This is a genomic window from Parcubacteria group bacterium, assembly GCA_041657845.1.
Taxonomy (GTDB): Bacteria; Patescibacteriota; Minisyncoccia; order Moranbacterales; family JAKLHP01; genus JAKLHP01.
Map to the genome: position 1 here is coordinate 1 of JBBABD010000005.1, position 45,380 is coordinate 45,380.

Here is a 45,380-nt window from a genome sequence, read left to right on the forward strand (position 1 = left end):
GAAAAAAAAGAAGAAAAAATATAAATCAGTAATTACCCGAAGGATTTTCAAATCGATTGATAAAATCGGAATATGTGTTTTGGTTGCGTCTTTTTTTGCCGGGATTGTGGTGATGCGCGGAACCAACGCCGGATTTTTGGATGAGGAAAAAAGCGAAGGAAATGGATTTTCAATGGGAACTCTTATCTCTTCAGTTATTAGCAGTGCAGATTTTTCTCCCAAAGTTTCTCCGTCAAAAGAAGCGACAAGATTAGCGGTATTCTCAAATGGCGGAACTATTAATCTGAAATATAGAGTAACAGTAGAAAATATTTCAGGCAATATCTGTGATAAATTAGAAATAAAGGACGATCTGGATGACAACTATAAGGCTTTGAGTAGCTATATTTCTTCGACAACGGACAACCTTGCTAAAACTAATTGGAAATTTACCACCAAATTGACGGATAACGACGAAAGTCTAGCTGATAAAACTTGCAACTTTGATTTAAAATTTGAATCATGGCAAAGCAGTTTGGCCTATGGAGCAGGCGGATTTACAGACACAGAAACTCTTTCCAGCAAGATTGAATCCGAACATTGGACCAATATAGCCGATCATTTAGTGGTCAATGAAGTTTATTATGACGTAGATGGTTCTCATGGAACAGAACCGGACAACGAATGGGTGGAACTTTACAATCCAACTTCTAGTGCGGTTAATTTGAAAAATTGGAAGCTATGCGATAACCATGGATGTTCAACTATTTCAACTTCAGACCTGGATATTATTCCAGCCAATGGATACGCAGTTGTTACAAAAGACGTTTCTACTTGGGGGCATTGGACAATTCCCGGAAACGCTGTAGAAATCGTTTTAGGCGTTGATATTGGTAATGGTTTGGCTAACGATGGCGACAGAGTCATTTTGAGGGACAGTAGTGATAAAGAAATTGATGCGATGAGCTATGGGTCAGACGCCACTGCTCTTAATCCTGCTTGTTCTGATGTTGCTGAAGGTCATTCTCTGGCGCGAAAACCAGCTGGAAAAGATTTAAATATTAAGGATGATTTTGAAAATCTTTCCAGTCCAAATCCGGGAACCAATCCGCATACAGTTGTAATGAATGAAATTATGCCTGATCCTATTGGTGAAGATGATGCCAAAATGTCGGGCGGAGAATGGATAGAATTATATAATTATGGCGAGTATTCAATAGACTTAAAAGACTGGACACTGAAAGACAAAGGCGGCAATACTTTAAAGATAAAAGACAACAATACTAGTAGCGGAAGCACGGTGATTTCCGGAGGTGAAAGATTGGTAGTTTATCGTAATGGCGATGAGGATTTTGATTTGAAAGATAGTGGCGACGAAGTACAACTTATTGACGAAAAGGGATTGATAAAAGATTCTCATGCTTTTAGCGAAACTACTCCTGGAAAATCAATTGCCAGATTCCCCGATGCGGTTGGGCCTTGGATCGATCCGCAAGCCACACCGGGAGAAGAAAATAAATTGTTGGACAAGGAGCTGGACGGTTTCAAATTGCTGACATATGGAAAATGTTTCAATGAGGAAGGAAATTTGGAAAAAAACAGCAAGGAGGAAATTTGTACCCCGGTGTTTTTGGAATATGTTGGTATGATAAAAGAAATAGGCGATAAGAAGATAAAGAACTCCGCGCTGATGGATATTCTTGAAATGAAAAAAGAGGAAGAAAAGAAAAAGCTTGATAAAATGTTGAAAGAAACAGAGAAGATGCTGGGAGAACAAAATGTTTTAACGGGTGATAAAATTCCACCTGTAATTCTGGATTCAGTCAAAGAAAATCCTGCCAGTGAAGAGTTTATTGGCGCGGATAAAGTCGGGGCAGAAACAGTCGGCGATGATTCGGTTAAAAATGATTCATCCGGCGATGCGGATAAAAAAGATATTTTAAAAGCAGAAACAGGAATTGAAAATAAAAAAGAAGAACCTGATAATACGATAACAAATGAAACTAATGAACAAATTTAGAAAAAATATTTTTTGGAGCGCGATTTTTATTCTGGGACTCTCGTTTGTTCCAGCTGGAGTTTTTGCTGCGACTAATATCGATACTGATTTACCGACCGAACCGATTATAATCGAAAATAATATTTTGCCGGGTGATACTTTTTCAAGACCCGTTACAGTCACCAAGCTAAGCGATGGCGGGAGAAGTGAAACTTTGATGATAAGATTTGATGCCAAGGAAATGGTGAGCCAGTCTTATGATCTGTCGAAAAAAATGCTGGTTAGTATAAAAAAAGTTTATAAAAATGGAGAATTAGTGATTCTTCCCAATGGCACAACCCAACAACCGCTGGAAGAACTTTATGATATTTATGTCGATCCGACCTATCCCAACAATAACAACGGCGCTTTTGTTTTTGACACAATTTACGGAATAGTTGATTCGACTTTTCAATATCAAATTTTGTTCACATTTGATCCGGCGACGGAAGACAAAAATTTTCAAAATAGTTCGACAGTGTTCGATATTTCCATGGGGATATATTCCAATAACACGCAAGCTCAGGATGATGATGGCGGAGATGATGGACACAATCGGCATCATGCAGCAAGAACTACACAAACGCAAACTGCAGTGGTATCTGGAGCTCTTGGATTAGCTGGAACAACGCAAACAGCTGGAATCGTAGGAGGGGCAGAAATTCCTGAGGGAAATCAAGAAATGGAAAAACAAAAAGAATTGGAATTGGGAGCGTCAACAACGAAATGCACCGAATGGCCGTTTTGGGTTTGGATTCTGATTCTTATCGGATACGTCGTCGTCCTTAATACTAATTTCCATTACAAGCTAAAAGAAAAAGTTCGCTGGTTTTTGCCGTTGGTTTGGACAACTGGAATATTTTTAGTCTGGTATTATTTTGAAAAATGCCGTCTGTATGCTTGGTATCCGTATGCAATTTTAATTATCGCTATTTTAAGTTTCTTTGTTTATCTATCTTGGATAAAGAAGAAGCTGAAAAAGGAGGAAATCGGCAGAAATGAATTATGAAAATAAATCACTTTATAGTTTGCTTGTTATTGGCAATGGCGCTTTTCGGATTTTTAAATTCCTCCTTGGCCTCGCAAGAGAGATCTCAGGTCAAAGTTGTTCCTCGGATTGATGATGAGGCGGCATATACCGAAAGAAACACAGAAGAAATTAATGGAAATAAATTAGAGATTGACAAGAATAACAATGAAGCTGTTTATTCCCAAAATTTTTGGATGCTCTTGTTCGGAGCCTACCTATTTCTTTTGATATTCAATCTTTCTTTCGAATTTGGCAAAAAAAAGAAACTGCAATGGTTTTGGGAGGCAGTCTTCACTTTTTTGGCGGTTTATGTTTGGGATAATTTAGACTCTTCCAGATCAAATACCTGGTTTCCGGCGGTTATTCTGGAATCGGGAATAATCATCTATGGTTTTTACTTCTATTTTTTCAGCAAAAAAAGCTTGACAGGATAATAAGATTGTGATATACCAGCATTAGAATTAAATAAAAAAAAGGGGGTGCATGATGGGGAGAAAAATGGCCAATAGGATTGACATTCTGTTTGTTGGGATTTGTCTTGGTTGCGGTCTTATTTCCCCACTTGTCGCCGTATCAGGCGAATGGGGTGTTGGTTGGACAGTTGCTATCATTTCTTGGGGATTATTCTTTCTGCGGTTCTGGATTTACTCCAGAATTAGTTGTGCACGGCGGCAAGAGGCGGCGCAGGCGTAGCAGTATAGGGATCGCTAAAGGCAGAGTGTACGCTGTATACTCTGCCTCATTTTTTTATCTTGACATAGTTAAATTTTAATAGTATCATTTTTGATGTTGTAAAAGTCTGGTGGTTGCTGTAGTATAGGAGTATGAAACCATCAATTAACAATTTGGATAATTTGGCAAAATGCCCGATTTGCGAGAAGAAATACGGCCAAACCAAGGTTCTTGTTTTGGAAGAAGAAATGAACAGGACGACGCTTCATGTAACTTGTGAAAGCTGTAAGATTTCCTCGATAGTCTTTATTTCTTCCGGAAAAATGGGGATCGTGAGCCTTGGAATGCTAACCGATTTGACCAGAGAAGAAGCCAAAAAATTGTTCAAGAGCGAAGAAGTTTCCGCTGATAATGTGATTGAAGTTCATGAATATTTGAAAAATTTCAAAGGAGGAATAAGCGAATTTATATAATTTATTTTTTAAAATTTCCGTATTATGAAAAAAGTTAATCTAAAATCAAAGACAAGAGAAGAAGTTGGCAATGGCAAAAAACTGGATTCTTTTCGAAAGAATGGGATGATTCCCGCAGTGATGTATGGCCACAAGATAAAAGCTCAGAATATCTGGGTAAAATATCTGGAATTTGAAAAAGCCTATAATGAAGCCGGCGAGAGCACGGTGATTGAATTGGAAATCGGAGATAAGAAAGTCAATGCTTTGGTGCATGACATTCAAGTTGATCCAATGACCGGAAAATTTTCTCATATTGATTTTTTCCAGGTCAGGATGGATGAAAAAATAGAAACCAATATCCCGTTGGAATTTATTGGAGAATCTCCTGCCATCAAAGAATTGGGCGGTATGCTGGTAAAAAGTTTGGATGAAATAAAAATCAGCTGTCTACCAGCCGATCTGCCATCCGAAATTACTGTCGATATTTCCAAGATTAAGACTTTCGATGATCACATAAAAATCAAGGATCTTGATATTTCCGACAATGTAAAGGTTTTGGATGATGAAGAAATGACTGTGGCTTTGGTAGAAGCGCCAAGAAGCGAAGAAGAACTGGCTTCTCTTGAAGAAAAGGTTGAAGAAGATGTGACGAAAGTCGAAGGAGTAGTTAAGGAAACTCCGGCGGAAGAAGGAGAAGATAAGAAGGAAGATAAAAAAGAGAAGAAATAAAAGTTGAACTTTATTTAGCGGACTGTCCGCCGCAATAGCGGACAGTCCGCTTTTTTTGATAAATTTTCCAAAAAATGCTATTATTTAATAGTGATTAAAGAAAACAAAAGTAAAATTCTGCCATTGATTGCAGCAATTTTTATGGTTGCTGGGTTTTTGGGCTATCAGATTTTAGCTGGAAGCAATTTTGTTTTGGCTGCAGATTCCATTAATGATATCGAAAAAGACATTAAGAAACAGGAAGATGCCTTAAGCAAGCTCAACCAAAATCTTAACGCTATCAGTAGCTCAGTTTATTCTACTCAAACTCAAATTGATAAAACCGAAGCAATGATCAAGGAAGCAACGGAAAGCATAAATCGGAAGAAAAAAGAGTTAGATCTTTTGTCAGGAAGAATGGATCTTCAAAAAGAAGTTCTCAAAAATCTTCTTCAAGAATTCTATTACAATCAAAAAGAGCCTGTATTGTATTCTATGCTGAATGAAAATGATCTTTCCAAAATATTCTCCGAAGCTGACCATATCATTACATTGAATCAAAAAGTTTACGATACAGTCGAAGATATTAAAAAGTCGAAAGAAGATGTTCAGGCTCAAGCCAAGGAAATTGAAGAAGATAGGCTGGATCATGAGAAGCTTTTGGATATGAAAGAGGATCAAAAATCCATCCTCTTGTCAGACAAAGCTGAAACTCAAGGAGATATAAATCAAAAAGAGGCTACACTGGGAGAACTCAATGCCAAACTTTCCAAGTTGAGGAGTAACTTGTCGGGATATTTGGGAAAAGCTTATGACGCCAAGGACGTTGAAGACGCAGCCAAGTTTGCTTCCAAAGCTTCAGGAGTCCGCAAGGATTTTATTTTGGGGATGCTAGTAGTTGAGTCTGATCTTGGAAGATTTACCGGAGGATGCTACGCTAAGGACAGCCGAATGAGCGGAAATAGGCTGAAAGTGTTTAAAAGCATTTGCAGCGAATTAGATTACAAATGGGAAAAAAGAAAGGTTTCCTGCCCCCCGAGCGGATATACAGGAACCGGAGGAGCGATGGGAGTGGCGCAGTTTATGCCTGACACTTGGATGGGATACAAAAGCTCAATTGCATCTAGAACCGGACACAACCCTCCTGATCCCTGGAATTTGACTGACGGAGTAATGGCAATGGGGCTGAAGCTTGCCAGAGGCGGGGCGACATCCAAAAAAGGAGAATGCAATGCGGCAAAACTCTATCTTTCCGGAACAACCTCGTCAAAATACAACTGGTATTGCGAGAAAGTTCTCTATTGGGCGGATAACTACGAATCAAAATTAGGAAGTTAATATTCTATGAAAAATAATTTTTACATTACCACTACTCTGGCATATATCAATGCGGATCCGCATATTGGATTTGCCGGAGAACTGATTCAAGCGGATGCGTTGGCAAGATTTCATCGCGAACTGGGCGACGAGGTATTTTTTAATACCGGAACAGATGAACATGGGCTCAAAATTTTCCGAAAAGCCGAAGAGCTTGGAATGAAGCCCCAGGATTATTGTGATAAACTGGCAGAAGGTTATGCGGATCTAAAAAATTTGCTTAACCTTTCTTTCGATAATTTCATCCGGACGACCGACAAAAAACACATTGAAGCGGCGCAGGAGTTTTGGAAAAGATGCGAAACGAATGGCGACATCTATAAAAAAAATTACAAAGTGAAATACTGCGTCGGATGCGAGCTGGAAAAGACCGATTCTGAATTGGTGGATGGAAGATGCCCGCTTCATCCGGACCAGGAAATCGAATGTATCGAGGAAGAAAATTATTTCTTCAAATTTTCTGCTTATCAGCAAAAACTCTTGGATTTGTATGAAAAAAATCCGAAATTTGTCCTGCCGAAGAAAAGGTTTAATGAAATTAAAAGTTTTGTGGGAATGGGGCTGGAAGATTTTTCCATTTCCCGGATGAAAGAAAAAATGCCTTGGGGAATCGAAGTTCCTGGTGATTCGGATCATGTAATATATGTTTGGTTTGATGCGCTTATAAATTATATTACAGCTATCGGTTGGCCGAAGGATATGGAAAATTTTGAGAAATGGTGGCCCGGGGTGCAAATTGCCGGAAAAGATAATCTGCGCCAGCAATCAGCAATGTGGCAAGCGATGCTGATGTCAGCCGGAATTCCAAACTCAAAACAAATTTTTATTCGCGGATTTATTGTGGTTGATGGACAAAAGATGAGCAAAAGCATTGGCAATGTTATTTCGCCCAAGGAGATGGTGAAAAAATTTGGAATTGATGGGACGAGATATTTACTTTTAAGTATGGGTGGAAATTTTGGAGAAGACAGCGATGTTAGCTGGGAAAAAATGACTGAAAAATATAATGCTGATTTGGCCAATGGACTTGGAAATTTGGTTTCAAGGGTTGTAAAGCTTAGCGATGGACTAATTGATAAATTCAAGGAAGAAAATTTTCAGTTTCGAGATGAGTTCAAAAATTGGATTGATACGCTGGAATTTAGCCAGGCAGTTGATCACATTTGGAATGTTATCCGGGAGGACAATAAATTCATTGAAGAAAATAAGCCCTGGGAGCTCGCCAAATCGGATGCTGGGAAATTTGAAGAAGTAATGAAAAAACCGATTCGCGATCTCTATCTGGTTTCAAATCTCATTGATCCCTTTCTTCCTGAAACTTCCGAAAAAATGAAAAAAGCGCTGGAAACCAAAGAACCGGTGATGTTATTTCAAAGGATAAAATAATTTTATGTTAATCGATACTCATGCGCATCTAAATTTCTCTGCATTTAAAGGCGATGCGGATGAAACAGTAAAGCGGGCTCTGGATAACGATATCTGGATGATTAATGTCGGATCGCAGTATTCAACCAGCCAGCGGGCGGTTTTGATGGCGGAAAAATATAAAGAAGGCGTGTATGCCGCCGTTGGAATTCATCCGTTGCATCTGCAAAAAATAAATTTTAGTTACAAGGACGACAATGAATTAGAGGAAGTGGAAATAAAAACTAACGGAGAAGATTTTGAGTATTCAAAATATTTGGAACTGGCCAAAAATTCCAAAGTAGTGGCAATCGGAGAAATGGGGTTGGATTATCATCATTTTGAAGAGGGAGATGACAGAGAAGAATTAAAGAAAAAACAAAAAGAGGTTCTTATTCAGGGAATTAAACTGGCTAATGAAGTCGAAAAACCGATAATGATCCATTGTTGGGATGCCTACGAAGACCTTTATGAAATTTTGAAGGATAATCCAGCGGTCAGAAGGGGAATCATTCACAGCTTTGTGGGTGGACATAAAACTGCGCTAAAATTTGTTGAATTAGGATATAAAATTGGACTCAATGGAATCATAACTTATTCAGAAAGTTACGATCGTCTGATCAAGGAAATTGATTTAAAAAATATGCTCTTGGAAACCGACTGTCCGTATTTAGCTCCGGTTCCTAGAAAAGGCGAAAGAAACGAGTCTATGTATGTTAAATATGTCGCCGAAAAAATTGCGGAAATTAAAAGGGTGAACATAGAAAAAGTGGAAAAATCAACGACAGAAAATGCGAGAAGATTGTTAGGAATATAACTGCTATGTCATTCCGGGCTTGACCCGGAATCTACGCTGGCGAATTTTCGAAAGCGTAGATTCCTGCTTTCGCAGGAATGACAAACCCCCATTTTCCAAAAAACAAAAAGGCTTATTCGAGCTATTATTTATATAATGCAATTTCGGGTTTTTGACCCTTGACATTTTTTGCAAATTACTAAACAATGAAAAAGGAATGAATAACGATGAACAAAAAATACCGTGGTGGGAGCCGGGTATGGTTATGTTTGCCAGACTTTCCGGATGGATTGCCGGACCGGTAATTGTGGCTGTCTTCGTTGGAAGATGGTTGGACAAAAAATACGACACTGCTCCCTGGATTTTTTTGGCGAGTGTCGGAGTCGCTTTTGTTATTTCATCAATGGGGATAGTTAAAGAGGCAAAAGCGATGATGAATAAGATCATTGAAGACGAAAAGAAGAAAAAAAATGGCGGAAAACAATAACAACGAAATAGAACATGAGACCACGATTTTTGCCGAACCGATTTTTCACATCGGAAGTTTTACCGTTACCAACGCTTTACTCAATAGCTGGCTGGCGGTAATAATTTTATTATTATTTTTTGTAGCGGCAGGAAGAAAGATAAAAAAAATTCCCAGAGGAGTCCAAAATATGTTCGAAACAATTTTGGAAGGCGCATTGAGTTTTGCCGATAGCATTACCGGAGACAGAAAAAAATCACAGAAATTGCTTCCAATCTGTCTGACATTGTTTTTATTTATTCTGGTTAATAATTATCTGGGACTGATGCCTTTTGTCGGATCGATCGGTTTTATTGAAGAATTACATGGAGAAAGGTTTTTCATCCCGATGTTCCGGGGAGCAACCGCTGATCTTAATACTACCTTGGCATTAGCTTTGTTTTCGGTAGTAGCTATCCATGTTTTTGGAGCGATGATGGTTGGAGGCTGGAATTATTTCAATAGATTTATCAATGTCAAGGCATTTTTAGAAATCCCCAAAAAATTCAAAAAGGACAAAAATATTCTGCTGGTCAATCCGATTAAGGCTTTTGTCAGCATGATTGAAATAGTGGGAGAAGTGGCAAAAATTGCCTCTCTGTCGCTCAGGCTTTTTGGGAATATTTTTGCCGGTGAAGTTCTGTTGGTTTCGATGATGGCTATTTTTGCATTTTTAACCCCGGTGCCTTTTATGTTTTTGGAAATTATTGTCGGATTAGTCCAGGCGCTGGTGTTCTCTATTTTAGTTCTGGTTTTTATGAGTATGGCGACAGCGACAGAAGAACATTAAATTTGAAATTAATTATTTAATAATATTTTATTCATCAAGCGACGTTAAAAACCAAAAAATTATTGTCGACTTGAGAATAAAAGCAAAATCCTATGGAAGGAGAAGCAGTAAAAACAGCTCTCGATCTGACTATGATCGCAAAAGCTCTGGCAATCGGAATCGGATCCATTTGCCCGGCTTTGGCAATTGGAAGAATTGGAGCAAAAGCGATGGAATCAATCGGAAGAAATCCTGAAGCAGCCGGAAAAATTCTGGCCCCGATGCTTCTCTCGGCAGCTTTTGCTGAAGCAATCGCAATTTATGCCTTGGTAGTGGCTTTCACAATCAGCTAGCAGCAACTAGTATTATCTATTGGCTCCCAATAAAATGGGAGTCATCGTGAGAATATTAAAATGCTAATAATTGCGAATGTCAAAAACAATATATTCGAATAAATTGTTTTGTTATTCGCGAGAATTCGTTACTTATGGACGCTCTAATCGGAACATTTCACATTGATTACAAAATATTAATCGCGCAGATAGTTAATTTTTCTATTGTGCTTTTTGTGCTGTACAAATTCGCTTACGGACCTCTCGTTAAAGTGATGAATGACCGAACGGAAAAAATAGAAAAAGGACTGAGGGATGCCAAGGAAGCTAACAAAAAACTTACGGAAACTGAAGAAAGGGAAAAAGAAGTTTTGAGTAAGGCCAGGAAAGAAGCGCAGGCTATTATTGAAGTGGCGGACAAAACAGCTTTGAAAAACAAGGAAGATCTTTTAAATGAAGCCAAGAAAAAATCGGAAGAAATTGTGGCTAATACCCAGAAGCAGTTGGAGGAAGAAAAAAAGAAAATGATGAGTGAAGTGAAATCTGAAATAGCCAATTTAGTCGTGGCTGCAACGGGAAAAGTGATTGATGAGAAGATGGATAGCGGAAAGGACAGGGAGATAATAAAGAAGGCTATAGAATAATTTTTCATGTCATTCCGGGCTTGACCCGGAATCTACGCTAGCGATATGCGGGAATGTAGATTCCTGCTTTCGCAGGAATAACAAATATTTATGAAAATATCCAATACACAATATGCCAGCGCGCTGTATGAATCAGCGAAAGGAAAATCTCAAAGCGAGATTAATGAAATTGTGGCTAATTTTGTGAAAGTTTTGGCGAAAAATAATCAGATTAAAAATATCAATAGCATAATCAGCAAATTCAGAGATATTTGGAACAAGGAAGAAGGAATTGTAGAAGCAGAAGTAGCAAGCCGGGAGAAATTAGATAGAGAATTGAGAGTTGAGATAGAGAAATTTGTTGGAAAGAAATACAATACGAAGAATGTTGAGATAAAGAGTATAATTGATTCAGATATTAAAGGCGGAATTATTGTAAGGGTTGGGGATGAAGTGATGGACGGAAGCGTTGAAAGGCAGTTGGCTGATTTGAAGAAAAAATTAGAGAGTTAAAAAAGAATAATTTAAAAACCCCTTCTCCTTCTAGGAGAAGGTGCCCGCCTCGGGCGGATGAGGTAAATTTGAGGGAAGTACGAACTTGAAACCTTCAATCGACCTCACCCCAGCCCTCTCCTAGGAGGAGAGGGAGTTCTAACGTTTAAAGCCACAATTCAGAACTTAAAGAATTTGAGTTTTGAACAGTAGTTTTTAAAAAAAGTTCTTTGGAAAAATAAAAAAAGGCCAAATGTTGGACGGTTGTCCAACAAATGACCTCGGGTATGACCATTGGAAATTTAGACTTTCACAACAGGAGTATCCTGTGCGAAAGAATAGTAATCTTCGCCACAGGTGGCATTGATTTCCCGTGACTCGATAAGTGATTTTCCCGACTGATGAAGCCCGAATTTCATCATTGGTTGGATCTTAGTGAAAGGTGCATATGCCTCTGCTCCTTTCGTCTTAAATTCATCTCCAATCTCTAGGTTTCCGAAATAGATATCCATGATAGCCTCCTTTTTTTCGGGGAATAATTTTGAGCCTAAATTCAGCTCAATGGGCAATTATAGCACCAAACAGAGAAAAAGTCAATAGTTGAGTTTTAACTAGTGAATATTAGTCAAAATAAGCCAATATTTAGCAGTTAAAATTTAATAAATATTTATTGTCATTCCGGGCTTGACCCGGAATCTACGGAATCGTAAAATCACAAGTTAACGAAAGTGTAGATTCCTGCTTTCGCAGGAATGACATGCTAACATATGAACAAGGATTATATCATCGAGCAACTCAAAAAGCAGATTGCGGATTTTAAGAGCGAGGTTGCGACCGAAAAAGTTGGAAAAGTAATGGAAATCGGAGATGGTATTGCCCGAGTTTCCGGACTTTCCAACTGCATGGCTTCGGAAATGTTAGAATTTGGGAATGGCGTTTTCGGAGTGGCTCTCAATCTTGAAGAAGACCGGATTGGAGCGATGATTCTGGGTGAATATACGGACATTAAAGAAGGCGACGAAGTGAAATCGACCGGAAAGATTCTTTCTGTTCCAGTTACAGAAAAACTCATCGGAAGAGTGGTAAATCCGCTCGGAATGCCGATTGATGGAAAAGAAGAAATCAAGGCCGATGAATTTTATCCGATTGAAAAAATTGCTCCCGGCGTTATTGCTCGAAGTTCGGTTAACCAACCGGTTCAGACTGGTATCAAAGCGATTGATGCGATGATTCCGATTGGAAGGGGCCAGCGCGAACTTATTATCGGCGACCGCCAGACCGGAAAAACTGCTATTGCAATTGACACTATCATCAATCAGAAAGGACAGGATATGGTTTGCGTCTATGTGGCAATCGGACAGAAAAAATCAAAAGTAGCTAGAATTGTGAAAGAACTGGAAGAGCGAGGCGCAATGGAGTACACGATCGTGGTGGTGGCTGGCGCATCTGATCCGGCTCCATTTTCCTACATCGCTCCGTATGCCGGATGCGCGATGGGAGAATATTTTATGGATAAAGGATTGGATGTTCTGATGGTGTATGATGATCTTTCCAAGCACGCTTGGGCGTATCGCCAGGTTTCTCTTATCCTCAAAAGACCGCCAGGACGCGAAGCTTACCCGGGAGATATCTTCTATCTGCATTCAAGACTTTTGGAAAGAAGCGCGAAAATGAGCAAGGAACTGGGCGGAGGTTCGATTACCGCTCTTCCGGTCATTGAAACTCAAGCCGGAGATGTTTCCGCTTATATCCCGACTAATGTTATTTCTATTACTGATGGACAGATTTATTTGGAAGCCGATCTTTTCTACAAAGGAATGAGGCCGGCGCTTAATGTGGGAATTTCTGTTTCTCGGGTGGGATCCGCCGCGCAGATCAAAGCGATGAAAAAAGTGGCTGGAAAACTGAAATTGGATATGGCGCAGTATCGGGAACTGGAAGCTTTTGCCCAGTTCGGATCAGATCTCGATGAAAAAACCAGATTTCAAATTGAAAGAGGAAAGCGAACCGCGGAAATTTTGAAGCAAGGACAATATCAGCCGATGGCAGTGGAAAATCAAGTGGCGATTCTCTACGCACTGACTAATGGATTTTTGGATGATGTGGATGTAGATAAATTGAAAGTTTGGGAAGATGAATTCCACAAGTTTATGAACGGACAAAAGAAAGAAGTTTTGACGCTCATTGCGGAGAAGAAAGAACTAACTGACGATGTGGTCAAGGCGCTCGAAGGAGCAATAAAAAGTTTTAAAGAAATGCAAAAATAAATTAAAAACTCCTTCTCCTCCTAGGAGAAGGTGCCCGCCTCGGGCGGATGAGGTAAATTGAAGGGAAGAAAAAAACCTTCAATCGACCTCACCCCAGCCCTCTCCTAGGAGGAGAGGGGGTTCTAAAATTATATTATGAATTCGATTAAAGACCTTCGAAGAAGAATAAAGTCGACAACCAACACTGCCAAGATTACCAAGGCGATGGAGATGGTTTCGGCGGCCAAAATGCGGCGCGCAGTCAAAGGCGTTTTGCATATTCGTCCCTATGCTCACAGCGCGTGGAGCGTTCTCAAAAACCTATCACGCGCATTCAAAGAAGAGAAGTCTGGATTTTTGGCGGTGCGAAGAGTGAAACATGTTTTGGTAATCTTGGTGACTTCCAACAAAGGACTTTGCGGATCATACAACACTCAGATACTCAAAAAAATCAGAGAAGAACTTCAAAATCCGGAAAAACTGATGACCAATCGAGTTGGATTCAAAAAAATTGATCCGGAAGTTTCGGCTGATAAATTAAAAATAGATTTTGTGACAGTTGGGAAAAAGGGGGAAAAGTTTTTGCGAAAGATGGACAAGGAAATTATCGCTAGTTTTCCGCAACTAACATACTATTCGATGGTGGAAGATGTGAGACCACTCGCGAAAATTGCAATGGATGGATATTTGGACAAAACTTTTGACAAGGTAGTGGTGGTTTACACCGACTATATTTCAGCAATCAAGCAGCAAGTCAAAGTCAGGCAAATTTTACCGATATCGAAAGTGGATTTGGAGAAACAACTTTTGGAAATGGATGTCTTGGCGAAGGAATATGGATTCGAGGAACCGGAAGTGGAATACAAAGTTGAGCCAAGTCCGGCTGAAGTTTTGAATTTTATTTTCCCGCGCCTCATTGAGATGCAGATTTATCACGCGCTTCTGGAATCAAATGCCTCAAAAGAATCCGCCCGAATGATTGCAATGAAAAACGCCACCGAAGCCGGAAAAGACATGGCCGCCGCATTCACGTTGGCGTACAACCAAATCAGGCAAAGCAAGATTACGCAGGAAATTTCCGAAATTTCAGCCGGAAGAGCAGCACTGGAAAATTGAACCCTCAATCGACCTCACCCCAGCCCTCTCCTAGGAGGAGAGGGAGTTAAAAAATTTCTCCTTCTCCTCCTAGGAGAAGGTGCCCGCCTCGGGCGGATGAGGTAAATGAAGGCTGAAAGTCTATGAGCAATTTAGACAAAGCAAAAAAACTAAGAAAAAATCAAACACCGCAAGAAATAATTGTTTGGTCAAGATTGAGAAATAGGGGATTTAAAAATTTGAAATTTAGAAGACAGTACCCGATAGGAAAATATATAGTTGACTTTATTTGTTTGGATAAAAAGATAATAATAGAATTGGATGGTTGGCAACACAAAGAGGAAAGACAAGAAAGATATGACAAAGAAAGAAGTAAGTTTTTAGAAAAATTAGGATTTAGAGTATTGATATTTTGGAATAATGATGTGAATAATAATTTGGATGGAGTATTTTTGAAAATTGAAGAAACAATTTACCTCACCCCAGCCCTCTCCTAGGAGGAGAGGGAGTTCTAACGTTTAAAGCCACAATTCAAAACTTAAAGAATTTGAGTTTTGTGAGTAGTTTTGAAAATAAAAAAAGGACCAGAGCAATCAACGTTATTTTGTTGATTGATAGTCCTTATCGCATGTTATAGATTTGGAATTTATGGATTTTTAATCCAAGCTATCCAAGCTATAACACCAAATGCCCACGAACCGATTATCAAACTCGTTTTCAGGGGGCTAACCGGAAAAAGAATTTGAACAAGATACGCAATTATTGCGATGATGCAGCCACATATTATTGCTCTTGTCAAGGTCATTTTCATGAGGCTCCTCCTACTGGTTGTATTTTGTGAATCAGATGTTTAACTAACTCAATCTGTAATTATACTCCAAAATAGATCAAAAGTCAATAGTTGAATCTTAGCTAGTGAATATTAGCCGAAATAAGGCAATATTTAGCAGTTAATATTTAATTGAAGATTTATGTCGTCTCGAGCAATCTGCCAGCTGGCTGAGAGTCGAGAGATCTAATTAGATCCTTCGACTGCGTAATTTCGCGGCGAAATTACTCCGCTCAGGATGACAATAAAGAAAAGTTATATGTCTAATGCAGGAAAAATTGTGCAAGTAATTGGGCCGGTGGTGGATGTTGAATTTGGAGAAAATCTTCCAAGGATTCACGATGCTTTGGAAATTGGTCTCAAAGATGGAAAGAAACTGGTTCTTGAGGTTCATCAGCATCTGGGCGGAAATAAAGTCCGCGCGGTGGCGATGGGTTCTACCGATGGATTGTCTCGAGGAATGGAAGTAGCAAGTACCGGTGACGCCATTAAAGTTCCAGTGGGAAAAGAAACTCTGGGAAGAATGTTTAATCTTTTGGGTGAAGCGATTGACGGGAAAGAAGAAGTGAAAACTGAAAAGAAATATCCGATTCATCGCCAAGCTCCGAAATTCAAAGATCAATCTACCAAGACGGAAATTTTCGAAACCGGAATAAAAGTTATTGACCTCATTTGTCCTTTCGTGAAAGGTGGAAAGGTCGGACTTTTTGGAGGAGCGGGAGTGGGAAAGACGGTGGTTATTCAAGAACTCATTCGAAACATTGCCCAGGAGCACGGAGGATATTCGGTTTTCGCCGGAGTCGGAGAAAGAACTCGTGAAGGAAATGATTTGTATCACGAAATGAAAGATTCAGGAGTTTTGGACAAGACTTGTCTGGTTTTCGGTCAGATGAATGAACCGCCCGGAGCTCGCCAGAGAATTGCGCTTTCCGCTTTGACTATGGCCGAATATTTCCGCGATGACGAAGGAAAAGATGTTTTGCTATTTGTCGATAATATATTTCGTTTCACGCAGGCAGGTTCCGAAGTATCAGCGCTTCTTGGACGAATTCCTTCCGCAGTAGGTTACCAGCCGACACTGGCTGAAGAAATGGGTGAACTTCAAGAAAGAATTACTTCCACTCAAAAAGGATCTATTACTTCCGTGCAAGCCGTTTATGTTCCGGCCGATGATCTTACGGATCCCGCTCCTGCGACGACTTTCGGACATCTGGATTCAACAGTTGTGTTATCGCGTCCTTTATCGGAGCTGGGAATTTATCCGGCGGTTGATCCTTTGGATTCCAGCTCAACGATTCTTGATCCGAATATTGTCGGAGAAGAACACTACCAAGTGGCTCGCGGAGTTCAGCAAGTACTTCAAAGATACAAAGATCTTCAAGATATTATTGCCATTTTGGGAATGGAAGAATTGGCCGATGAAGACAAAATTGCTGTTGCCAGAGCCCGAAAGATTCAGAAATTTTTGTCTCAACCTTTCTTTGTGGCGGAACAATTCACTGGAACACCGGGAAAATATGTGAAACTAGCCGATACTGTCAAAGCTTTCAAAGCAATTTTGGATGGGGAATATGATGGGGTGGCGGAACAAGAGTTCTATATGAAAGGGGATATTAGCGAGATTAAAAAATAGTTTTTTAACTCGCAATTTTCAATGATCAATGATCAATTTACAATAAATTTACAATGAAAAAATTTTCAAACATTAAATAATTGAAAATTGAAAATTCATTGAAAATTGTAAATTGAAAATTGTAAATTTATGCCAAAGATACATTTTAAAATAGTAACACCAGAGAAGACGGCTTTTGAGGATGAGGTTGATCAGGTGACGCTTCCGGTGACTGATGGGCAAATTACGATTTTGCCTAACCATACTTCGTATATCGCTTCGCTCAAAGCAGGAGAAATTTGTTTCAAAAAAGGAAACGAGGAAACGGTGTTGGCAACTTCCGGCGGTTTTGTTGAATTTGATAAAAATGAGCTAGTTTTTTTGGCTGACACAGCGGAACGAATCGAAGAGATTGACGTCGAGGAAGCGGAAAAAGCCAAATCCAGAGCGGAAGAACTTATGAAAACCAGAGAAACGATGGATGATCAGGAATATGCCAGAGTGGCAGCGGCAATCGAGCATGAATCAAACAGGATTAAGGTTGCCAGAAAGCATCGCACGAAAAGAGGTATTAGCTTAGAATAATTTTTTAGATGTCATTCCGAGCGAGCGATAGCGAGTCGAGGAATCTAATTAGATCTTCCGACTACGTTATTCGCGGCGAATAACTTCGCTCAAGATGACAATTATATTGTGAAAACATCATATAAGTATAAAAATATTCATTCTTGTGAGGCAGTCGTTCTTTGCTGCATCGATTTTCGTTTTTGGAAAGAGACTTTGGAATTTGCGGAAAAAGAATTAAATCTAACTAGTTTTGATTTTCCATCGCTTCCGGGAGCAGCCCAGGCCATCAATAAAGGAAATGATTTGGCGCTGGGATGCGTGAGTGTTCCTTGCGATTTGCATCACGTGAAAAAGATAGTTATTGTAAATCATCAGGATTGCGGAGCGTATGGCGGATCTTCTAAATTCAACGGCGACATTGAGGCTGAACAGAAATTTCACGAAGAAGAACTTCAAAAAGCGAAAGATAAAATTTTAGAAAAATATCCGGATAAGGAAGTAATTCTTGCTTATGCGAAGTTAATTGATGGCGGGGAAAATATAGAATTTATTGTTTTATAAGATAATTTAGAACAAATAGAGAGATGTTTTAAACACATACATTTGTCGGTTCTTAAACAATTAGAAACGAGGAGGGATTATAGCTTATGTCTACTATAATTGAAGAAATAGACACATCTGATTTTCGCTTGATGCTAAGCTCATCAATTTATGGTCAATGCTATAACTTCGCATTGGCTCTGCATCGTGGTCTTGGCTGGCCTCTTATTGGCCTAATTGTTGATCCCGTTATTATTCACGCAGGAGTACTATCTTCCGAGGGAAAAATATGGGATGGGCGAGGAGAAATTTCAGAAGCTGATTTTGTTGAGCCTTTCGTTGAGGGAGAAGCATATATCATTAAAGAAATTAAAGAAGAAGATCTCACCCATGAACCAAAGGTAAAAGAAACGACAATTGATTTTTTTCTGGAAAAAGCGCAGCTTGTTTGGCCTGAGCTGCCATGGAAGCAGGCTACTTTTATGGAAAAGGTAAAAACTTTTGCCGATGAGCTGGAGGCTCTAAGCCGCAAATATAAACTTTGGATAAGTGGTACTTTGCCCGTAGCGCCTCCTGCTATTTTTAAAGGATGCGATGATGAAACGGGTTATGCTGTTAAGCTGTCTGCTGACGGCAATGCCTTCTTTATTAATCGTATGTTAGAGTAATGGATTTATTCGCCGCATGGTTCGCCCAGCGGTTTTTTATTTCTGCAAAATATACTACAGTATTACAGTATACTGTAGTAAAATATATTAATTTTTGAATGCAAAAAAGCTTCCGAATGTCGGAAGCTTTTTGAAAATTTTATAATTTCTAGAAAAATTATTTCTTCGTTTTCTTGGCCGGCTTGCCCGCCTTAGCTTTAGCGTCGGTGGGTTTCTTTTCGGCTTCGGATTTTGTTGCTTTAGTTTTTTTGGCAGCTTCTTTCTTGGCTGCAGCTTTTTCAGCCATCTTCTTGAAGCGGTCAACTCGCCCAGTGGAGTCCAACATCTTCTTTTTCCCGGTATAAAAAGGATGGCACTGCGAACAAATTTCGACATTGATTTCCTTTTGAGTCGATCCGGTTTCAAGCTCAGCTCCGCAAAAACAGATTATTTTTGCGTCATCATGGTATTTTGGATGTATTCCCTTTTTCATAAATATCGAAGTTCATAAAGTTTGTAAAGTTCCTAAAGTTCTTAAAGTTTCAACCTCGTCTCCCTTGGAAATTTCATAAACTTTATAACCTTATAACTTTATAACCTTATAACTTTTTAGCTTTTTAACTCGATTAGTCTATCATATAAGGTCAGAATTGACAAGGGGCGCCTTTCTGATATACTGTAATACGTACCGCTAAGGCACGAAAATCCCTGTTAAATATTTCTGCTTCGCAGCGATTTAACAGAATAAACATACTTTTTTCCGGGCTCCTTCCTGTCCCGAATACTCGGGGTTTAGGGCCGTTAAAAGAAGAAAGTAGTTGTAATTATTAAGGTAAACAATACAATGGAAGAAAACAAGCCTATCCAGGCCGCAGAAGCAAAGGATAGTAAGAATGAATCCTCCAAAGAGGATTATTTTGCTAACCTGAATTATTCTGATCTGGGATTAAGCATGGAAACAATGATTAAAAAAGGTGTTCATTTTGGACATCAAAAGTCCCGAAGAAATCCAAAAATGGATGAATATATCTTCGGCACTCGGAAAGGAATTAATTTAATTGATCTTCAAAAAACTGAAGAAAAATTAAAAGAAGCTCTGGAGTTTATTAAAAAAGTAAAATCCGAGGGGAAAGAAATTCTTTTTGTCGGAACAAAAAAACAAATCAAAGAAATTGTTAAGGAAGCGGCGATTTTTTGCGAAATGCCTTTCGTAACGGAAAGATGGCTGGGAGGAACTTTCACAAACTTTAAGATTATCAGAGGAAGAGGAAAATATCTTAAGGATCTCAAGGAGACGATTGATAAGGGAGAAGCCAAAAAATATACTAAGTTTGAACAGATGAAGATGCAGGAGGAGCTTGATAAATTGGAGATTAAAATGGGAGGGATAAAAGACATGAAAGATCTTCCGGGAGCGATTTTTGTAACCGATATAAAGGAAAATGATTTGGCCATAAAAGAAGCCAGGAAATCGGGAGTTACAGTCATTGCGCTGGCTGATACCAATGTTGATCCGACGGTTGTCGATTATCCGATCCCGGCCAATGATGATGCAATATCATCTGTAAGGCTGATGCTGAGCTATATTTGCAAAGCGATAATCGAGAGCAAACAGGTTGTAAAAGAAGAAACACCAGCAAAATAATTATAAATTTTAAATTATAAATTTTAATTCAATTTTAAGTTTACAAATGACTAAATTTTAAGATTTTTCATTTGACGTTTCATTTAAAATTTAAAATTAAGAATTTAAAATTTTCAATAGTATGCTTAAAAAAATAAAAACAATCAGGGAAAAAACCGGAGCAGGAATGGTTGATATTAAAAAAGCGCTTGTAGCGGCCAATGGAGATGAAGAAAAAGCTATTGAACTCTTGAGGAAGAGCGGGCAAGCCAAGGCTGTGAAAAAATCCGAAAGAACGGCCAAAGAAGGAATCGTAGCTTCATATATTCATTCTAATAATAGAATCGGGGTAATGATTAAGCTTTTTTGCGAGACTGATTTTGTAGCCAGAAATTCCGACTTTCAGGAACTCGCCAAAGATATCTGTATGCATATTGCAGGAATGAATCCAAAATTTTTGAAGCCGGAAGATGTTTCTTTGAAACTTGTAGATAAAGAAAAAGAAATTTGGACCGAGCAGCTCAAGAACGAAGGGAAACTGGAAACGATGCTGGAAAAAATAATGGCCGGAAAAGAAAAAAAATTCAGGGAGGAATCGGCGCTTCTGACGCAGTCTTTTGTTAAAAATTCCGATATTACTGTCGGAGAGCTCATCGCTGAAAAAATTGGAATAATCGGAGAAAATATTCAAGTAGGAGAATTTGTGAGATACGAATTGTAAGTGTTCAAGGCGTTCTAAGCGTTAAAGGCGTTGAAGTTGCTGAAATTTTAACGAATTAAACGAGCAAAACGATAGAACGATCAGAACGATTAGAAAATGGCAAAATATTTAGTCAGTTTATATAGTTGGGAAAATCCACGATTGTGTTTTGGGGATGTTGATCTGGCTAAAGGCGATAAAGTAATTATAGAAGGTGAATTTGGCAATGATCTTGGAAATGTTTTAGAAATCGGAGTTGAAACTAAAAATGACAAAGGACAGCCTATTGTCAGGGTTGCAACTCCTCGGGATATTGAAGCTTTTAAAAAAAATGAAGAAAAGAAAGAAGAGCTGCTAAAGGTTTGCAAAAGTGAAATAAAAAGACTGGAGCTTAAGATGAAACTTATTGATGCTCGAATCGGCTTGGATGGAAGCAATGTGGTTATTATTTTTACAGCAGACGAAAGGGTTGATTTCAGGGAATTAGTCAAAACTTTAGCGAAAATTTTCCATAGGAGCGTTCGAATGCTTCAAATCGGATCTCGGGATGAAGCAAGGAGATTGGGAGGATGCGGGATTTGCGGGAGAGAGCTTTGCTGTGTTAAATTTCCTGGAGATATTCCCAGCATTTCCACTGAAATGGCGAGAGTCCAACAGGTGGCTAGCAGGGGTTCAGATAGAATTTCTGGCGTATGCGGAAGGCTGATGTGCTGTCTTTCGTATGAAGCGAAGCAATATCAAGAAATACTTTCTGGAATGCCGGAAATTGGAAGTGTCGCAAGAATCAAAGAAGGAAAAGGGCAAGTTTTGGAGCTGGATGTTGTTAAGCAGGAAGTTAAGCTTAGAATGGAAGGTGGAAAAATAAAAATAGTTAAAAAAGAAGAAATTAAGTAAAACCCTATTGAATGCACCAAGGGTGTTCTACCGAGGCAGGATTTAACAGGGTGAAAATAATTAATAGAAATGTTAAGCTACATTATTCCACCAATTGTTATCGTGTTGAGCCTAGCTGCTCTGATATTTTTTCTTTTCAGGAAAAGCGCTAAAATCGCGGAAGAATTAATCCTAAAGGAGAAAAGAAATGAAATCGGAGGCGCTCAGATTGAAAAACAAAAACTTTTTCGTTTTACCCAGTTTATTCTCAAGATTTCCGAAAAAATAATGCAACGTTTCAAATTATTTTCACTCAGATTCTACAACAAGACTGACAATTGGTTTCACTCAATAAAAGAAAAAAGAGAGAATAGGATTAGCAATACGCCAAGGCCGGAAAAAGAAGAAATGAAAATTGGAGTTGATAATATCTCGGTGAGAAGAGATGCTACTAGAATAGAGGAAACGGAAATTGAAATTGAGCCGATGATAAGCAAGGAAGCTGTTCATCCGGATTCGAGAATTCAAGTAAGAAATGAATTTGAAAAAGCGCTTATTGAGAGGATTGCTTTCAATCCGAAGGATATTGAAGCCTATGAACGTCTCGGAGATTATTATATTGAAATTGGAAATTTTAACGATTCTCTGGCTTGTTTTGAAGAAGTTTTAAAATTAAGTCCGGGAAGCAGGAGAGCCAAGATAAAAACAAAAAGACTTCAAAAGATTGTTTTTGGCGGCTTGTCGAGATAGATTCTTTAAAATAAAATGCCGTTGTAATTCAGCTGGTTATTGCTGGATAATGCCGTTGTAGCTCAGCTGGTAGAGCAACTCCATGGTAAGGAGTAGGTCTCCGGTTCAAATCCGGACAACGGCTCAGAGGTTTCAAATTGGGCAGGTGGCGGAGTGGTCAATCGCAGCTGACTGTAAATCAGCCGACTTCGGTCTACGGGGGTTCAAATCCCTCCCTGCCCACATTTTATCAATAAGCCGCCTTAGCTCAGTTGGTAGAGCAATTGCTTTGTAAGCAAAAGGTCGTCAGTTCAAGTCTGACAGGCGGCTCAGTGAATAATTAATAGAATGGTTTTTATAGTTTCGATAGTTTTTCAGAAAGCTAATGAAACTAAAAGCTAAAATATAATATATGGCACGAGAAAATATTGCGAAAATGAAATGCAGCGAATGCAAAAACATTACTCATTTTACAACGAGAAACAAGAAGAAGCTCAAAGAGAAACTGGAGCTTAAAAAATATTGCAAATTTTGCAGAAAAAATACTTTGCATAAGGAAGTAAAATAGATTGAAAATTTCTAATTTCTAATTGACCTAATTTCTAATCAATTACTAATGTCTGAATGTCTAATGTCCAATTTTGGTTATTTATTCATTCGATAATTGGGATTTGTTTAGAAATTAGAAATTCGGATTTAGAAATTCCGATCTGCGGGTGTCGTATAGTGGCAGTACAGGGGTCTCCAAAACCTCCAGCGGGAGTTCGATTCTCTCCACCCGTGCAAAATCTAACTAAATCGAGGCTTTCAGAAGCCTCTTTTTAGGTTCTAACTTTTTGTGATAATATGAATATATGACCGTTTGGGACAAAATATACAAAAGTTATAAAAAAGACGGAAAACCTTGGGGAAGTCTGAAGGATGATTTGCTTCCTGAGTTTTTAGAATTTGTGAAAAATACCAATTTTATTTCTAGAAATGCATTAGATATTGGCTGTGGAGATGGTCGCTATTTAGATTATTTACAAAAGCTAGGGTTTAAAATAACTGGCATTGATTCTAGTAAAACTGCCATCGAAATGAGCAGGAAAGTTTTAGGATCGAAGGCTAATCTAATATATGCAGAAATGTTTGGTTATGATTATTTATCCAACGAATATGATCTGGTGTTTTCTCTTTCTTCCATTCATCACGGTTTTAAAAAAGATATCAGCAAATTAATTGATAAAATTTACAGTTCACTTCTGCCTGGCGGTTTTGCTTTTATTACTTTGCCCGACATTAGTGACATTGAAAGCTGGGACACATTTAAAAATAATAAAAAATTGGAGGAAGGAACTTTCTCTCCTCTGTCAGGGCCGGAAACGGGTTTAGCTCATAGCTTTTTCAACAGAAAAGAAATTGAAAATATGTTTTCTGAATTTAGCAGCTTGAAGTTGGATTTAAACGATAGAGTGAATTGGGTGGTTATTGTTAAGAAGTAAGTTTATCTTGGCAAATGAAATCCAAAAGTAGAGGCTTCTATAGAGGCCTCTATTTTTTATAACAACAATATTGACAAATAGCGCATTGCTTGCTATTTTTTATTGTAAAAAGAAACAAAAAATATAGCAAAAAAAAGGGGGTTGCATGGAAACAGGGCAAGAAGGGAAAGGGGGCTACAAATACAATAAAACGTGGAGGAATAGTCATCGAGGGACTTATCAGGCTGGAAAAAACAGATATTACGCCAGGGGACGGGTATTTGCCAGAAACGGAGGAGGGGCTTGGACAGAAGAAGATGAATGCTTAATCGTTGCCACAGATCGGCCGTGCGACAGAGAAATAGCAAAGAAGATAGGCAGATCTATCGATTCTATTCAGGTGCATAGAGTCGCAGTGAGGAATAGAAATAAAAAGATAAGATAAATCGTTTTGCTTATCGATATACCGCCAATATAGCAGATGCTTGAGGCGGTTTTTTTATCTCATCAACGCAATCGCTCGCTCCAATCTTACTTCAATCGGTTCCCAATTTTCTAATATATTTGTCCGAATCATCTCGCCTAGCCATTGCAAACGAAAAACAAGACCTGGTTAGTCTTGTTTTTGTTTTAGAGAAAGAATAATGAAAATTAGCGGCTTGCTTTCTTGGCTACCTTTATTACCTGTGAAGCATCTTTAACAGCCTCTTGTTTGGCGGCGATTGCCAATTTGCTGATTGATTTCCAATGCTTCTTGAGATCCTCCGCCAAAGCTTTAATTTCCGGTCGGCTAGCTTTCTTTCCTTTCTCATATTCCTTGGATACTCTGTCAATGATCTCCAGGTAGATTGGCTCTGTGATTTCGCGTGCCTTTTCCAGTTTTTCAACAACCTCGCCCTTCATTTTGATAGCCCAAGCTTTGGCATGCTGTCTATGCTTTTTTCCTTTTGGTCCGAAGAAAAAGTAAGCCGTTGCTGCCAGTCCCGCCAAGCTGGCGCAAACCACTGCTATTTTTACCGCATTTGATTTATTTGTTTTCTTTGGCATATATTTTTGTCTTAAAAAATTATTTTTTCTTGTTATTTTGTTTCTGCTCCTTTTTTCTCAGTTCGCTTTTTGTTTCGCGCCGGAGGAAAGAAAAGCCTAAAAACCATTTTCCGAAGCCTCTTTTTGGTTAATAGAGGGGTCGTATGGTTATGTCCGTGGTATAATAAAGATTAACCGAGGTAAAAAATATTTTTAGGGGAAAGTAATGATATAAAATAATGGATAAAAAAAATCAGTTTTATTGTCAGGAAGTAGCGGACGTGATAAGCGAATTCCATTCTAGCCAGCATGGGCTTTCTTCTAATGATGCCAGAAAAAGGCTTTTGGGAAAAGGGCATATTGAACTGCCGGGAGCCAAGAGGGACAATTATTTGTCTATTTTTTTTCGTCAATTTAGAAGTTCGCTTATCTATATACTGCTAGTCGCTGGAGCCGTCGTTTTTTTAATGGGGGAAATTATTGACGCGCTGGTCATTTTTTTTGTACTTTTTTTTAATGCAATGATCGGCGCAATCCAGGAAGGAAAAGCGCAAAACACTTTTTTGGCTCTCAAAAAATTCATTAAAGGAAGGGCGACTGTTCTTAGAAATAGTGAAGAAATAATTGTATCCGATAGAGAAGTGGTTCTCGGTGATATTATCGTTCTTCGTGAAGGGGAAAAGGTTCCTGCGGATGCTCGTCTTATGGCTTCAAACTCTCTCACAATTAATGAAGCGGCTCTTACTGGAGAATCAACCCCAAAATTCAAAACAACAGCGGCTATCAAAAAAAGATATATTTCAATAATGAACCGGGAAAATATTGTTTACAAAGGCACAACTGTCGTTGCGGGAAATGGAAAAGCGATTATCGTGGCAACAGGAGTGGATACTTTTTTGGGAAGCATTGCCAAGGAAACTTTGGCTATTGGTTCAGCATTTCCGCTCAAGAATGATATAAAAAAATTATCCCGGCTGGTGATTGTTTTTGTATTGGCAGTTTCCGCAATTTTGCTTGTTTTAGGTTTGGCTAACGGATATATTTTGAAAGATATTTTTAAAACAATGGTAGCCATTGCTGTTTCTATTATTCCAGAAGGACTGCCTATTGTAATTACGCTGGTTTTGGCCGGCGGAGTGTGGCGAATGGGCAAAAAGAATGTTTTAGTCAAAAAACTTCAAGCAGTTGAAGTTTTGGGTGAGACTAAGATTTTAGCTGTTGATAAGACCGGAACAGTTACCAAAAATGAACTGGTGGTGGAAGAAATCTATGCCGGAGATAATTTTTTTGAAATAGAAAGCAAGGGGTATAGCCCCGAAGGTGAAGTAAGTTTTAATGGAAAAATAATAGATCCGCTCAACCATCCCGAACTTTTATTGGCTGGTAAAATAGCCGCTTTCAATAGCAGTGCTGGTTTGATTTTTGAAAAGAAGGAAGGGGTGTGGCGGATAGCCGGAGATCCTACAGAAGGATCAATAGCTGTATTTTCCAAGAAAATTGGTTTTCATCGCGATGAATTGCTTTCTGAGGCGCATCTTTTAGATGAAATTCCTTTTAGTTATGAACTGAAATTTCATGCCACTCTTCACGAACAAAAAACAAATAATCTTTTGGCAGTGACTGGTTCTCCGGAATCCATTCTGGATTTATCTGAAAGTGAATGGAGCATTGACGGTTCCAGGAAGTTTACGGAAAAAAGAAGACAAGCTATCCGATCGGTCATAAACTCCATGTCTCAAAAAGGGCTTCGGATCATAGGTTTCGCTTTTTGCGAAACTAGCATTGGCGCATTAGATAAAGGAAATATTCCCAAACTTATTTTTGGAGGATTTTTCGGGATCAAAGATGCACTTCGGGAAGAAGTGAAAAATGCTGTCAAGCAAGTTTCTATGTCTGGGATTAAGGTGGTTATGATAACCGGCGATCATCAAATAACCGCTATGGCGATTGCTAAAGAAGCCGGGATTTATAAATCTGCCGATGAAGTTTTGAATGGCGAAGAAATAGAAAAATTGAACGAAGAAGAATTGGCGTTGAAAATAAAAAATGTTTCCGTATTTGCCAGAATCACTCCTGATCAGAAACTTAAAATAATAAAAGCCTACCAGGCAAACGGCATGGTAATAGCGATGACCGGAGATGGGGTGAATGATGCACTTTCGCTCACGGCGGCGGATATTGGCATAGGCATGGGAAAAATCGGCACGGAAGTAGCCAAAGAAGCTTCGGATATAATTCTTCTCGATGACAATTTTGGAAGCATAACCCATGGCGTTGAAGAAGGAAGGAATATCTTTGATTCCATTAAGAAAGTTGTTCTTTATCTTTTTTCCACTAGTTTGGGCGAAGTTTTTGTGATCCTAGGAGCACTTTTCATTGGCTTTCCTTTACCAATTTTAGCTGCTCAAATTTTATGGCTCAATCTGGTGACAGATGGATTTTTGGATATGGCGCTAGCAATGGAACCGAAAGAAGGAGGTAAATCTGGTATCTATAGGAAAACTTTCATTGTGGACAAATTGATGTTGCAAAGGATGTTTTTTATGGCTTTGCCGATGGCTATCGGAACGCTTTATTTGTTTAGCCAAAATTACCAAACGGATATTGCAAAAGCTTGGACAATTTCACTTACAACGCTTGCGGTTTTCCAATGGTTCAACGCATGGAATTGTCGTTCGGAAAGCAGTTCAATTTTTAAGATGAATCCATTCTCTAATAAATTTTTAGTTGGAGCCACTGGCGTTGTCATTGGACTTCAACTGTTGGCGGTCTACAATCCATTTTTTCAGAAAGTTTTGCGGACAGTGCCTTTGTCAGGAAAGGATTGGGCCGTTATTGCCGGTGTTGCATTTTCAATAGTTATTATTGAAGAGCTAAGAAAGATTGTGTTTAGAAATATTATAGCGAGAAGGACGACGGGATAAGTTATGCATTCAAATTTAAATCAGGAGTGCAGATATAATAGGATTATTTACGAATAAAATTCTAACGTTCTTTATGATATCGTGCGGATGAAAACAATGCTTACCTGAGCCTTGTTTTTGATAGGGGTTCGTAGATTTGGAACTGCTTAAGCATATAATATATTGCAATATCTTTTTTAGGGGTATATAATTTAATTATAATTTGTGAAATAAGAAGGGACTAAAAAAATGAATAAAAAAAACAAAAGAAAAACTGAAAAAAATATTTTTATTTTTTTGGCATTTTTAATTTTATCTATAGGTTTTGTTATTTTTCCTCGTGATGCAAAAGCTGCTCCCTCAATTTCTACTTATAATATGATAACCAACAAAACGACGCCTGATGTTAAAGGAACAATTAGCGGTGTTACCGGAACTGCTGAAGTTTCTGTAACGATTAATGCAATTGAATATTCCTTAGATTCAGTGACTAATGGAAATTGGAGTATGACAGTTGGCGAAGATGGCCACCCATTGGAATCGGAACATTATTACACAGTTGAAATTACAGCTACTGATGGAACAGGAGACAATTCTACAACCGCTTACATCTATGTGGATGAGGGTTGCCCTTATGAATTTTATTATACTGGAGATGGAGGAGAAGAAGCTGAATTTTCATCGATTACTTTTAGTGAGACATATAATTATACTTCCGATGATGGGCTTTTCTCGCTTTCTTTTCCGGCTGGAACTGTAGTTGTGCAAAGGGGCGGAGGGACTTTTGATCTTGCGGATTGGTATGCTGAAATTGTCGATTCCAATAATGAAAGAATCATTTCAAAGCTTCGTTTTGGAATTCCCGATGAGGATTTGGATTTTTCTGTTCACGATGTCATTGTTACTTTTAATGTCGGCGAAGAATATAGCGGGCAAAGTTTAAATATATTTTCAAGAGGGGATGGCGATAATGATGAGGGTTGGGAGCCATTGGAGATTGATTGCACCGTTACGGAAGGCGGTAGTTGCACGTTTAGCATTAATCATGCTTCTTATTTCTCAATCAGCCAATATACCAGCATCGCTGAAACCGAAGAAGGAGAAAATGATGATAATGACGATGACAACAATGATGATGATTCAGAAACGGCTCACATTGATTCCTGGAAAGCTTATCGTTATGAGGATGCCAACAAAAGCTGTTCATCACGGCTGAAATTAACCATTAAAGGCAAATATTTCGACAAAAATGCTGAAGTAAAAATTGGAAACAATGAAGCTTCTTCTGTGAACACAAAATCCAGCAAAAAAATTGTTGCCAAATTCTGTATGAGTAAGCTGCTAGATAATCAAGCTAGCCATAAAAAAACTATTAGCGTAACCAATTCCGATGCTGACATGGAAAAAGCGGATAAAAAGATAAATCTGGACGATGTCGGCTATAGCGCATCAGAGAAAGACTTTGATATTCAGACAACTGAAGGAGCAAAAAGTATCCAAGCAGCTCTGGCCAAACTCGGATTTTTGGATGAAGGATATGTTACCGGATTTTACGGATTAATTACGACAAATGCGGTTGTTGAGTTCCAAAAACAGAATGGCATTTCTCAAACTGGATATGTAGGGCCATTAACGAAAACGAAATTGGAAGAAAAAATGAAATAGAAGAAGGATGCTATTATTCAAAGCGAAATTTACACTTTTGAGTTTAAGATTTCCACTGGCTGGGGGGGGATAAATTCGGGGATAATCTAATAAACTCTTAATTCCGCCAACATAGCTAATGCTTGAGGCGGTTTTTTTGTTTGTACAAATGCAAGTATAATTGTATATTAATAAAGTAATGAAAAAAGTTATATTTATAATATTGATCGTATTATTTCTGGCCATTGCCGGCGGAATTTTTTATCGCGGGAGAATATTTAGCGTTAACAGAGTCGCGATTACACAAAACGAAGCCAAAGAAAAAGTCGAGCCGGAAAGCCAAGTTTCCGTAGTTTCTTCTGAATCTTTCGCTGAGCCAGAAAAACCGATAGCGCTTTCAATTCCTGACTTTATAATGCTAGACGTGCCTTTTGTTGGCCAGGCGCCGTTTCAAATCTGGGATGCGCTTCACGAAGACGCTTGCGAGGAAGCAAGCCTGGTTATGCTGAAATATTTTTCTGATGGCAAAAAATCAATTACCAAAGAGCAAGCCGAAAAAGAAATTCAGGATATGGTTGCTTTTGAAAAGAAAAACGGATATAAGCCAAGCATTGCATTGGAAGAACTAAATCAAATTGCTAGTAAATATTACAAATTAGAAAACGGCAGGGTGGGGAAAAATATTACCATCGAAGATATTAAGAAAGAATTATCAAATGAAAAACCGGTAATCGTCGGAGCGGCGGGAAAAGTTTTGCCCAATCCCAATTTTAAAAACGGCGGACCGAATTATCATATGCTGGTAATCATCGGCTATGACGCTCAAGGTTTTATTACCAACGATCCTGGAACGCGCTTGGGCGAAGGCTTTCGATATTCTTTTGACGATTTGCTCAAATCCATTCATGACTGGGATTCAAAAAATATTCTAAACGGAGGTAAGGATTATTTAGTTTTTGATTAAGCTAACTATTATGTCATTCCGAGCGAGCATAGCGAGTCGAGGAATCTAATAAGATGAAACAATATTGCGTTTACATAACGACTAATAAATCAGGAACATTATACATCGGAGTTACGAGTAATTTAAAGAAAAGAATCTGGGAGCATAAGAATAAGATTGTGGATGGATTTACCAAAAAATATAATATAGATAAGTTAATATATTTTGAACAGACGGAAAATGTAATGAGCGCTTTGGAAAGAGAAAAACAGTTGAAAAAATAGAGCAGACAAAAGAAAATAAATCTAATAAACAAGATGAATTCAGAATGGGAAGATTTGTACGATAAGTTATAAAATTAGATCTCTCGACTCCCTTCGGTCGCTCGAGATGACAATGGGGGCGTTTTTTAGTTTAATTGGAAACCTTGTTTTTATTGATTTTTACTGGTAATATAAAAACATGACAGCCAATGAGCTTAGGCAGAAATTTTTAAAATTCTTTGAATCCAAGGGACACACCATTATTCCCTCAGCTTCACTTATTCCCGAAAATGATCCTTCGGTGCTTTTTACGACCGCCGGAATGCATCCTTTGGTTCCGTATCTTATGGGAGAAAAATATCCCGGAGGAAGTCGTGTGGTCGATGTGCAAAAATGCGTTCGCACGGGAGACATTGATGAAGTGGGAGACACTTGCCATCATACTTTTTTCGAAATGCTGGGGAATTGGAGTTTCGGAGATTATTTTAAGGAAGATTCCATAAAATGGAGTTTCGAATTTTTGATATCAAAAGAAGGACTAAATTTGGACAAAAATAGAATTGCTATTTCAGTTTTTGCTGGCGATGATGATGCTCCGTTTGATGAAGAGTCGTATGCTCTTTGGAAAAACTCGGGAATTTCCGAAAAAAGAATTGCCAAACTTCCCAAAAAAAATAATTGGTGGGGAATGGAAAAAGGACCTTGCGGACCGGACACGGAAATATTTTATTGGACTGGAGATCCTGAAAATGTTCCGGAAAGCTTCAATGATGACAATGCTCTTTGGGTAGAAATCTGGAATAATGTTTTCATCCAGTATAACAAGATCCAGGATGACGGATATGAGGTTTTAAAACAGAAAAATGTCGATACGGGAATGGGATTGGAAAGAATCCTAGCGGCGATAAATGAATTTGATGATAATTATAAAACTGATTTGTTCTGGTCGATAATTGAAAAAATCGAGGAAATTTCCGGAAAAAAATATGGAGAAAGCGAGGAAATTACCAAATCAATGCGCATTATTGCCGATCACATAAAAGCGGCTACTTTTATTATGGCGGATGACAAAGATATTTCTCCTTCCAATCTGGGACAAGGATATGTGGTCAGGCGTCTAATTCGAAGAGCGATTCGTCACGGTAAAATTTTGGGAATCGAAAATGATTCTTGGACGAAAGAAATTGCCAAGATCGTGGCTTTTGAATACAGAGATGTTTATTCGGAACTGCCAAGAAATATTGATAAAGTTTTGAAAAAATTTGAGGAGGAAGAAGAAAAATTTAGAGAAACTTTAGAAAAAGGATTGAATATTCTAAATAAATTATACCCCATAGGATCAAAAAAGTTGAAAGATGGAGAATTTCCACCAGTTATAAATAAAGATGTGGATCCAGAAGAAGTTTTTAATCTATACCAAACATACGGATTTCCCTTTGAAATGATACAGGAAGAATTGAACAAAAGAGGGCTTAGGGCTTATGAGGAAGAATTTCAACGAAGGCTCAAAAAACATCAAGAGCTTTCTCGCACTGCGTCCAAAGGAATGTTTAAAGGAGGGCTGGCTGATTCAAGCGAGGAAACGAAAAGATTGCATACAGCGGCGCATTTGCTTTTGGCGGCGCTTCGAAAAATGTTTGGAGATCATGTTTATCAAAAAGGATCCAATATTACGCCAGAAAGGCTTCGATTTGATTTTTCTTATTCGGAAAAAATGACTGAGGAACAGATAAGAGAAATTGAAAAAATGGTTAACGATGTTATTCAAGAAGATTTACCGGTAATTTGCGAAGAAATGAGTTTGGATGAAGCAGTGAAGCAAAATGCCATGGGAATTTTTAAGGCGAAATACGGAGAACAAGTTAAAGTTTATACGATACAATCCGCCCAAGGCGGACCTCCTTTCAGTCGGGAAATTTGCGGAGGTCCGCACGCAACGCGCACCGGAAACTTAGGAAAATTCAAAATAGTAAAAGAAGAAAGTTCTTCGGCGGGAGTGCGAAGAATCAAAGCAACTTTAGAATAATTTTGTAATTTTGTAGAACCATGAAACAATCAAAACTTTTTACCAAGACCAAAAAAGAAGCGCCGAAAGATGAGTTGAGCATCAATGCTCAATTGCTTATACGTGCCGGATTTGTCGATAAACTGATGGCGGGAGTCTACACTTTTTTGCCATTGGGACTTCGGGTAATGAAAAAAATAGAAAATATAATTCGCGAGGAAATGAATGCTATCGGGGGTCAGGAGATTACAATGCCGGCACTTCAACCAAAAGAAAACTGGATGACAACCGGAAGATGGGATACGATGGACGATTTGTATAAAGTAAAAGATGTGAGCGATAGAGAATTTGCGCTTGGAGCAACTCACGAAGAAGTTATATCGCCACTGGCGAAAAAATTTGTAAACTCATATAAAGATTTGCCTTTGTATGCTTATCAATTCCAGAATAAATTCAGAATGGAACTTCGTTCAAAATCCGGACTGCTTCGCGGGAGAGAATTTTTGATGAAAGATTTATATTCTTTTCATCTAACGAAAAAAGATCTGGATGAATATTATGAAAAAGTTAAAGAAGCCTATTTTAAGATTTTTGAAAGATTTGGGATCAGAGAAAAAACACATCTTGCTTTTGCTTCGGGAGGAACATTTTCCAAATATTCCCACGAGTTTCAAACAATTTCGCAAGCCGGAGAAGATATAATATACGTTTGCAATAAATGCGGTTTGGCAATCAATAAAGAAATAAAATCAGAAACGGAAAAGTGTCCTGAGTGCGGAGGAACTGACTTTCGTGAAGAAAAAGCGATTGAAACGGGAAACATATTCAAACTGATGAATAAATATTCCAAGCCGTTTAATTTAAGCGTTACCGATGAAAAAGGAGAAAATCAAGAAGTTATGATGGGATGCTATGGAATCGGACTTAGCAGAGCGATGGGAACAATTGTGGAATTGAACAATGACGAAAAAGGAATGATCTGGCCGGAAGCGGTGGCTCCGTTCAAAGTTCATCTTTTGAGTTTGGGAAAAAACGAAGAAGCAGAAAAGATTTATCAGGAGCTAACTGAGAAAAATGTTGAAGTTTTGTTTGATGACCGAGAAGCCAGCGCTGGAGCAAAATTCGCTGATAGCGATCTCATTGGAATTCCGTATCGCGTTGTCATCAGTGAAAAATCTCTTGCATCCGGCGGGGTAGAAGTGAAAAAGAGAAGCGAAGAAAAGAGTGAAATTATTGAAGTTGAAAAATTGCTTTCATATTTTCAAAAATAAAAAATAAAAATGTGAAAAATTTCTTTAGTAGATACGCTATTTATTTGATACTTCTGGGAGCATCTGTTTTGAGATTTTTGAGGATTGATAATCGTGATTTTTGGTATGATGAAGCTTTTACCGGAGTGGCAATCAAGGAAAGATTTTGGGGAATGATCGATATGATCATCAAGGATGTTCACCCCCCGCTTTATTATGTTTCCGTAAAAATATTTTCTTCATTTTTTGGCTATAGCGTTTTCGGAATAAGATTGTATTCTGCAATTTTCGGAGTTCTGGGAATTTGGGTGGTCTATCTTCTTACCAAAAATCTTTTTGGCAAAAAAGCGGCGCTTTGGGCAAGCGCCGTAATGGCGATTTCTCCTTTTGCTATCCAATATTCTCAAGAAGCAAGAATGTATGCGATGTTTGGATTTTTGTTTACGCTGGCTTCGCATTTTTTTATCCGAGGGCTTCAAACGGAAGAGAAAAAATATTATTATCTTTGGGGATTATTTTTGGGACTCTCGGCGCTCACGCATTATATGGGAATTATCACCGCTCCAATTTTCTTTTTGGTTTCTTTTGGGTGGAGGGTTTTTGAAGACCGCAAAGTAAAAGAAAAATACAGCTTTTTGAAACTGAGAAAAATGATTTTTGAAAAAAAAGTTCTTCTTGGATACGGAGTTTTCGGATTGTTTTTTTCTTTCTGGATTCCGGTTTTTGCGCGGCACATTCTCAAAGCCGGAAGCCTGACTTGGATAAAACCGGCGACGATTGCGGATATTTTTAAAAACATTCAGATTTTTATTTTTGGATCTCCTCTGGGCGAGATGACCGGAGGAACAACCGGGATCCCGATTCCGAGCGAACTTAGTTTGATGTCATCCGAATCGATGCTAGTGATGGTCGCAATGTTTTCAGTGGCTATCATGATCTATCTTTTTGGAAAGGAAGAAAAAAAAGAAAAAATTGCCGGAGTTTTTATTCTCTCTTTCGGATATTTGATTGCCATCTATATTCTTTCAATGCTGGGAATTCATTATTTGGTTTCTCGCTATATTCTTCCAGTTGCCTACGTGATTTTTATTATTCTGGGACTTTGGCTTTCAAAAATTAAAAGCGCGTATGCGATTGTCGTTTTTTTAACGTACATAGTTTTATCATCTTCTGTTATTCCTGTCCCAAATTCGACCGGTTGGCAAAAATTCCAGCGAGATGCTGGAAAATTTCAAGGCAGGGAATTTTATATTTTCAATCCTTTTGATTATGTGATTGCCAAATCATATATCGGTTCGGACGATCTTATTATTTATAATCTAGAATTGCCGGCTCACTCCTATGCCGAAAAGTGGGCGGCGATAGGACAAACCGGAAAAAGAACGGAAAATTTTGACGACATCCGAAATAACAATGGAATAATTATTTCCAATGTGATAATAAAAGACGAAATAAACGGAAAGGAAGATGAAACTTATCGGAAGAATTTAAATCTAAACGGAATCAGCGTTTTGGCAAAATACGACAACGTGATTCTTTACGAGTTTAAATAACTCGTTATTATGCGAATTTTTTGTTAGTCTACATTTTCTCCAAAGTTTCGATTCCGAGCAGATTTAAGCCAACTTTTAATACTATTTGAATCGCTTGAATGAGCGCTAAGCGGGAGCTTTTTAGATCTTCGGTTTCAGCATTTAAAACCGGATATTTCTGGTAGAATTTATTGAAAAGCTGGGCAATTTCGAATATATCAATGGCAACAATCGAAGGATTGTATTCCAAAGCGGATTTTTTGATTAAATCAGGAAATCCGATTATTTTTTTGATAAGTTCTCTTTCTTCCTGATTATTTCCGAGAGCTTCGAAATTAATATTTTTTTCAATAGGCTCTGCTTTTCGAAGAATGCTGGCGATTCGGGCATAGGCATATTGGCAATACGGTCCGGTGAAACCGTCAAAGGAAACTGATTCTTTCGGATTAAATTCAATATTTTGGCTGGCTCCGACGCGGAGAAAATAGAATTTGATAGCACCCAGCGCAATTTTTCTGACCCTTTCTTCAAAATCAGTTTCATTAATTTTTTCTTCTCCGTATCTTTTTTGGATTTCTTCTTTCGCCAATTCTTTAATTTTTTTTATCAGATCATCGGCGTCAACTACTTTTCCTTCGCGGGATTTCATCTTTCCGTCTGGGAGGGTAATCATTCCATAGGATAGGTGATATAAATTTTTTGCCCACTTGTATCCAAGCGATTCTAAAATTTTAAACAGACATTGGAAATGATAAACTTGCTCTGAGCCAACCACATAAATTAATTTGTCTAAAGCATATTTTTCTATTCGGGAAACGGCTGTTCCAAGGTCTTGAGTAATGTAGACGCTAGTCCCATCATCTCGTACCAAGGTTATTTTTTTGGCGTTTCCGTCTTTGTCTAAACTGAATTCTTTTTCCGAAAGATTGAAAATAATTGCTCCATTTTCATTTTTTTCAAAAACTCCTTTTTGAAGTCCGGCATTGATGATATCTTTTCCTAGCTTGTAGGTTTTTGATTCATAATTAACCACATCAAATTCAAATCCCATTTCAAGAAGAGTCGTTTTCCAACCTTCATAAACCCAATCATTCATTTTTTTCCAAAGCTCGATAATTTCTTTGTTCTCATCCTCCCATTCCTTGAGCATTTCCTGGATTTCATTTTCAAGTTCAGGATTATTTGCCAGCTCCTGGCTATATTTTACATACCAATGTCCGACAAAATGGTCGCCTTTCATCTGCAAAGATTCCGGAGTGGAATTTTCTCCCCATTTTTGGTAGGCGAGCATCGATTTGCAAATATGCACTCCGCGATCGTTTATAATATTAGCGCGAAGAGTATCATATCCGGCATGTTTCAGAATGTTGGTTAGAGCCATCCCAAGTGATCCATTTCGGGCGTGTCCAAGATGAAGAGGCTTGTTGGTATTGGGTCCCAGATATTCAACCATAACTTTTTCTTTTTTTCCAATTTCAGAGCTTCCAAAACCGTATTTTTTATCCAAAACTTCTTCCAAAACAGAGAATAGCGCCGTATTTGTTAAGCGTATGTTTAGATATGATCCGGTAGCGCTAACTTTTTCTATTATTTCATCCGGCTTAAAATTAGCAGCAATAAGCTTTGAAATTTCAACTGGAGATTTTTCTAGTTTTTTGGCCAAAGAAAAACATTCAAAAGCAAAATCTCCAAATTCCGGATTAGACGGAAAAGAAATGCTCAAATCATCTAATTTCGCGCCGGTTGTTTTTTTAATAGCCTCCCCAAGCCTTTCGATTATTTTTTCTTTAAGTTCTTGGATTTTCATATTTTAATTATCGCTTTTTTGAGGCATATTGTCAAAAACTGAATATTAGGTAATAATTAAATCGTATCATATTAATAGTAAGATGAGGAGGTGAGTACAGTGGCGGAGACGAGAAAAATTGAAGTCATTTTGTCAAAAAAAGAGTGGGAGGAAATATTGTCTGGAAAATCGGGAAGTATTCAAACCTTTCGTGATTCCAATGCTCACTATTATTTCGATGATAATCCCCAAGAGGAGGCAGTAAGAGTAGAAATCATCGAGAGGTAACTGGCTGGGTAAGTGTGATTAAGGGCGGGAAGATTTTCTCGCCCCTTTCTAATGTTTTTATGACCTTGAAATTTACTCGGAAAATTGAAGATTTCGTCTGCGAGAATTGCGGAATAAAAATAAAAGGCAATGGTTTTACCAATCATTGTCCGCATTGTCTTTGGAGCAAACACGTAGACATAAACCCCGGTGACAGAGAATCGTCTTGCCAAGGATTGATGAAACCGGCTAGAATCGAAAAAGGAAACAGAGGAAAAGAATATATAATTGTTCACCAATGTATTAAGTGTGGATATGAAAAAAGAAACAAAACAAGCGAAAAAGATAATTTTGAAGAAATAATCAAAATCAATGAAAATTACACTTAGCCAATATGCCGGATTTTGCGATGGAGTAAAACGGGCGTATGATATTGCCCTAAAAATATCCAAAGATAAAAAAGTCAAAAAACCGATTTTTGTTTTGGGCTCTTTGGTTCATAATAACGATGTGGTAAGAAAAATAGAGAAGATGGGAATAGGAAAAATAAGCTTCGATGGAAATATCGATAAGTTTTTTAGCTCTAATAAAAGAAAAATCGGCACTCTAATCGTCACTGCTCATGGAATTGGGCCAAAATTTTATAAATTAGCCAAAGAAAAAAATATTGATGTTATTGATACCACTTGTCCGAAAGTAATAAAAGTTCAAAGGCTGGCCAAGCTTTATTCCGATAGAAATTATCAAGTCATAATTATTGGGGAAAAAATGCACAAAGAAGTGAAAGGAATTTTCGAATGGTCAAACGAGAAGGCGATAATTATCGATAATGAGAAAGATATTAAAAATATCAAATTAAATCCAAAGAAAAAAATAGCCATAATTTCTCAGACCACCCAAAGCGAGGATTTTGTAAAAAAGATTTCAGATATGATCAGAAAAGAATATCCGAAGTCAACGGAAATATTTGATACTCTTTGCCTAACTACTCGCGACAGGCAGGGGGAAGTAAAAGAAATGGCTAAAAATAATGATGTAATAATTATTATCGGGTCTCCGGATAGCGCCAATTCCACCCATCTCTGGAAAATTGCCAAGAAAATAAATTCAAGATCCTATTTTGTCAAAAGAGCCGGCGATATTAAAAAAAACTGGTTTGAAAATGCTAAAAAAATAGGAATTTCCGCCGGAGCCTCGACGCCCTTGTGGATCATCGAAAGAGTTTGCAATTTTGCTAAAAAAAAGCTATAATTTTGAGATAAAGAAGGCTAAAATATTTGTTGTTTTTTAAATTATAAAAAATCTATGCCTAGTATTATTTTAGTGGAAGATGATCCGATGATCGGAGAAATATACCAAAGAAAATTTGGTTCATCTGGTTTTGATGTTACTATCGCTACTTCAGGCAAGGAATTTCTAAATGAGGCGGGGAAAAAGAAATATGATCTTGTCCTTTTGGATATGGTGCTTCCTGAAATGAGCGGACTGGATATTTTGACAGAGCTTAAAAAAAGCGGGAAATATGATCCAGAATTGAAAGTTTTTATTTTCAGCAATCTTACCAGCAAAGAAGATTATGACAAGGCAATGGCAAATGGCGCCGATGGGTATATACCTAAAACTCGCTTTAATCCTTCCGAATTAGTTGATGAAGTAAAAAGGATAATTAATGAGATTGGTGAACAGAAAAAAAATGAAAATAGGCGCAACGCAAAGGATCTGGATGAAAATGGAAGCAACATTTCAAAAAATGGGAAAAGAGTTCTCTTTATTGAAGATGAAAAAGCTTTTGTTGAAATTTTTTGCAAAAAACTTCGAGACGAGGGCTATGAAGTTGAATCTGCGGAAAATGGGGCTTGGGGGCTGAAAGAGGCATTCAAAAAAGATTTTGATTTAATAGTGACTGATATGATGATGCCGGCGATGACTGGACCGGAAATAATAGCAAAACTTAGGATGGAAGAAAAAACAAAAAACATTCCCATCATTGTCATTTCCGCTTCCTCCACTGATGAAAAAATAAGAGAAGTAAAAGAGCTTGGAATTTCAGATTTTTTTATTAAAACAAGAATTGTTCCGAGTGATTTGGCCAGAAGAGTAGATGAAATATTAAAATAACAAATTAAACGCAGATTTAGCGCTAATTAAACACAAAAACACAGATTATTTGTGCGTATGTGTTAATTTGTTAAAAATTTGTGTCAATTGTTGATTTTTTATGGAAAGAATTTTAATCAGCGAAACTCCAAAACATATCGGTGAAATAATAAAAATCGCCGGCTGGGTTAATGTGAGAAGGGATCACGGAAAAATTATTTTTATTGATATCCGCGACCGAAGCGGAATCATTCAGACTGTGGTTATTCCGGATGGCGTAGAAGCATACGAAACAGCCAAAACGTTCAAAGGGGAATATTCTGTTGAAGCTGAAGGACTCATTAAAGAACGTCCAGTGAGCGCCAAGAAAGAGGGTTCAGCTACCGGCGGGGTAGAAATGGAAGTAAAAAACGTAAAAATATCAGGGAAGACTTATGATGAACTGCCGATTGATATATCGAAAGAAGAGCTGGATTTAAATCTGGACACCTTATTGAATCATCGGGTTTTAACGCTTAGAAATGACAAAATAAAATCAATTTTTAAAATTTCTTCTGAAGTTATAAAATCATATAGCGAATTTTTGAGAAAAGACGATTTTCTGGAAATTAAAACGCCGAAGATTTTAAATGCGGCTACCGAAGGCGGAGCCAACTTTTTTAAGATAAAATATTTCGAAAGGGAAGCTTTTCTGGCTCAAAGCCCCCAATTTTATAAACAAATAGCAGCCGGTTCTTTTGAAAGAGTTTTCGAAGTAGGGACGGTATTTAGAGCAGAACCTCATTTTACTTCAAGGCATGTCAATGAATTTACCGGACTGGATGCAGAAATGAGTTTCATAAACAGTTTTGAAGATGTGATGAGAGAATTGGAAAAAACAATGGCTTATGTAATGAAATCGGTAGCCAAGAATTGCTCAGAGGATTTGAAAAAATATGGCATAGAAGCTCCAAAAATAAAAAATGTTTTTCCAAGGATCAAACTCACTGAGGCCTTGGATATTCTCAAAAAAGAGTATGGAAAAGAAATGAATGGAGTTGATATCGATCCTGAAGGAGAAAGGCTTATTTGCGAATGGGTCAAGAAAAAATATAAATCAGATTTTGTATTTTTGACTCACTATCCGACAAGTCTTCGCCCTTTCTATACTATGCCAAGTCCGGATCCGCATTTTACGGAAAGTTACGATTTGTTGTTCAGAGGAATTGAAATAGCTAGCGGAGGACAGAGAATTCACGACTGGGAACAGCTGGTGAAAAATATCCAGAAATTCGGCTTAAATCCGAAAGACTTTAAGGATTATACCGATAATTTCAAATATGGAATGCCTCCGCATGGAGGATGGGGGTTAGGATTAGAAAGAATTGTAGAAAAAATTCTTGGACTTTCAAGCATTAAAGAAGCAATTTTGTTTCCAAGAGATGTGAAAAGACTGACTCCTTAAGTTAGTTTGGCAACGTAGAATTTGCAATTTATTTAAAACAAAAATAAAAACAAAAATGCTCACCCATGATGAAAAATTAGAAAAAAAGAAAGTTAATCTCATCAGCTTTATTTCTTTTTTAATGGGATTTTCCGGAGCCATGCTTATTTATGTTATGGCTTATTATTTTAAAATCGCATCAGGAAGCGAAGATGTCGGTATTTTTTATTTTGTTTCCCATATTATTGTTTTCATCGCTCTTCTCAATCTTCATAAAATAATAAGGAGTTTAGGAAAATCGAATGTTTTTTATTTTTCAATTTTAGGAGCGATTATCGTCACCGTCTTCCTCATTTTTTCCGAGCCTTCTTCCCTGGGGATTATTTTGCTGGTGCTGTACATAATTTTCATTAATTTGAGCTGGGTGGCGCTAGATGTTATTTTAGAATCTTTTTCTACCGATAAAATGTCTGGAAGAATTAGGGGGCTCCATTTGACGGTTATTAATGCAGGCTATTTGGTTGGTCCGTTTCTTTCCACGAGAATTCTGCAAAGTTTTGATTTTAGGGGGATATTTATTTTTTTATTAATATTCAACTCTTTGGTGCTTGTTTTCTCGCTAGTTGGGCTTAGAAATGTAAATCATAGGTTTAATATTAGGCTCGGAACGGTTGATTTGCTAAAAAAGGTTTTCAAGAAAAAAGATATATTAAAAGTTTATTATCTATCTTTTTCGCTGGACTTCTTCTACGCCCTGATGGTTATTTATACTTCAATTTACCTTCTTGATCAGGGAATTTCTTGGGATAAAATCGGAATAATCTTTACTATAATGCTGATTCCTTTTGTAATTTTGCAATACCCAATCGGATTTTTGGCTGACAAGAAAATGGGAGAAAAAGAACTTCTGATAACTTCGCTTATTCTAATAGCAGTTTCAACCAGCGCTGTCTATCTAACGCACTCTTCGAAGATTTGGGTTTGGGGAGCGATACTTTTAGCTACTAGAGTTGGGGCTTCAATGCTTGAAGTTCTCCGGGATTCTTATTTCTACAAAAAAATTGACGGGCATGACGTTGATCTTATTAATTTTTTCCGTACGTCAATGCCATTAGGATATATTTTTGCAACCGGGATTTCTTTCCCGCTTCTCTTGTTTTTTCCGATAAAAACAGTTTTTATTCTAGCTGCAATAGCGGTTGTTTCGGCTTTGGTTCCTGCATTCCTCTTGAAGGATAGCAAAAGCGAGAAAGAAATGAGTTTGTGAAAAATGCAACATATTTATTTGTTAATTGTATTATTGTTTCAGGATTAATAATTGAAACAGGAAAAGTATGAAAAAAAATATCATAAAGGAGCCGAAAATAAGCAAAAAAGTCATAGATTATTTGGAAAAAAACAAATATAGATATGAGATAATAAAACATCGAACTACTTATACGTCCTGGGATACAGCTCAAACAGAAAAAGTAAAACCTAATGAGGTGGCAAAAACATTGGTTATTAAAGTTGATAAAGACTGGATTATTGCCATACTTCCTTCCAACAAAAATCTGAATAAAAAAGATTTATTGAATTTAATAAATTCAAATAGGAAGAAAAACAAAGAAAAGCTAGCCCAAAAAATAGATTTTGCAGATGAAAGATGGCTCAAGAAGAATATGAAGATAGGCAAGTTGGGAGCTGTTCCTCCGTTCAGAGAATTATTAAAAGCAGATATCTATTTTGATAAAATGCTCAGTAAAAACAAAAAAATTTATGTAAGTTCTGGAGAATACGATGCATCTCTGCGAATTTTGCTTAACCAATATCTTAAGAATGAAAAACCGATTATTGGAAAATTCAGCATTAAAAAGGCTTAAATGAAGCTAATTTATTGGATTGACAAATCGCGTTTAGTAGTGTATTATTAATGTTTGTCAAGTGTTTTTTGATATTTTTGAGTTTAATGTTTATCAAGGCAAATTGGGCAATTACTGCTGATACTTACAGTATTGGCGGAGGAAAGTCCGGACATTCATCGCCACACCTATTGCTGGAATAATATTCCAAGAGTAAATAATCATATGGGATCTATATATTTTTTTGCGAGCAATGAACAATTCAGGCAATAGGTGTGGCGAAAGGGTAGCGGGTAATTCCCGTGTGGAGTAATCCAACAGGTGCGAACAGAGACGGTTTGATTTGAAAAAATCAAGCTATCCCTTTGGGATAAGTTCCGATAGTAATATCGGAAGTGAAACGGCTAAATCCTTACTTGAATGCAAGATCGAATTCTGTCCTACACTAGTAAGGATAGAAAGAATCGCTTGAGTCTGGCGGCAACATCAGACCTAGATAAATGATTGCCTCTCCGATTTATCGGAGAACAGAATCCGGCTTATAGATTTGCTTTGATAAACAATAAACTTAAATGGCGTAAATCACAAAAAAATCACAAACATAATCGCTAAAAATCCCGGATAAATTTTAAAAAAGTTTAGCGACATTTCGGGAAATAATTAGTGTAGTTTAGTAGAGATTTATTATTGTATGAAACGATCAGAATTACTTTTTAGCGCAATTCAAGTACCGGTTGATTTTATTATGATATTTCTGGGAGCGATAAGCGCTTTTGCTATCCGTAATTTTCCACAAATCATCACTTTAAAGCCGAAACTTTACGAATTTTCTTTTCACGACTATATGCAAATAGTTTTTTTTGTGGCGCCCCTTTTCATCTTAGTGTATGCCATTGAAGGATTGTACAAAATAAAAGTTACCAGAAAATATTGGCAGGAAATCTTTAAGGTTTTTGTCGCTTCTTCATTGGTTTTGGTCATAATCATTGTTGCAATCTTTCTTCAAAGAACCTGGTTTTCTTCACGCTTTATAATTCTTGCCGGATGGATTTTGGTTGTTGTTTATGTTTCTATAGCCAGATTGATCATTCATGAAATTCAAAAATTTCTTTTGGTAAGCAAGGGTTTAGGAGCCCACAGAGTTCTTCTCATCGGAGAGAACGACCAGATTAATGAAATCAGGAAAATAATAAAAAAGATGCCTTCAATGGGATACAGAATAGTTGATCAGATAGGCACATTCAGCCTCAAATTTATTAAAGAAATACGGGAGAGAAAGGGCATCGACGAAATGATTCTTTGCGATCCAACAATTACCGATGCTGAGCAGGAAAAAATAATCGATTATTGCGCGATAAACAATATCAGCTATAAGTATATCCCGACTTCCTTTCAGGCTTCTCGCGTGGCGATGGGAATGCTTGACGGCGTTCCGATTATTGAGGTTGAGCACACTCCTTTGGATGGATGGGGAAAGATAATCAAAAGAATTTTTGATATTATTGGCTCTTCGGCGCTGATAATTATTTCTTCCCCGATAATGTTAGTTGTCGCTATTTTTATAAAGCTTCAGGATGACGGTCCGATTATTTATAAAAATGAAAGAATAGGCGATAATGACAAGAAATTTCTCGTTTACAAATTCCGTTATATGAAGTGGAAATATTGCATAACTAAAAAAAATCCGAATTTCGAAGAGGCTCTAACCTATGAAAAGAATCTGATAAAAGAAAAAAGCCTTAGAGAAGGGCCGGTTTATAAAATTAAAAATGATCCTCGAAAAACAGCTTTTGGCAGTTTTATTGAAAAATATTCAATCGATGAGATTCCGCAATTCTTTAATGTTTTTGTCGGAAATATGAGTTTGGTTGGACCGCGGCCGCATCAGGAAAGAGAAGTGGAAAAATACAAGGAGTATCATCGGCGGCTTTTGACCATAAAGCCGGGAATTACGGGACTGGCTCAAATTTCCGGGCGATCGGATCTTGATTTTGAAGACGAATATAAACTTGATATATTTTACATCGAAAACTGGTCTCTTCTTCTCGACATTCAAATTTGTTTCAAAACTTTAGGAGTTTTATTCAGGAGAAGGAAAAATAATCGATAAGGTGTGTCACAAGGAAATGATAATGTCCTAATAGCGGGAAGTAGAAATGTCCGCCCCCGCAGGTTATGATATTAGTTTAACCACTAATATCAACCAAATGGACAATCGCATTATCATGAGTCAAAAAGAAGTTAATCGCTACGATATCATCCAAAAAGTAATCAAAAAAGAAATTAAAGAAACAG

Annotated in this window: 44 protein-coding genes, 4 tRNA genes, 1 other RNA gene and 2 pseudogenes; 47 read left to right on the forward strand and 4 right to left on the reverse strand. The window is 37.7% G+C overall.

The genetic code is table 11. The features are described from left to right. The 13 genes from WC906_01440 to atpH all read left to right on the forward strand — a co-directional run. A partial coding sequence (locus WC906_01440; protein ID MFA5777084.1) for a lamin tail domain-containing protein occupies positions 1-1,999 on the forward strand: 1,999 nt, incomplete at its 5' end. After that, positions 1,986-3,026, forward strand: a complete 1,041-nt coding sequence (locus WC906_01445; protein ID MFA5777085.1) for a hypothetical protein — start codon at positions 1,986-1,988, stop codon at positions 3,024-3,026. The genes WC906_01440 and WC906_01445, both read left to right, overlap by 14 nt. Continuing rightward, positions 3,023-3,481 (forward strand): hypothetical protein, encoded by a 459-nt coding sequence (locus WC906_01450; GenBank protein MFA5777086.1) that lies wholly within the window; start codon positions 3,023-3,025, stop codon positions 3,479-3,481. Before WC906_01445 ends, WC906_01450 begins: the two co-directional genes overlap by 4 nt. 390 nt (positions 3,482-3,871) lie before the next feature. Then, entirely contained in the window at positions 3,872-4,192 is a 321-nt protein-coding gene (locus WC906_01455; GenBank protein ID MFA5777087.1) for a hypothetical protein, read from the forward strand. A gap of 24 nt (positions 4,193-4,216) precedes the next feature. Continuing rightward, positions 4,217-4,903, forward strand: a complete 687-nt coding sequence (locus WC906_01460; protein MFA5777088.1) for a 50S ribosomal protein L25 — start codon at positions 4,217-4,219, stop codon at positions 4,901-4,903. A 90-nt stretch (positions 4,904-4,993) separates the two neighbouring features. Further along, on the forward strand, positions 4,994-6,220 hold the full coding sequence (locus WC906_01465; GenBank protein ID MFA5777089.1) for a lytic murein transglycosylase: 1,227 nt from the start codon (positions 4,994-4,996) through the stop codon (positions 6,218-6,220). Between the two features lie 6 nt (positions 6,221-6,226). Beyond that, positions 6,227-7,645, forward strand: coding sequence for a methionine--tRNA ligase (gene metG / locus WC906_01470; GenBank protein ID MFA5777090.1), 1,419 nt, complete (start codon positions 6,227-6,229; stop codon positions 7,643-7,645). Between the two features lie 4 nt (positions 7,646-7,649). Continuing rightward, positions 7,650-8,480 (forward strand): TatD family hydrolase, encoded by an 831-nt coding sequence (locus WC906_01475; GenBank protein MFA5777091.1) that lies wholly within the window; start codon positions 7,650-7,652, stop codon positions 8,478-8,480. Positions 8,481-8,676: 196 nt separating this feature from the next. Then, positions 8,677-8,946 carry an AtpZ/AtpI family protein gene (locus WC906_01480; protein ID MFA5777092.1) on the forward strand — a complete coding sequence of 90 codons (270 nt, stop codon included), beginning with the start codon at positions 8,677-8,679 and terminating at the stop codon, positions 8,944-8,946. Then, complete coding sequence (locus tag WC906_01485) at positions 8,930-9,754, forward strand: FoF1 ATP synthase subunit a (protein ID MFA5777093.1); 825 nt, start codon at positions 8,930-8,932, stop codon at positions 9,752-9,754. Before WC906_01480 ends, WC906_01485 begins: the two co-directional genes overlap by 17 nt. A gap of 92 nt (positions 9,755-9,846) precedes the next feature. Then, a complete protein-coding gene (locus WC906_01490) occupies positions 9,847-10,086 on the forward strand; it encodes an ATP synthase F0 subunit C (protein ID MFA5777094.1) in 240 nt (79 codons plus the stop codon). 134 nt (positions 10,087-10,220) lie between these two features. Continuing rightward, positions 10,221-10,709, forward strand: coding sequence for a F0F1 ATP synthase subunit B (atpF, locus tag WC906_01495; GenBank protein MFA5777095.1), 489 nt, complete (start codon positions 10,221-10,223; stop codon positions 10,707-10,709). Positions 10,710-10,799: 90 nt separating this feature from the next. Continuing rightward, entirely contained in the window at positions 10,800-11,201 is a 402-nt protein-coding gene (gene atpH, locus WC906_01500) for an ATP synthase F1 subunit delta (GenBank protein ID MFA5777096.1), read from the forward strand. Positions 11,202-11,482: 281 nt separating this feature from the next. Here atpH and WC906_01505 read toward each other — a convergent pair whose 3' ends face one another. Further along, positions 11,483-11,692: a hypothetical protein gene (locus tag WC906_01505; GenBank protein ID MFA5777097.1), complete on the reverse strand. Its 210-nt coding sequence runs from the start codon at positions 11,690-11,692 to the stop codon at positions 11,483-11,485. 255 nt (positions 11,693-11,947) lie between these two features. On the opposite strand from WC906_01505, the gene atpA reads away from it, so the two are divergent. From atpA to WC906_01540, 7 genes are all read left to right on the forward strand, one after another. Next, positions 11,948-13,447: a F0F1 ATP synthase subunit alpha gene (atpA, locus tag WC906_01510; protein MFA5777098.1), complete on the forward strand. Its 1,500-nt coding sequence runs from the start codon at positions 11,948-11,950 to the stop codon at positions 13,445-13,447. Positions 13,448-13,582: 135 nt separating this feature from the next. Further along, complete coding sequence (gene atpG / locus WC906_01515; GenBank protein ID MFA5777099.1) at positions 13,583-14,542, forward strand: ATP synthase F1 subunit gamma; 960 nt, start codon at positions 13,583-13,585, stop codon at positions 14,540-14,542. A gap of 122 nt (positions 14,543-14,664) precedes the next feature. Further along, entirely contained in the window at positions 14,665-15,018 is a 354-nt protein-coding gene (locus WC906_01520) for an endonuclease domain-containing protein (GenBank protein ID MFA5777100.1), read from the forward strand. A 570-nt stretch (positions 15,019-15,588) separates the two neighbouring features. Then, positions 15,589-16,983: a F0F1 ATP synthase subunit beta gene (atpD, locus tag WC906_01525; protein MFA5777101.1), complete on the forward strand. Its 1,395-nt coding sequence runs from the start codon at positions 15,589-15,591 to the stop codon at positions 16,981-16,983. Between the two features lie 129 nt (positions 16,984-17,112). Beyond that, the gene (atpC, locus tag WC906_01530; GenBank protein MFA5777102.1) at positions 17,113-17,547 is read left to right on the forward strand and encodes an ATP synthase F1 subunit epsilon; all 435 of its coding nucleotides are present in this window, start codon (positions 17,113-17,115) and stop codon (positions 17,545-17,547) included. 108 nt (positions 17,548-17,655) lie between these two features. Further along, positions 17,656-18,090: a carbonic anhydrase gene (locus WC906_01535; protein ID MFA5777103.1), complete on the forward strand. Its 435-nt coding sequence runs from the start codon at positions 17,656-17,658 to the stop codon at positions 18,088-18,090. Between the two features lie 86 nt (positions 18,091-18,176). After that, positions 18,177-18,737 carry a hypothetical protein gene (locus tag WC906_01540; protein MFA5777104.1) on the forward strand — a complete coding sequence of 187 codons (561 nt, stop codon included), beginning with the start codon at positions 18,177-18,179 and terminating at the stop codon, positions 18,735-18,737. 238 nt (positions 18,738-18,975) lie between these two features. Here WC906_01540 and rpmE read toward each other — a convergent pair. After that, a pseudogene (gene rpmE, locus WC906_01545) lies at positions 18,976-19,209 on the reverse strand (50S ribosomal protein L31). Positions 19,210-19,560: 351 nt separating this feature from the next. Between rpmE and rpsB the strand changes: the two are divergent. The 11 genes from rpsB to WC906_01600 all read left to right on the forward strand — a co-directional run bounded on the left by rpsB (position 19,561) and on the right by WC906_01600 (position 24,550). After that, on the forward strand, positions 19,561-20,361 hold the full coding sequence (gene rpsB / locus WC906_01550; GenBank protein MFA5777105.1) for a 30S ribosomal protein S2: 801 nt from the start codon (positions 19,561-19,563) through the stop codon (positions 20,359-20,361). 121 nt (positions 20,362-20,482) lie between these two features. Continuing rightward, entirely contained in the window at positions 20,483-21,061 is a 579-nt protein-coding gene (locus tag WC906_01555) for a translation elongation factor Ts (protein MFA5777106.1), read from the forward strand. 96 nt (positions 21,062-21,157) lie between these two features. After that, positions 21,158-21,934, forward strand: coding sequence for a regulatory iron-sulfur-containing complex subunit RicT (ricT, locus tag WC906_01560; protein ID MFA5777107.1), 777 nt, complete (start codon positions 21,158-21,160; stop codon positions 21,932-21,934). Positions 21,935-22,003: 69 nt separating this feature from the next. Beyond that, positions 22,004-22,663: a tetratricopeptide repeat protein gene (locus WC906_01565; GenBank protein MFA5777108.1), complete on the forward strand. Its 660-nt coding sequence runs from the start codon at positions 22,004-22,006 to the stop codon at positions 22,661-22,663. Positions 22,664-22,714: 51 nt separating this feature from the next. Further along, positions 22,715-22,787 (forward strand) — tRNA-Thr (locus WC906_01570). Between the two features lie 15 nt (positions 22,788-22,802). Then, positions 22,803-22,885 (forward strand) — tRNA-Tyr (locus tag WC906_01575). 14 nt (positions 22,886-22,899) lie between these two features. After that, positions 22,900-22,972 (forward strand) — tRNA-Thr (locus WC906_01580). Between the two features lie 82 nt (positions 22,973-23,054). Continuing rightward, positions 23,055-23,210 (forward strand): 50S ribosomal protein L33, encoded by a 156-nt coding sequence (gene rpmG, locus WC906_01585; GenBank protein ID MFA5777109.1) that lies wholly within the window; start codon positions 23,055-23,057, stop codon positions 23,208-23,210. Positions 23,211-23,354: 144 nt separating this feature from the next. Continuing rightward, positions 23,355-23,425: transfer RNA gene (locus WC906_01590), tRNA-Trp, on the forward strand. Positions 23,426-23,496: 71 nt separating this feature from the next. Continuing rightward, on the forward strand, positions 23,497-24,126 hold the full coding sequence (locus WC906_01595) for a class I SAM-dependent methyltransferase (GenBank protein MFA5777110.1): 630 nt from the start codon (positions 23,497-23,499) through the stop codon (positions 24,124-24,126). Between the two features lie 145 nt (positions 24,127-24,271). Continuing rightward, complete coding sequence (locus tag WC906_01600) at positions 24,272-24,550, forward strand: hypothetical protein (GenBank protein MFA5777111.1); 279 nt, start codon at positions 24,272-24,274, stop codon at positions 24,548-24,550. 206 nt (positions 24,551-24,756) lie between these two features. Here the strand turns inward: WC906_01600 and WC906_01605 are convergent, their stop codons facing one another. Continuing rightward, positions 24,757-25,152 carry a hypothetical protein gene (locus WC906_01605; protein ID MFA5777112.1) on the reverse strand — a complete coding sequence of 132 codons (396 nt, stop codon included), beginning with the start codon at positions 25,150-25,152 and terminating at the stop codon, positions 24,757-24,759. Positions 25,153-25,370: 218 nt separating this feature from the next. On the opposite strand from WC906_01605, the gene WC906_01610 reads away from it, so the two are divergent. The 7 genes and pseudogenes from WC906_01610 (at position 25,371) to WC906_01640 (ending at position 35,692) form a co-directional block, all read left to right on the forward strand. Next, positions 25,371-28,055 carry an HAD-IC family P-type ATPase gene (locus tag WC906_01610; protein ID MFA5777113.1) on the forward strand — a complete coding sequence of 895 codons (2,685 nt, stop codon included), beginning with the start codon at positions 25,371-25,373 and terminating at the stop codon, positions 28,053-28,055. Positions 28,056-28,283: 228 nt separating this feature from the next. Continuing rightward, a complete protein-coding gene (locus WC906_01615; GenBank protein ID MFA5777114.1) occupies positions 28,284-29,699 on the forward strand; it encodes a peptidoglycan-binding protein in 1,416 nt (471 codons plus the stop codon). 178 nt (positions 29,700-29,877) lie between these two features. Beyond that, the gene (locus WC906_01620; protein ID MFA5777115.1) at positions 29,878-30,642 is read left to right on the forward strand and encodes a C39 family peptidase; all 765 of its coding nucleotides are present in this window, start codon (positions 29,878-29,880) and stop codon (positions 30,640-30,642) included. A gap of 53 nt (positions 30,643-30,695) precedes the next feature. Further along, a pseudogene (locus WC906_01625) lies at positions 30,696-30,977 on the forward strand (GIY-YIG nuclease family protein). Between the two features lie 106 nt (positions 30,978-31,083). Then, positions 31,084-32,910 carry an alanine--tRNA ligase gene (locus WC906_01630; GenBank protein ID MFA5777116.1) on the forward strand — a complete coding sequence of 609 codons (1,827 nt, stop codon included), beginning with the start codon at positions 31,084-31,086 and terminating at the stop codon, positions 32,908-32,910. Between the two features lie 20 nt (positions 32,911-32,930). Then, positions 32,931-34,160 carry an aminoacyl--tRNA ligase-related protein gene (locus WC906_01635; GenBank protein MFA5777117.1) on the forward strand — a complete coding sequence of 410 codons (1,230 nt, stop codon included), beginning with the start codon at positions 32,931-32,933 and terminating at the stop codon, positions 34,158-34,160. 11 nt (positions 34,161-34,171) lie between these two features. Beyond that, entirely contained in the window at positions 34,172-35,692 is a 1,521-nt protein-coding gene (locus tag WC906_01640) for a glycosyltransferase family 39 protein (protein MFA5777118.1), read from the forward strand. A gap of 28 nt (positions 35,693-35,720) precedes the next feature. Here WC906_01640 and argS read toward each other — a convergent pair whose 3' ends face one another. Further along, positions 35,721-37,478 (reverse strand): arginine--tRNA ligase, encoded by a 1,758-nt coding sequence (gene argS, locus WC906_01645; GenBank protein MFA5777119.1) that lies wholly within the window; start codon positions 37,476-37,478, stop codon positions 35,721-35,723. Between the two features lie 129 nt (positions 37,479-37,607). Between argS and WC906_01650 the strand changes: the two genes are divergently transcribed. The 9 genes from WC906_01650 to WC906_01690 all read left to right on the forward strand — a co-directional run bounded on the left by WC906_01650 (position 37,608) and on the right by WC906_01690 (position 45,195). Continuing rightward, entirely contained in the window at positions 37,608-37,745 is a 138-nt protein-coding gene (locus WC906_01650) for a hypothetical protein (protein MFA5777120.1), read from the forward strand. Positions 37,746-37,804: 59 nt separating this feature from the next. Then, complete coding sequence (locus WC906_01655) at positions 37,805-38,113, forward strand: RNHCP domain-containing protein (GenBank protein ID MFA5777121.1); 309 nt, start codon at positions 37,805-37,807, stop codon at positions 38,111-38,113. Beyond that, positions 38,097-38,975, forward strand: a complete 879-nt coding sequence (locus WC906_01660) for a 4-hydroxy-3-methylbut-2-enyl diphosphate reductase (GenBank protein MFA5777122.1) — start codon at positions 38,097-38,099, stop codon at positions 38,973-38,975. The genes WC906_01655 and WC906_01660 overlap by 17 nt, the downstream gene beginning before the upstream one ends. Before the next feature lie 54 nt (positions 38,976-39,029). Then, positions 39,030-39,842, forward strand: a complete 813-nt coding sequence (locus WC906_01665; protein MFA5777123.1) for a response regulator — start codon at positions 39,030-39,032, stop codon at positions 39,840-39,842. A gap of 100 nt (positions 39,843-39,942) precedes the next feature. Then, complete coding sequence (gene aspS / locus WC906_01670; protein MFA5777124.1) at positions 39,943-41,265, forward strand: aspartate--tRNA(Asn) ligase; 1,323 nt, start codon at positions 39,943-39,945, stop codon at positions 41,263-41,265. 55 nt (positions 41,266-41,320) lie between these two features. Beyond that, positions 41,321-42,511, forward strand: a complete 1,191-nt coding sequence (locus tag WC906_01675; protein ID MFA5777125.1) for an MFS transporter — start codon at positions 41,321-41,323, stop codon at positions 42,509-42,511. A gap of 67 nt (positions 42,512-42,578) precedes the next feature. After that, a complete protein-coding gene (locus WC906_01680) occupies positions 42,579-43,106 on the forward strand; it encodes a YbaK/EbsC family protein (GenBank protein ID MFA5777126.1) in 528 nt (175 codons plus the stop codon). 95 nt (positions 43,107-43,201) lie between these two features. Continuing rightward, positions 43,202-43,643: RNase P RNA component class A (gene rnpB / locus WC906_01685), an RNA gene on the forward strand. Between the two features lie 133 nt (positions 43,644-43,776). Further along, positions 43,777-45,195: a sugar transferase gene (locus WC906_01690; GenBank protein ID MFA5777127.1), complete on the forward strand. Its 1,419-nt coding sequence runs from the start codon at positions 43,777-43,779 to the stop codon at positions 45,193-45,195. Positions 45,196-45,380: the final 185 nt, after the last annotated feature.

Excerpts from the sequence above, each read along its gene's own strand:
- WC906_01445 (MFA5777085.1), top strand. The coding sequence starts at position 1,986 with ATGAACAAATTTAGAAAAAATATTTTTTGGAGCGCGATTTTTATTCTG.
- WC906_01450 (MFA5777086.1), top strand. The coding sequence starts at position 3,023 with ATGAAAATAAATCACTTTATAGTTTGCTTGTTATTGGCAATGGCGCTT.
- WC906_01455 (MFA5777087.1), top strand. The coding sequence starts at position 3,872 with ATGAAACCATCAATTAACAATTTGGATAATTTGGCAAAATGCCCGATT.
- WC906_01460 (MFA5777088.1), top strand. The coding sequence starts at position 4,217 with ATGAAAAAAGTTAATCTAAAATCAAAGACAAGAGAAGAAGTTGGCAAT.
- metG (MFA5777090.1), top strand. The coding sequence starts at position 6,227 with ATGAAAAATAATTTTTACATTACCACTACTCTGGCATATATCAATGCG.
- WC906_01475 (MFA5777091.1), top strand. The coding sequence starts at position 7,650 with ATGTTAATCGATACTCATGCGCATCTAAATTTCTCTGCATTTAAAGGC.
- WC906_01480 (MFA5777092.1), top strand. The coding sequence starts at position 8,677 with ATGAATAACGATGAACAAAAAATACCGTGGTGGGAGCCGGGTATGGTT.
- WC906_01485 (MFA5777093.1), top strand. The coding sequence starts at position 8,930 with ATGGCGGAAAACAATAACAACGAAATAGAACATGAGACCACGATTTTT.
- WC906_01490 (MFA5777094.1), top strand. The coding sequence starts at position 9,847 with ATGGAAGGAGAAGCAGTAAAAACAGCTCTCGATCTGACTATGATCGCA.
- atpF (MFA5777095.1), top strand. The coding sequence starts at position 10,221 with ATGGACGCTCTAATCGGAACATTTCACATTGATTACAAAATATTAATC.
- atpH (MFA5777096.1), top strand. The coding sequence starts at position 10,800 with ATGAAAATATCCAATACACAATATGCCAGCGCGCTGTATGAATCAGCG.
- WC906_01505 (MFA5777097.1), bottom strand. The coding sequence starts at position 11,692 with ATGGATATCTATTTCGGAAACCTAGAGATTGGAGATGAATTTAAGACG.
- atpA (MFA5777098.1), top strand. The coding sequence starts at position 11,948 with ATGAACAAGGATTATATCATCGAGCAACTCAAAAAGCAGATTGCGGAT.
- atpG (MFA5777099.1), top strand. The coding sequence starts at position 13,583 with ATGAATTCGATTAAAGACCTTCGAAGAAGAATAAAGTCGACAACCAAC.
- WC906_01520 (MFA5777100.1), top strand. The coding sequence starts at position 14,665 with ATGAGCAATTTAGACAAAGCAAAAAAACTAAGAAAAAATCAAACACCG.
- atpD (MFA5777101.1), top strand. The coding sequence starts at position 15,589 with ATGACAATAAAGAAAAGTTATATGTCTAATGCAGGAAAAATTGTGCAA.
- atpC (MFA5777102.1), top strand. The coding sequence starts at position 17,113 with ATGCCAAAGATACATTTTAAAATAGTAACACCAGAGAAGACGGCTTTT.
- WC906_01540 (MFA5777104.1), top strand. The coding sequence starts at position 18,177 with ATGTCTACTATAATTGAAGAAATAGACACATCTGATTTTCGCTTGATG.
- rpsB (MFA5777105.1), top strand. The coding sequence starts at position 19,561 with ATGGAAGAAAACAAGCCTATCCAGGCCGCAGAAGCAAAGGATAGTAAG.
- WC906_01555 (MFA5777106.1), top strand. The coding sequence starts at position 20,483 with ATGCTTAAAAAAATAAAAACAATCAGGGAAAAAACCGGAGCAGGAATG.
- ricT (MFA5777107.1), top strand. The coding sequence starts at position 21,158 with ATGGCAAAATATTTAGTCAGTTTATATAGTTGGGAAAATCCACGATTG.
- WC906_01565 (MFA5777108.1), top strand. The coding sequence starts at position 22,004 with ATGTTAAGCTACATTATTCCACCAATTGTTATCGTGTTGAGCCTAGCT.
- rpmG (MFA5777109.1), top strand. The coding sequence starts at position 23,055 with ATGGCACGAGAAAATATTGCGAAAATGAAATGCAGCGAATGCAAAAAC.
- WC906_01595 (MFA5777110.1), top strand. The coding sequence starts at position 23,497 with ATGACCGTTTGGGACAAAATATACAAAAGTTATAAAAAAGACGGAAAA.
- WC906_01600 (MFA5777111.1), top strand. The coding sequence starts at position 24,272 with ATGGAAACAGGGCAAGAAGGGAAAGGGGGCTACAAATACAATAAAACG.
- WC906_01605 (MFA5777112.1), bottom strand. The coding sequence starts at position 25,152 with ATGCCAAAGAAAACAAATAAATCAAATGCGGTAAAAATAGCAGTGGTT.
- WC906_01610 (MFA5777113.1), top strand. The coding sequence starts at position 25,371 with ATGGATAAAAAAAATCAGTTTTATTGTCAGGAAGTAGCGGACGTGATA.
- WC906_01615 (MFA5777114.1), top strand. The coding sequence starts at position 28,284 with ATGAATAAAAAAAACAAAAGAAAAACTGAAAAAAATATTTTTATTTTT.
- WC906_01620 (MFA5777115.1), top strand. The coding sequence starts at position 29,878 with ATGAAAAAAGTTATATTTATAATATTGATCGTATTATTTCTGGCCATT.
- WC906_01630 (MFA5777116.1), top strand. The coding sequence starts at position 31,084 with ATGACAGCCAATGAGCTTAGGCAGAAATTTTTAAAATTCTTTGAATCC.
- WC906_01635 (MFA5777117.1), top strand. The coding sequence starts at position 32,931 with ATGAAACAATCAAAACTTTTTACCAAGACCAAAAAAGAAGCGCCGAAA.
- argS (MFA5777119.1), bottom strand. The coding sequence starts at position 37,478 with ATGAAAATCCAAGAACTTAAAGAAAAAATAATCGAAAGGCTTGGGGAG.
- WC906_01655 (MFA5777121.1), top strand. The coding sequence starts at position 37,805 with ATGACCTTGAAATTTACTCGGAAAATTGAAGATTTCGTCTGCGAGAAT.
- WC906_01660 (MFA5777122.1), top strand. The coding sequence starts at position 38,097 with ATGAAAATTACACTTAGCCAATATGCCGGATTTTGCGATGGAGTAAAA.
- WC906_01665 (MFA5777123.1), top strand. The coding sequence starts at position 39,030 with ATGCCTAGTATTATTTTAGTGGAAGATGATCCGATGATCGGAGAAATA.
- aspS (MFA5777124.1), top strand. The coding sequence starts at position 39,943 with ATGGAAAGAATTTTAATCAGCGAAACTCCAAAACATATCGGTGAAATA.
- WC906_01675 (MFA5777125.1), top strand. The coding sequence starts at position 41,321 with ATGCTCACCCATGATGAAAAATTAGAAAAAAAGAAAGTTAATCTCATC.
- WC906_01680 (MFA5777126.1), top strand. The coding sequence starts at position 42,579 with ATGAAAAAAAATATCATAAAGGAGCCGAAAATAAGCAAAAAAGTCATA.
- WC906_01690 (MFA5777127.1), top strand. The coding sequence starts at position 43,777 with ATGAAACGATCAGAATTACTTTTTAGCGCAATTCAAGTACCGGTTGAT.